This window comes from Faecalibacterium sp. AF10-46, assembly GCF_003604105.1.
Classification (GTDB): domain Bacteria; phylum Bacillota; class Clostridia; order Oscillospirales; family Ruminococcaceae; genus Faecalibacterium; species Faecalibacterium taiwanense.
Genome location: NZ_QVGY01000005.1, coordinates 114,350 through 172,020 on the forward strand (window position 1 = coordinate 114,350; position 57,671 = coordinate 172,020).

Sequence of the window (57,671 nt, forward strand, 5' to 3'; positions counted from 1 at the left end):
CATGGCATCGTTCAGCTGGTTGATGCCGTCGGTCAGGTCGTTGATGCTGCTCAGGTCGAACACGTTGCTCGTGCCCAGAGCGGCCGTGCTGGTAGCGCAGGCCACCATGACCTGCGGGCAGGTAAAGTCTTCCACATCGGCTTCCACAGTCACGGTGTCCTGCAGATAGTCTTCGATGCTGTCCACCTCATCGGGCAGCAGGCCGGACAGGGAATCCTTCACGCCCGGCAGGGTGACAAAGGCGGCAACGCTGCTTTTGGCGGCGCTTTCGATCATACCGTGTTCTGCGGTCACGTTGGAAGCATCCCCGCCCAGAATGACGCCCACAGCGGTGATCAGCGGAGTGACGATGGTGCGGTCCTTGCCGTTCACGTTCACGGTGCCGGTCTCGTTGTTCTTCAGGTTGACGGTCACAGTCAGGTGGCCGCTCTTGCCAATGATGTCCTCAAGGGCGGCTTCCTGACCGTCCAGAGCGTAGGTCACCTTCACATCGATGGGTAGGGCCTTGTCGGTATTGCCCTTGTAGTAAACATCGGTGTCGTTGGTGTTCCACACCAGCTCTTCCCCGTTCTGGGTGAACTCGGCATCGCTCTCAGTGTTCTGGATGTCGGTCAGGGTGGTCTTGTCGGTGACGTTTGCAAGGCCGGAGGCGCTGTACAGGTGCTCGCTGACGGTGGTGCTCTTGATGGAGCCGTCGCCGTTCATCACAGCATAGACGGTCTCGGATTTGGAAAAGCTGCCCTTACCAGCTGCAAATGCGGGCATTGCACAGCCTGCGGCGAGGGTGAGAGCCAGCGCCGCACTGGCGAAACGAAGCGATTTTTTCATAACGTAATTACTCCTTTTCAGACTTCTTGGCGTTGGCGGATTCGGGTACCATCCACTTGAGGGTGGTGTGGCGGATGATCCAGTCGCACAGCATCAGGGCTGCGGGCAGCACCACCAGAATGACCACCATGCTGATCAGCGCGCCGCGGGAGATCAGCAGGCAGATGCTCTTCAGCAGCTCCATCTTACTGATGGCAGCCACACCGACGGTGGCGGCAAAGAAGGTCAGGCCGCTGGTCAGGATGGACTGACTGCAGTGCTCCAGCGACTGCTGGGCGGCTTCCTTCGGGGTGCGGCCAAAGGCGCGCTCCTCGTGGTAACGGGTGGTCATCAGGATGGAGTAGTCCACGGTAGCACCCAGCTGGATGGTGCCAATGACGATGCTGGCAATGAAGGGCAGCTGCGTACCGGTGAAGTACGGGATGCCCATGTTGATGGCGATGGCGGCTTCAATGCTGGCCACCAGCAGCGCCGGGATGGAAATGCTCTTGAAGGAAACGGCGATGATGACCAGAACGGCCATGATGGACCAGACGTTGACATTCTTGAAGTCCACATCTGCCACTTCGATCAGGTCTTTCGTCATGGCGCCCTCGCCGGTGATGACGCCCTCGGGGTCAACGGTCTTGATGAGGGAAATCATCTCGTCCAGCTGGTTGTTGATGGCGTCCGTGCCGGTCTTATAGGAGCTGTTGGCAAGGATCAGCTTGTAGCCGCCGGACTGCAGGATCTCCATGATGCTGTCGGGCAGCAGCTCGGTCTGGAAGCCCGGGCCGGTGATGGAATCCAGGCTCACGACCTGCGTAATGCCGTCCACGTCCTTGAGTTCATCGCACAGGTCGCTCACCTCGGTGGCAGTCAGGTCGTCATGCACCAGAATGAAGTGGCTGGTGGTCATGCCGAAGTCCTCGCCCAGCTTGTTGGTGCCCACGATACCGGTCAGGTCCTGCGGCAGGGAGTCAAACAGGGTGTAGTACACCTCGGTCTTGTTCTGCGCGATGGCAAAGGGGATGAGGATGAGGATAAAGATAACCACGATGGGCACCGAGTGATTGGAAACAAAGTAGCTGAGCTTTTTCAGCTTGGGGATCACGGTGCGGTGCTTGTACTTTTCCACCCATTTATCAAAGGTAAGGATCAGGGAGGGCAGGATGACCACGGTGCAGATGACACCGAGGGCAACGCCCTTTGCCATGACAAGGCCGATATCGCGGCCCAGCGTCAGGCGCATGGCACACAGTGCAAGGAAGCCTGCAATGGTGGTCAGGCTGGAAGCAGAGATGGAAGTCATGGTCTTGCAGATGGCGCTGGACATGGCCTCCTCGTTGGAAGAGCGCAGCTCCTTCTCTTCCTGATAGCGGTGCAGCAGGAAGATGGAGAAGTCCATCGTGACACCCAGCTGCAGCACGGTGGCCAGTGCTTCGGTGATGTAGCTGATCTGGCCCAGAAAGATGTTGGTGCCGAAGTTGTACGCAATGGGGAACAAAAGACCCAGCATGAACAGCAGCGGGGTGATGGTGCTTTCCAGCGAAAGGAACAGCACCAGAAGGCTGGCACCCACGGCGATCAGGATGTACATGGGCATTTCCTGATTGACCAGTGCCTTGGTGTCCTGCAGGATAACGCTCATACCGCCGAAGAAGCAGTCCTTGCGCAGCAGCTTTTCGATCTGAGCGACGGCTTCCATGGTCTCGTCGCTGGCGCTGGGGGCATCAAAGCGGACGATCAGCATGGTGGAATCGTTCTTGCCGAACATGAACTGCTGCACATCGGCGGGCAGCATCTCGGTGGGGATGCTGGGGTCGATCACATCGCTGAGCCAGAAGGTCTGGGTCACGCCGGGAACAGCCTCGATGTCCTTCTTCATGGCGATCAGTTCGTTTGTGGGTAAGCCTTCTACCGTGATCATGCCGGTGGAGGCCAGATGGAAATCGTCCTCAAGGGCTACCTCGCCGATCATGGAATCCAGATCCTGCGGCAGGTAGGTGAGGATGTCATAGTTGATGCGGGTGGCGATCGCGCCGATCGCGGAAGGGATCAACAGCAGGAATGCTGCTGTTAAGATCAGCTTGCGCAACCGCACGATGCCCTGTGCGATCTTTTTCATGAGAACCCTCCATAGAAAGTGGTTTGGTTAAAGGATCTTAGTAAAATGACTATCGGTCATTTCTAAGCAAAATCTATTATAATCATGACGGACCGGGTGTCAAGGACAAAAATGACCAAAAGTCAGTTTTCTTATCAACTGCCTGAAATTGTATAGCTTTTTGGACTTGCACTATCGGAAAAGGACTGCTAAAATAATTGAGACAGCACGAATGAGCGAGAGAAAACAAGAGGAAAAGAGGAATCGTCAGGAAAAATGGGTACCGTGGAGGGCAAAAAGCAGGAGAAGCGCCGGGCACTGCTGGAGGCAGCCTATGATTTGTTTCTGGAGCGAGGTACCGCAAAAACCAGCGTGGAGGACATCACCAGCCGGGCCAAGGTGGCCAAGGGCACCTTTTATCTGTATTTTCAGGATAAAGGTGCGGTGATGCAGGCGCTGCTGGGCCGGGTGAGCTACCAGCTGCTGAGCGACGCGTGCGAAGCGGTGGAAAAGCAGACAGAGCTCGAAAACTTCCCGGACAAGATGGTGGCGGTGATCGACCATATCATCGAAGCGCTGCGAAAGGACACGCTGGTGCTCAAGTTTCTGGAGCACAACTTCATCTGGCCGGGGCTGGATCAGATCGAGGCCAGCCGCGAAGCCGAGCCGCTGATGCGCAAGCTGCTGAACGTGGTGCTGACCAGCCCGGAAATGGCCGGCCGCACCGAGCGGGAGATCTATCAGCGCATCACAGCATTGGGCAGCATGTGCATGTCGGTGTGCTATTCCAGCGTGCTGGAGGGCAAGCCCGATGACATCGAGGCCATGAAGCCGGTGCTGTACGATATCGTCCGCAGGTCGCTGAAGGTGGAAAAATAAAAAATCACAGAAAAGTATTGCTTTTTTTCACAGGCTGTGGTAAACTATTCAAGTCGATATGACTTATGGACGGTTAGCTCAGCTGGTAGAGCATCTGCTTGACGTGCAGGAGGTCACAGGTTCGAGTCCTGTACCGTCCACCAAACAGTTCGTACTCGAACCCGATTCTTTATGAAAAAGGGTTCGGGTACGTTTTTTGTTTACAGGAAGTTCTACGGCGGGAGTACGCAGAACGGTAAGCAAGAACGAGGAAAGGCAGGGTATCACCATGGCGGTGGTGTCCTGCCTTTTTCTTCGGCATCCCCATATTGCGCGTTTTAGGTCAATCTCTGCGTACGTCCGTACACAGTCCGTACGCACGTACGCAGGAAAAAGGGAAAGTTCTGGCATATAGGGGGTAGTCTTTCGGTTGGCGGTATGGTATACTCGGCTCAGAAAATGGTATCGCCACACTGAAATAAAAAGGCTGAAAGGAGCTAAAGATGGATTTTTTGGTTATGCGTGTCTTTGTGAAAATCTGGTGGATTTTCCCCTTTGTCTTTGTGTTTTCTTTGCTTTTCGCAATTCGGGAAACGGTCAAAGATGGTCCAAATGATTTGAAGTATGCTTTGGCTGCGGCGGTCAGCCTGTTTATTCTGGTTGCAGTTTGTATGCCGTATTATAGTTACTACTAAGCAGGGTTTGGGGCAGGCACGCCCCAACAGGACCGCGGTTGCGTAGCAACAAACGCCCCAGTGGGGCGTTTGAGCGGCAGCCCGGTCTTGCGCCAGCAAGATGGAGGGGCCTTGCCCCGACAAGGGCCACTTCAAAAACGCGGGAGCGTTGCAGAAGTGCAGTCCCGGATGGGCAGAAAATTTTCAAGAATTGAAAATTTGTGGCCACGGGACGATTCTTGCCTGCTATGTTTTCCATCGACATTCTTGCCTGCTATGTTTTCCATCGACATTCTTGAAAATTTTCCGCAGTTTCGTTATCTCTCCTGAAAGGTGTTCTTGCTATGGATATTGAAGTCAAACGGATGTCCTCTACGGCCATTGAAATGCTTGACCAGCTCAGCGCTGTCTGCAAACAGTTCGGTGTGGACTATTATGCAGCTTCCCAGAATCAGCGTGATTTGCTGGACAGCATCGCCCTGCATGAGTATCAACTCAGAAAAGCTCATGAGCAGGGGTTGAAACGCGCAGATGTTCCGCCATTCCTTGGCTTGAAGCGCACCGAACGCAGCAACGAGATGCCTGCATAAAGTTTCGAGTGCTGTGGACGGTACAGGGCTCGAACAGGGCGGCTCTGCGCTTTCCAGCCTGCAAATTTCACTTTATCGGGAGTGTTCTTTACTTGGCGGGTGTGATATACTCGGCTTAGTTCAACAAATCGGAATTTGAGGAGATAGACTAGTGAGAACATACGAGAATAAAGATGAACTTAAGAACGAGATAAATAAAAGTTTCGCAAAGTACATTTCAGAATTTGATATTATTCCGGAATCATTAAAAGATAAGAGAGTTGAGGAAGTTGACAGAACTCCAGCAGAAAATCTTGCTTACCAGGTTGGCTGGACAACTCTTGTTCTTAAATGGGAATCAGACGAAAGAAATGGTCTTCATGTCAAGACTCCTTCGGATGATTTCAAGTGGAATCAGCTTGGCGAATTATATCAATGGTTTACAGATACATATGCTTATCTGTCGTTGCAGGAGTTGAAAGATATGCTGAGAGAGAATATTAATTCGATTTATGAAATGATTGACTCATTAAGCGACGAAGAGTTATTCGAGCCACATATGAGAAAGTGGGCCGATGAATCAACCAAAACAGCAGTCTGGGAAGTATACAAGTTTATACATGTTAACACGGTTGCTCCGTTCGGAACATTTAGAACTAAGATTAGAAAATGGAAAAAGATAGCACTATAACTTCCAGTTTGCCGTACTCGTTTCCAGCAGGGTTTGGGGCTCCGCACGCCCCAACAAGAATCATCAGCCTTGCGCCCGTAGTCATTTTGTGATGCAATATTCCTGACAGGAGATGTCCCGTCTGGTGTTCTATCGCGTCAACGATGAAAGCAAGAGCGTGGAAATCCACCGTGTGCTGCGAGGTACGTGGAATCTGCCGCAGTATCTGGAATAAATCCAGGTTCGCCTGCCCTTGGCAGTGCACTGCCGCAAAAGTCCTCAGACGGCTGTCTGGGGATTTTTTATTTGTGGGGGGCGGTACAGGATGGGAACCACATCTGTTTTCCCCGCAAGGTTTTCCATTGCATTTCATAGAAAAGTGTGTTTCAATAAAAAGAGCCATACGGCGATCAGACGCAGAGAGAAGGTGGGTGCAGGATGTTCAAAATTGCGATCGTAGAGGATCAGGAAGAAACACGGGAAAGCCTGAACCGGTTCGTCCGGCAATATGCGCAGGAGCAGGGCCTGCAGGTGGAGATCAGTCTCATCACAGACGGTGCCGAGATCGCAGAGCACTATACGCCGGGATTCGACATTATTTTTATGGACGTGGAGATGCCACGGCTGGACGGTTTTGGAGCGGCCGAAGCCATCCGGGCCGTGGATGCGGATGTGGTGCTGGTCTTTGTGACCAACATGGCACAGTATGCCATCCGGGGCTACGAGGTAGATGCACTGGATTATGTGCTGAAGCCGGTGAACTATTATCAGTTCTGCACCAAGCTTTCCCGCGCCATCCAGCGGGTGCAGCGGCGCAGAGGCGGGCAGGTGGTGCTGCAGCTGGCGGGCGGCGGCATCCAGCTGCTGGATACTGCTGATATCTATTATCTGGAGACCCACAGCCGGATGCTGTACTACCATACCTCCAAAGGCGAGTTCGCGGCACGCGCCAGCCTGCAAAGTGCCGAAAAGCAGCTTGCCGAGTATCATTTTGTCCGCTGCAACCAATGCTATCTGGTCAATCTGGCCTACGTCAAGGGCATTGAAAACGACTTTGCCCTTGTGAAAAACGACCGGCTGGAGATCAGCCGACGGCAGCGCACGGCCTTTCTTACCGCAGTAGCGTCCTACATGGGAGGTGTGCTGTGACCACATCGCTGCTGAACAGCCTGCTCCGGGCGCTGCTGCGCTGGGGCGCGGCGCTGGTCTTTTGTCTGCCTTTGCGGCATCGGCCCCATTTCTGGGCCCGTGCCTGCGGGATGCTGCTCCCGCTGCTTTTGTTGGCGCAGCTGCTGGACCCGCTGGCACAGTCCACAACACTGTGGCAGCAGCAGCTCCTGCTGCTGGTACTTTACGTTTCCTTTTTTGCGCTGCTGGGCGGGATGATCTATCTGTGTACGGATATCAATAAAAAAGGTGCCCTGTACTGCGCAGTATGGAGCCTGCTCATCGCGCAGTGCGCCTACGAGAGCTGGTGCTTTCTGGAGCTGCAGTTTACCCGGTATGGACACCCGCTGAACATGGCTTCCCCTTGGGCGGTTCTGGTACAGCTGCTGTCCGGGGCGGGATTCTTTGCGGCGGTGTACATCCTGCTGGCACGGCAGCTTCCTTATAAAGGAGAATACCACATCGGGCCCCGGCAGCTGTTCAGTGCGTTCTTCATTGGCATCCTGTTCATGGTGCAGGCAGCCGTGCTGGACAATTCCCGCGCCGAACATACTCCGCCGAGCCTTGCCGTTACCATTCTGATCGGGCAGTTCTATTTTATCACCCTGCTGTATTTCCAGAGCGAGCTGTTCAAGAAGTCTGCCATGGAAAAAGAGATGAGTGAACTGAATCTGCTGTACGAGCGTCAGCGCCAGCAATATCAGGTGGCCCGGCAGAACGTGCAGATCATTAACAAGCGCTGCCATGAGCTGAAGGTGCAGATCGCCAATCTCCGCAAGCTGTCGCCCGAAGCGGTACCACAGGAGCGCATTGATGAGGCCGAGCGCGCGGCCCGCCTGTATGACGCGAACCGCAACACCGGCAACGAGGTGCTGGATGTGGTGCTGACCGAGAAGAGCCTGCTGTGCGAGTCCCGGGGCATCCAGCTGAATGCCGTGGCAAACGGCAGCTGTCTGGGCTTTTTTGAAGCGGGGGATCTGTACGCATTGTTTGCCAATGCGCTGGATCACGCCGTGGAAAGCTCCGTGCAGGTCTCCCGGCCGGAGTGCCGGGTCATCGATCTGCTGGTCTGTGTGCGGCAGGGTTTTGTGGTGGTGAACATCATCAGCCCGCTGCGCCCGCCGGAACAGCAGGCAAACCGCTCTGCACAATACGAGCTGAAGGTGATCCGGCGCATCGTGCAGAAGTACAAAGGCACTTTGACCTTGGAAGAGCAGGGAGAGTTTTTTGCGGAAAAGATCATCTTTCCGCTGCAAAAATAAGTTAAGAAAACGGCAGCCGCCGCAGAAGTTCCGGAAACGGAAGGACTGCGGCGGTTTTCTTTTTGCGGCTTGTTGGATACATCTGCTTGTGAAAAACTTACAAATATATCAGTTCACATTTGGCAGTCCAAAACCGAATGCGCACGCAAAACGACCGATTTTCGCACGCATCTTGCGAAATACGGCCACTCTGATAAAATAATGACAAAGAGCAAAAAACGAAAAAAAATCACTGTACCACAGCAAAAACAGGAGGAATCGGATGCGTAGTATTGCAAAGCTCATGAAGGACTGGCAGTTTACCGGCCCGAACGGCGTTACCACCGCCGTAGAGCTGCCCCATACATGGAACGCCAGGGACGGTCAGGACGGCGGCAACGATTACTGGCGGGGCTGCTGCACCTACTGCACCCGCTTTGCAGCACCGGTGTACGACCCGGCACAGCAGCAGGTATGGCTGCAATTTGAGGGCGTCAACGCCAGCGCCGCCGTGCTGCTGAACGGTCAGCAGCTCTGCACCCATGACGGCGGCTACTCCACCTTCCGGGCAGAGGTCACGGAGCTGCTGCAGGCAGAGAACCAGCTCACGGTGCGGGTGGACAACAGCGTCAACGACCGCGTTTACCCCCAGAAAGCAGACTTCACCTTCTACGGCGGCATCTACCGGGATGTGAGCCTGCTGGTGGTGAACAAAAACCACATTGCGCTGGGACATTTTGGCGATACCGGCGTGAAGATCACCCCGGCCCTGCAGGAGAACAGCGCCGACATCCGGGTGGAAACGCTGGTGGAAGGCAGCGGCACCGTGACGGTGGAGCTGCTGGATGCTGAGGGCCGCACCGCTGCAAAGGGCGAAGGCGAAAATACTTTCCTCCATCTGGATGCTCCCCACCTGTGGAACGGCGTGAAGGACCCCTACCTGTACACCTGTGTGGTTCGTTTGCTGCAGGACGGCAAGCCGGTGGATGAAGTGACCACCAAGGTGGGCCTGCGCAGCTTCTCTGTAGACCCAAAGAAGGGCTTTTTCCTCAACGGCAGGCCCTATCCCCTTCACGGTGTGTCCCGCCATCAGGACCGCAAGGGTCTGGGCAACGCCATCACCCGGGAGATGCATGATGAGGACATGGCGCTGATCCGGGAGCTGGGTGCAAACACCGTCCGGCTGGCGCACTACCAGCACGACCAGTATTTCTACGACCTGTGCGACCAGTACGGCATGGTGGTCTGGGCAGAGATTCCCTACATTTCCGAGCATCTGCCCAATGGCCGGGAAAATACCATCAGCCAGATGAAGGAGCTCATCCACCAGAACTACAACCACCCCTCCATCGTCTGCTGGGGTGTGTCCAACGAGATCACTATTTCCACCAAGGACAAGGCGGATATGCTGGACAACCATCGGGTGCTCAACGAACTGTGCCACAAGATGGATTCCACCCGCCTGACCACGCTGGCCTGCTACGCCATGTGCGGCCCCTTCAACCCGGTGGCACACATCACCGATCTGGTCAGCTGGAACCTGTATCTGGGCTGGTATGTGCCGGGGCTGTTCCTGAATGACCTGTGGATAGACTTTTTCCATCTGGTATACCCCAACCGTCCGCTGGGCTTTTCCGAGTACGGTGCCGAGGGCATGCCCAACCTCCACAGTGCCCACCCCCGCCGGGGCGACCACACCGAGGAATATCAGGCCAAGTACCACGAGTATATGCTGAAGTGCTTTGATCGCCACCCGTGGCTGTGGGCGACCCATGTGTGGAACATGTTCGATTTTGCAGCCGATGCCCGGGATCAGGGCGGCGAGCCGGGCATGAACCACAAGGGTCTTGTCACCTTTGACCGAAAGACCAAAAAGGACAGCTTCTACCTCTATAAAGCATGGTGGAGTGAGGAAAACTTCGTCCACATCTGCTCCAAGCGGTTCACCGACCGCACCGAGAAGGAGATCGAGGTCAAGGTCTACTCCAACCAGAACTCCGTCGCCCTGTATGCGGACGGCAAAAAGCTGGCAGAGCAGACCGGCGAGCACATCTTCAGGTTCCGCGTGCCGCTGCATGGCAAGGTGGAGCTGAAGGCGGTTGCAGGCGACTGCATCGACACCGCATCCTTCCGCAGTGTGGCAGAGCCGAACCCCAGCTACAAGCTGGTGAAAACCAAGTCCAAGAGTGCGAACTGGGTATAAACAAGGACATTCCGCTGTCTGGCGGTTGTTATACATGAAAAGGAGGAGAACCAATGAATACCAAGAAACCCAAAGTACGTTTGTGGTCGGTACTCACTGCACTGACGGCGATCCTGACCATCGCCGCCATCGTGGGCAACATGATCGCAAATCAGTACGCCACCACCCTGAACGTTGCTCTGAATGCATCGACCTATAAGATCATCAAGGGCGACACTACGGAAGATACCGAATACTTCAAAGCGGGCTTTACTTCCGACGAAGAGCGCGAGGCTTACGAAGCAGAGCTGTGCGCCACCGTTGAGGCCGAGGGCGCTGCCCTGCTGAAGAATGACAACGCTGCCCTGCCGCTGGCAGGCAGCGCCAAGGTCAGCCTGTTCGGCCATGGCTCTGTGGACCTGATGTACGGCGGCACCGGCTCCGGTTCCGTGGATACCAGCAAGGCCCCCAACCTGAAGGAAGCACTGGAAGCTCAGGGCATTCAGGTCAACCAGACGCTGTGGGATCTGTACAAGTCCGACAGCATGATGACGAATTACAGCCGCGTTACCCCGGCTTCCATCTCGGATACGCTGGAAGCAAACACCCAGTACGCTGTCAATGAAGCTCCGTGGAGCGCACTGTCCAGCGCCGAGAGCAGCTTTGCCGAGTACGGCGATGCTGCCATCGTGGTGTTCTCCCGCTCCGGCGGTGAGGGTGCAGACCTGCCCAGCGGCACCAACGGCACCAACGACAGCTGGATCTCCGGTTCCGAGGGCAGCGGCAACTATCTGGAGCTGTCTGCTGAAGAGATCGAGCTGCTGAAGAACCTGAAGGCACTGAAGGACAACGGCACCTTCAAGTCCATCGTCGTCCTGATCAACAGCTCCAACGCACTGGAAATGGACTTCCTCAACCCTGCCATCTGCGGCGAGGACTACGGCATTGATGCCGCCATGTGGATCGGTGATGTGGGCCAGACCGGCATCAACGGTGTGGGCCAGCTGCTCGCCGGCACTGTGACCCCCTCCGGCTCTCTGGTGGACACCTACCTGTACGACAATCTGGCAAACCCCGCCATGTACAACTTCTACACCCAGGCTTACCCCAACGCGGCAGAGTACAACCTGCTGACCGAGGGTGCGGATGTGCAGGGCATGTACAGCGTCTATCAGGAAGGCATCTATCTGGGCTACCGCTACTTCGAGACCCGTTACGAGGATGTGGTCATGGGCACTGCCAAGGCAGGCGACTATGACTGGGCCACCACCGTTGCCTATCCCTTCGGCTACGGCGACAGCTACACCACCTTTGCTTACAGCAACTTCAATGTGACCGAGTCTGACGATGCCTTCACCGTCACCCTGAAGGTCACCAACACCGGCAAGACCTATTCCGGCAAAGAGACCGTGCAGGTCTACTTCCAGTCTCCCTACACCGACTACGACAAGGCAAACGGCATCGAGAAGGCCGCTGCAGAGCTGTGCGGCTTTGCCAAGACCGATGTGCTGGCTCCCGGCGCTTCCGAGGATGTGACCATCACCGTGAAGAAGAGCGAGCTGCGCACCTACGACGCAAACAACGCCAAGACCTACATTCTGGATGCCGGTGACTACTACTTCACCGCTGCTACCGATTCTCACAACGCTGTCAACAACATCCTTGCTGCCAAGGGCTACACCGTGGCCGGCACCAATGGCCGCATGACCGAGGACGGCGATACTTCTCTGGTCTGGAAGTGGACCAACGAGGCACTGGATGCCACCACCTATGCAGCCAGCGCCAACGGCACTGCCATCACCAACCTGTTCGATGAGTCCGACCCCAACAAGAGCAGCGATGCTCCCGGCAGCGTGACCTGGATGAGCCGCTCCGACTGGACCGGCACGGTTCCCACCCAGCCTGCAGCCCTGACCGCCAACGAAACGCTGGCTGCAGATCTGGCCTTTACCCAGTACGACGGCACCGAGGCCGACAGCGTCGAGATGCCCACTCTGGGTGCCAAGAACGGCCTGACCCTCGCTTCCATGATCGGCAAGGACTTCGACGATCCCCAATGGGAGACCCTGCTGGATCAGCTGACCTTCGATGAGATGGTCAACACCATCACTCTGGGCTTCCACAACACTGCAGCGGCTGCCTCCATCGGCAAGACCGCTACCAAGGACGAGAACGGCCCGCAGGGCCTGACCGCTGCCCTGACCGGCGGTGCATCCGCCATGTGCTACACCTCCGAGGATGTCATGGCTGCCACCTTCAATGTGGACCTGATCAACGAAGTGGGCAAGTGCATCGGTGAGGACTGCCTTGCCATGGGTTACTCCGGTCTGTACGGCCCCGGCATCAACATGCACCGTACCGCCTACTCCGGCCGTAACTTCGAGTACTACGCCGAGGATCCCTTTGTGGCCGGCACCATCTGCGCTGCCGAGGTGCAGGGCATCCAGTCCAAGGGCGTGTATGTCTACCTGAAGCACGTTGCCCTGAACGACTCCGAGACCAGCCGCCGTGGTGTCAACACCTGGCTGAACGAGCAGACCGCCCGCGAGATCTATCTGGAAGTGGCCGATAAGGCCATCACGGATGGCGGCGCATGGTGCGTGATGACCGGCTTCAACCGCTGGGGCGCAACCTGGTGCGGTGCCAACTCCAACCTGCTGAACGGCTTCCTGCGTGAGGAGCTGGGCATGCGCGGCATGTGCATCACCGACTTCTCCGGCTCCAGCCAGTACATGGATCTGGTGGACGGCCTGATCGCCGGTTCCGACATCTGGGACAGCCCGATGCCCAAGATCCACACCACCAAGGCTGCTAACTACGAGAACGATGCCTACATCGTGACCCAGATGCGCAATGCAATGCATCACATCCTGTACACCGTGGTCAACTCCAACGCCATGAACGGCTGGTCTGCAAGCGATACGCTCAAGACCGTGCTGCCCTGGTGGCAGACTGCGATCTATGCACTGATCGCCGTGCTGGCTGTGCTGACCGTGCTGTGCGCATGGCAGCTGAGCAAGGCCCTCAAGCGCAAGAAGGAGCTGGCAGACACCGCTCCTGCTGTTGACCAGAAGTAATTCCGGTCTGCACGATCCCTGACCCAATGTTACGGCAGCCTGCCCCGAAGGCGGGGCGGGCTGCCGCTTTTTATCAAAGACAAAAGGAGAGACCGCAATGGGCGAACAAAAAACAACGGCGTCGAGTGTGAACCGCGCCAAAACCTACCAGCTGGTGCTGTTTCCGCTGAACAACGGCGCGACCAACGTGTACTATGTGCTGGTGCTTTCCTACATCGCGACCTTCGGCAGCAAGGTGCTGGCCCTGAGCATGCTGTTTGCTTCGGTGATGGTCACCGGCATGCGCCTGTTCGATGCCGTCACCGACCCCATCATTGGTGCCCTCATGGACCGCACCAACGGCAGGTTCGGCAAGTTCCGGCCCTTCATGGTCATCGGCAACCTCATCATGGCAGCAAGCATTCTGGTGCTGTACTGCCTCACCCCGCTCATCCCCGCCAGTGCCATGGGGCTGCGCTACGCTGCGTTCGTTGCCCTGTATGCCGTGTGGGTCATCGGCTACACCTTCCAGACCAGCTGCACCCGCTCCGGCCAGACCGTGCTGACCAATGACCCCAAGCAGCGCCCCCTGTTTACCATCTTCAACACGGTGGGCAGCCTGCTGGGCATGGGTGCCATGCAGTTCTTTGCCCCCATCCTTGCCAAGAACTATGAGGGCGGCTACGCTTCCGCCGGGTTCTTCCGCACGCTGGCTCCGGTGGGCATCGTCATCTCCATCCTGCTCACCCTGCTGGCTGTCATCGGCATCTGGGAGAAGGATCAGCCCAAGTACTTTGGCATCGGCGGCGAAAAGACCGAGAAGATCAAAGTGAGCGAGTACATCCAGATCATCAAGAACAACGATCCCATGCAGCGGCTGATGGTGGCCGGTGCGGGCTGCAAGCTGGCGCTTTCCATCGCCACCAACACCACCGTGCTGTGCATGCTGTACGGCTGCATGATGGGCAACTACGACGGCCTGTACCTGCCCATGATGGTGCTGGGCTATGTGTTCAGCGTGCCCTTCTTCCTGCTCACCGTCCGCACCAGCCAGAAGGAGGGCCAGAAGGCCAGCCTGATGAAGTACGTCAGCGTGGCGCTGGTGTGCTATGTGGGCGTGCTGGTGCTGCTGCTGCTCTGGGGCCGCGGCGATGCCTTCACACTGTCCATTCTGGGTGAGAACGGCCTTTCCATCAACCTGTACACCATCCTGTTCATCGCTTTCTTCGGCATCGGCTACGGTGCTTACTACGCCACCGCCGATATGCCCATCCCCATGGTGGCCGACTGCTCCGACTACGAGACCTACCGCAGCGGCAAGTATATCCCCGGCATCATGGGCACCCTGTTCAGTCTGGTGGACAAGCTGGTGTCCAGCCTGTCCGCTACCGTTGTGGGCATTGCGGTCAGCTTTGTGGGCCTGCAGAGCCTGCCCACCCAGTATGACCCCTACACCCCGGGCATGAACTGGGTGGTCATCGTGCTGTTCTGCATCATCCCCATGGTGGCATGGGCGGCTACCCTCATCGCCATGAAGGGCTACACCCTGACCGGTGCCAAGATGAAGGAGATCCAGGCTGTCAACGCCTGCCGCCGCGATGCAGTGGCTAAGGGCATGAAGCTGGAAGAAGCCATGGACAAGTGGCAGACCATGGATCAGCTGCCTGCGGAATACCGGAGCTGAGACGCTGTATGGAACTGAATACTGATCTCACCGGCGCAAGCGGCACGCTGCTGCCCACGCAGGGGGGCTGGCGTTCGAGTTCCTAATTCTCCACCACAAAAATCCTCAGACATTCGTCTGGGGATTTTTTGTGGTGGTACAGGACTCGAACAATTTCTCCCCGGATACAGGCAGAAAACGAACAAAGGCAGGGTACCACCATGAGGGTGGCATCCTGCCTTTTGAATCTTTGTGTGGAAAACCTGCTTACAGCAGCGGGATGCCTGCCTTGGCGCAGGCTTCGCGGGTGGCTGCGTCCCAGACGCTGGCCTGCACTTCGCCAATGTGGGCGCTGCCCAGCAGCAGCATGCACAGGCGGCTCTGGCCGATGCCGCCGCCGATGGAGTAAGGCAGCTCACCGTTCAGTACGGCCTTGTGGAAGGGCAGGGCGCGGCGGTCGTCGCAGCCAGCCATGGTCAGCTGCTTGTCCATGCTTTCAGGGCTGACGCGGATGCCCATGCTGCTCAGCTCATAGCTGCACTGCAGCGGGTCGTTCCAGAACAGCAGGTCGCCGTTCAGATCCCAGTCGTCGTAGTCGGGGGCACGTCCGTCATGGGGCTTACCGCTCTTCAGCGGAGCGCCGATCTTCATCAGGAAGGTGGTGCCGTGTTCCTGCACAAAGGCGTTCTCACGCTCCTTCGGGGTCAGGTCCGGGTACTGGTCCTCCAGCTCCTGCGTGGTGATGAAGGTGACGTTGGGGCTGTGCAGCGGCAGCTCCTGCAGCTGGGGGAACATGGCGTGCAGGTTCATCTCGGTGGCGCAGACAGCGGACACGATGGAGCGCACCACGCTCTTGAGGTAAGCCTCGTTGCGGTCTTCCAGACGGATCACCTTTTCCCAGTCCCACTGATCCACATAGATGGAGTGCAGGTTATCCAGATCTTCGTCGCGGCGGATAGCGTTCATATCGCAGTACAGGCCCTTGCCCACACGGAAATCGTAGTCCTTCAGGGCCTTGCGCTTCCACTTTGCCAGTGACTGCACCACCTGTGCCTCAATGCCGCTTTCCTTGATATCAAAGGTGACCTTGCGCTCAACACCGTTCAGGTCGTCGTTCAGACCGGTGGATGCTTCCAGAAACAGTGGAGCAGACACGCGGTACAGGTTCAGTGTGGCGCACAAGGTGTCGGCAAACAGACGCTTGACCGTACCAATGGCGCGCTGCGTGTCGTACAGGTTCAGCGCGGGCGTATAGTTTGCCGGGATGATGGTTTTGCTCATAACAAAATACCCCTCTTCTATTGGATTCCGGCCCTGATCTCCCAGTACAGGGCACGGCTTTTGAACCGGAAAATACTTGTTTCATTATGGCATATTTTTTTAAGAAAGTAAAGTGAGAAGGCAAAAAAAGGGGGCTGCCGGTAAGGCAGTCCCGTTTCCGCAGTGAAAAGGGCGGCTTTGCATCAGCCGAAAAGCCCCTTCAGCAGGATCAGCAGCACTTTTACAAAATCGCCGGTGCCCAGCAGCTTGTACAGAGAGATCAGAGTAGATAACATGAATGTTTTGCTCCTTTTTTGCAATTTCGGGACAAAATGCCCGGCATGCATGGAATACGGCTGGGCAGAACAGCGGATTGCAGGAAAAAACTGGGAGAAAACAAAACGGCACCCGTGCCGCTGCAAAAGCAGTACGGGTGCCGGAAGATCAATTGGTTTCCAACCGCCTCAGCGCTTTACGTTGAAAGCTGCCATGCCGGGGTAAACGGCGCTGCCGCCCAGCTGCTCCTCAATGCGCAGCAGCTGGTTGTACTTTGCAACACGCTCGGTACGGCTGGGAGCACCGGTCTTGATCTGGCAGGTGTTCAGCGCCACGGCCAGATCGGCAATGGTGGTGTCCTCGGTCTCACCGGAGCGGTGAGAGCTGATGGCGGTGTAACCGGCCTTGTGAGCCATCTTGATGGCTTCCAGAGTTTCGGAAACAGAGCCGATCTGGTTCAGTTTGATCAGGATCGCGTTGCCTGCACCCAGCCCGATGCCCTTGGCCAGACGCTCGGTGTTGGTAACGAACAGGTCGTCGCCCACCAGCTGGACCTTGCCGCCCAGCTCACGGGTCATCTCCTGCCAGCCTTCCCAGTCCTCTTCATCCAGACCGTCCTCGATGGAGATGATGGGGTACTTTTCCACCAGACTCTTCCAGTGTGCGATCAGCTCGCTGGAGGTGAACTCGGTGCCGGCCTTGGGCAGCTTGTAGAAGCCCTTGCCCTTGGGGCTCTTCCACTCGGAGGACGCGGCATCCATAGCCAGCATGAAGTCCTTGCCGGGCACGTAACCGGCCTTTTCGATGGCGGCCAGAATGGTCTCAATGGTCTCCTCGTCGCTGGACAGGTTGGGGGCAAAGCCGCCCTCATCGCCCACGGAGGTAGCCAGCCCCTTGGCCTTCAGGATGGAAGCCAGAGCGTGGAACACCTCCGCGCACCAGCGCAAAGCTTCCTTGAAGGAGGGCGCGCCCACGGGCATGATCATGAACTCCTGCGTATCCACCGTGTTGGTGGCGTGTGCGCCGCCGTTCAGAATGTTCATCATGGGCACGGGCAGGCGGTTGCCGTTCACACCGCCCAGAAAACGGTACAGCGGCATATCCAGAGAAGCAGCGGCTGCACGGCAGGCGGCAATGGACACGGCCAGAATGGCGTTTGCGCCCAGATTGGATTTATCTTTGGTGCCGTCGGCCTTGATCATGGCAGCGTCGATGGCGTAGATGTCGGAGGCATCCATGCCCACAACAGCATCAGCAATGACGGTGTTGATGTTCTCAACAGCCTTGGTCACGCCCTTGCCCAGATAGCGGCCCTTGTCGCCATCCCGCAGCTCCAGAGCTTCAAACTCACCAGTGGATGCGCCGGAAGGTGCGCAGCCGCGTGCCACAGTGCCGTCGGCCAGAGTGATCTCCGCTTCCACGGTGGGGTTGCCGCGGGAGTCCAGAATTTCGCGGCCAATAACAGATTTAATTTCCAGATCGTTCATCTCGAAAACCTCCTGAATATCATTTCCATCCCGGTGCTGCCCGGGGCGGGCAGACCGGTGACGGCCAATTAGGACAGTTATGCCTAACTAACCAATAGTATCCTACCACGCTTTCCGACCCGGTGCAAGAGCCGATGCGCATGTTTGCGGATGTAAACTTTTTAAGGGGCAAAAACGGCAGCTGATGGGGCAGAACATCCCGGCAAAGCAGGAAACAGCTGGTCTTTACAGTCTGCCCACTGGCAGCAGCGGGGATGCATCATGCTTGCCATGTGAATTTCATATGGCAGATATACTAAAATTTTTCTTTACTTTTTGTCAGGACGACTCTATACTGTTTTCTGGTTCTAATATGTTTCTTTATGGTAGATAGAGGAGGATTTTTTATGAATAAGGATCTGACGGTCGGCAAGCCGTCACAGGTTTTGTGGCAGTTCTGCCTGCCCATGTTCGGCAGCATCATCTTCCAGCAGCTGTACAACATTGCCGACAGCCTTGTTGCAGGCAAGTTCATCGGCGAGAATGCACTGGCTGCTGTGGGCAACAGCTACGAGATCACCCTGATCTTCATTGCATTTGCCTTTGGCTGCAACATTGGCTGCTCGGTCATCGTGTCCCGCTACTTTGGCGCAAAGGACTACGATGAGATGAAGACTTCGGTCTACACTTCCCTGATCGGCTCTGCCGTGCTGTGCGCCGTTCTGATGCTGATCGGCCTTGTGGGCTGCCACAGCCTGCTGGAGCTCATCAACACCCCGGAGGAGATCCTTGCGGATTCTTCGCTGTATCTGGATATCTACGTGCTGGGCCTGCCCTTCATGTTCTTCTACAACATCGCCACCGGCATCTTCTCCGCTCTGGGCGACAGCAAAACGCCCTTCTATTTTCTGGCAGTCTCGTCCCTGTCCAACATCGGCGTGGACATCCTGTTCGTGGCCGGTCTCAAGATGGGCGTAGCCGGTGTGGCATGGGCCACCTTCCTGTGTCAAGGTGTGAGCTGCGTGCTGGCCATGGTGGTGGTGTTCCGCCGCATCAGCGCCTTCAAATCCAAGAACAAGGTCGTGCTGTTCTCCTGGAACATGCTGGGCAAGGTGGCCGTGGTGGCCATCCCCAGCATCCTGCAGCAGAGCTTCGTCTCTGTGGGCAACATCATCCTGCAGAGCGTCATCAACACCTTTGGTGCCAGCGTCATTGCAGGCTACTCTGCAGCCGTCAAGCTGAACAACATGGTCATCACTTCCTTTACCACGCTGGGCAACGGCATCTCCAACTACACCTCCCAGAACATGGGCGCGGGCAAGATGGACCGTGTGCACAAGGGCTTTGGTGCAGGCCGCAATCTGGTGTGGATCATCTGCGTGCCCATCGTGCTCCTGTACTTCTTCTTCGGCCGCTTCCTGCTGTTGCTGTTCATGAATGACCCGCAGGGTCCGGCCATCGACACCGGTATGCTGTTCCTGCGCATCCTGTCTCCCTTCTATTTTGTGGTGTCGCTCAAGCTGGTCACTGACGGCATCCTGCGCGGCTGCGGCATGATGGTGCGCTTTATGATCGCCACCTTCTCCGACCTGATCCTGCGCGTGGGCATCGCCATTGTGCTGAGCAGCACTGCTCTGGGCAGCACGGGCATCTGGATGGCATGGCCCGTGGGCTGGTGCATCGGCACCGGCCTGTCGCTGGTGTTCTACTTCGCCGCCATCCGCAAGGTCCTTGCAGAGTCTCCGGCCAAAGCGGAAGCAGAGGGCGAAGCTGCCGAGGCACGTACAGAGGCCGAGTTCGCCGCAGATGCCGAAATGGAGACCCTGTAACCCTTTTGCAACTTGTGAATTGTGTTCACCTGACACACAAACAAAATGAAGCAGTTGAAATAGTGCACAAAACAGACCCATTGCTTTTGGCTATTTTGGCGACAAAGTCCACAAAATGCCCCTGAAAGTATGGACGGTTTGTGAATTGCGGATTTTGGCTCACAGGTCTATAATATTGATAACGAAGCAAGGTCGCTTTGAGGGAAAGAGGGCCTTGCTTCCGTTTTTATACTGAAGCACGAATGCTCCTAAGGAGGATATTTACTATGAAAAAGATGATTTCTCGTCGTAATTTCCTGGCCGCTGCAGGTGTTGTTGCTGCAGCCGGCGTTCTGACTGCATGCGGCGGTTCTTCCAACAGCACTGCTGCTTCCGCCTCTACCGCAGCTTCTGGTGCCGCTGCTTCCGGCGACACCATCAAGGTGGGCGTTCTTGGACCTCTGACCGGTGATGTTTCCGTTTACGGTCAGGCCGTTGTCAACGGCGCTACCCTGTACCTGAAGCAGGTCAACGAAAAGGGCGGCATCAACGGCAAGCAGCTGGAGATCATCGCCATGGATGAGCAGGGCGATGCAACTCAGGCTGTTACCTGCTTCACCAAGATGTGCGATCAGGGCATCACCGCTCTGGTGGGCGATGTTACCACCACCCCGACTCTGGCAGTTGCTGCCGAGAGCGCAGACTACAACATGCCCATGGTCACCGCTTCCGCTACCGCTGAGGCTGTCACCTACGATGCCGAGACCGACACCGTGAACGAGAATGTGTTCCGCGCAACCTTCACCGACCCGTTCCAGGGCATCAAGATGGCTGACTACGCTTACCAGCGGTTGGGCTACACCAAGGCAGCCGTCATCTTCCAGAAGGGCGCTGACTACAACGAGGGTCTGGCAGAGAACTTCGTCAACGAGTTCGAGAGTCTGGGCGGCACCATCGTCGATCAGGAGACCTACTCTGAGGGCGATGTGGACTACAAGACCCAGCTGACCACCATTCTGGGCAAGGCTCCCGAAGTGGTGTTCTGCCCCAACTACTATCAGGAAGTCGGTCAGATCCTGGCTCAGGCTGAGAGCATCGGTCTGGCAGTCCCCTTCTTGGGCGGCGACGGCTGGGATGGTCTGGAAGGCTACGCAACTGCCGACCAGCTGAAGGATGCCTACTTCTGCGCAAACTACGCAAAGGGTTCCAACTCCGACTTTGAGGATGCCTACAAGGCTGAGTACGGTGAGGAGTATCCCAACGGCTTCGCTCCTCTGGGTTACGATGCTGCCATGACCGTTGTCTACGGCATTCAGGCTGCTGAGGATGCCGGCCTGACCGCTGGTGATGACGACTACAAGCAGGCCGTCATCGACGCTATCGCAGGCGGCACCATCGATGGCATCACCGGCACCTTCACCTTCGATGAGCACCACAACCCCGTCAAGCAGACCGCTATCCTGTGCTTCGACGGTGCAACCCCCGTTCTGAAGGAAATGTTCTGATCTGCTTTGATCCTGCGCACCGGTGTGCGGCATAAAGGCAGCACTCAGAAATAAAAGACCCATTGCGGAGACCGCCGGAACAGGTTTTGCTCGGCTGTCTCCGCTTTTTTGGTAAAAAAGTGCATTCCCCAAAAGGCGTGCAAACGCCGCAAAGAAAGGAAGTATCAGTCCATGACAGTGTTTTTTAGCCAGCTGATCAACGGCTTGTCCCTTGGCAGCATCTATGCACTGATCGCACTGGGTTACAGCATGGTGTACGGCATCATCCTGCTGCTGAACTTTGCCCATGGCGATGTCATTATGGTTGGTGCGTACATGTCCTGGTTCGTGATGAATCAGCTGGGCCTTGGCCCGGTCACTGCTGTGTGCGCCACCATCATCACCTGCACGCTGCTGGGCGTTGTGATCGAGAAGATCGCCTACACCCCGCTGCGCAACGCACCCCGTATCTCCCTGCTGATCACAGCAATCGGCGTGTCCTTCTTCCTGGAGTACACTGCAGAGCTGATCCTTGGTTCCGGTGCAAAGGTCATTCCGGCCTACTACACCAACCAGACCTTCCGCATCGGCTCTGTGCCGCTGGGTCTCACCTCTGTCATCACCCTGCTGGTCACGGTGCTGTCCATGCTGGTGCTCACCTTCCTTGTGCAGAAGACCAAGCTCGGCAAGGCCATGCGTGCCGTGTCTGAGGATATGGACGCTGCCCGCCTGATGGGCATTAACGTCAACAGCACCATTTCCTTTACCTTTGCGGTGGGCTCCGCACTGGCCGGTATCGGCTCGGTGCTGTACTGCTGCAGCTACCCGCAGGCGACCCCCACCATGGGCTCCATGCTGGGCCTGAAGGCCTTCGTTGCAGCCGTTCTGGGCGGCATCGGCTCCATTCCCGGTGCCATGATCGGCGGCATCGCCATCGGCCTGTGCGAGTGCTTTGTTTCCGCCATCGGCCTTTCCGCATGGAAGGATGCCGTCACGTTTGCGATCCTGATCATCGTGCTGCTGGTCAAGCCCACCGGCTTCCTTGGCCGCAAGGTTCAGGAAAAGGTGTAAGGAGGGCATGAAGATGAATACCAAACGCAAAACGCTCAAAATGCCCGTGCGCTACCTGATGAACGCCGTGCTGGTGGCTCTGCTGTTCGTGGGCCTGTCCTTCCTCACCCAGAACGTGCTTTCCACCTACCAGAACAAGGTGCTTCTCACCGTGGGCATCAACATCATTCTGGCTGTCTCGCTGAACGTTGCCACCGGTTATCTGGGCCAGCTGCCGCTGGGCCACGCCGGTTTCATGGCCGTGGGTGCTTACACCTGCGCCCTGTTCACGAAATACAGCAATCTGCCCTCCGGTGTCGCTTTTACCGTGGGTCTGGTTCTGGCCTGCATCGTGGCGGGCCTGTTCGGCGTGCTGATCGGCATTCCTGCTCTGCGCCTGACCGGCGATTATCTGGCCATCCTGACGCTGGGCTTTGGCGAGATCATCCGCATCACCCTGAACAACATCGATGATGTGCTGGGCTTCAAGCTGTTCTACGGTGCCAAGGGCCTGAAGAACATCCCCAAGTATTCTAACTTCGCCAATGTGTTCATCTGCGTGGTCATTACCTGCTTTGCCATCCACGCCATGATGAAGAGCCGCCACGGCCGCGCCGTGCTGGCCATCCGCGATAACGAGATCGCTGCCGAGAGCTGCGGCATCCAGACCACTTATTATAAGGTCATGGCCTTTGCATTCTCCGCCGCCTTTGCCGGTCTGGCCGGCGGCCTGTACGCCTGCTATCTGGGCGTTCTGGACCCCTCCACCTTCGGCTTCATGAAGTCCATCGAAATTCTGGTCATGGTGGTTCTGGGCGGCATGGGTTCCATGCTGGGTTCCATCCTGTCCGCGACCGTGCTTACCATCCTGCCCGAGGCCACCCGCAGCTTTGACAGCTACCGCATGGTGGTCTACTCGCTGGTGCTGATCCTCATGATGATCTTCCGTCCGGGCGGCCTGCTTGGCAGCTACGACTTCTCCATGAGCCGCATCGTGGAAAAGATCATGAACGGCGAACTGTTCCAGAAGAAAGCAAAGGAGGGCAAAGACCATGAGTGAGTTCCAGACCAAGTTACACAGTGTGCCCTCCGGCGGCTTTTTGACCGACCGCGACAAGGACAAAAAGCCCATTCTGGACGTGCGTGAGCTGGGCATCGACTTCGGCGGTCTGACCGCCGTGGATGGCTTCAACCTGATGATCGGCCGCAACGAGATCACCGGTCTGATCGGTCCCAACGGTGCCGGTAAGACCACCGTGTTCAACCTGCTGACCAACGTTTACCAGCCCACCCGCGGCTCCATCCTGATCGATGGTATGCCCACCGCCGGCAAAAAAACCTATCAGGTCAACCGCATGGGCGTGGCCCGTACCTTCCAGAACATCCGCCTATTCAAGGAACTGAGCGTGATCGATAACATCAAGGTGGGCCTGCACGAGTCCATGAAGTACAATTTGGCATCTTCGCTGATCCGCCTGCCCAACTACTGGAAGGAAGAGAAGAAGTGCACCGATCGTGCTCTGGAGCTGCTGGATATCTTCCACATGGCAGACCTCGCCAATGTGCAGGCAGGCAGCCTGCCCTACGGCGCACAGCGCCGTCTGGAGATCATGCGTGCCCTGGCCACCAGCCCGAAGCTGCTGCTGCTGGACGAGCCTGCTGCCGGTATGAATCCCTCCGAGACTGCAGAGCTGACCGAGACTATCCGCCGCATCCGCGACGAGTTCAACATCGCCGTGCTGCTGATCGAGCATGATATGAGCCTGGTCATGGGCATCTGCGAGGGCATTGCCGTGCTGAACTTCGGCCGCATCATCGCCAAGGGCACGCCCGACGAGATCCGCAGCAACCCGCAGGTCATCGAAGCCTATCTGGGCAAGAAGGAGGGCTAAGCCATGGCTGATACGTTACTGAAAGTTGATAACATCAACGTCTATTACGGCAACATCCACGCCGTCAAGGACATCTCCTTCGAGGTGGATCAGGGCGAGATCGTCACCCTGATCGGTGCCAACGGTGCCGGCAAATCCACCACCCTGAAGACCATTTCCGGCCTGCTGAAGCCCAAGACCGGCGACATCCTGTACAAGGGCAGCAGCATCAAGGGCATGCGCGCCCACAAGATCGTGGAAGCGGGCCTTGCCCATGTGCCGGAAGGCCGCCATGTGTTCCTGCACATGACCGTGGAAGAAAATCTGGACATGGGTGCATACACCCAGCCTGCTTCCACCATTGCACCCAACAAGGAAAAGGTGTTTGAGCTGTTCCCCCGCCTGAAGGAACGCCGCAAGCAGCTGGCCGGTACCATGTCCGGCGGCGAACAGCAGATGCTGGCCATGGGCCGCGCCCTGATGAGCAACGCTTCCATGCTGATGCTGGACGAGCCTTCCATGGGCCTTTCGCCGCTGCTGGTGCAGGAGATCTTCGACATCATCCAGAACGTGCACAAGGAAGGCATGACCATCCTGCTGGTGGAGCAGAACGCACAGATGGCTCTTTCCGTGGCAGACCGTGCCTACGTCCTTGAGACGGGCCGTGTAGTCATGGAGGGCACCGGTGCCGAACTGCTGACCAACGAGCGCGTGCGCAGCGCATATCTGGGCGGCTAAGCAAAAAATCGTATAAGAAAAGGGGCTGTTGCACATGCAACAGCCCCTTTTTTGCAGTATTTGTTATGCCAGCAGAGACATGATATTTGCGGTGATCAGGCCGCCTGCCGTGCCAATGACGTAGCCCATCAGAGCCATCAGAACGCCAACAGGCACCAGAGCGCCGCTGTAGGCACCAGCCAGAATGGGAGCGGATGCGGAACCGCCGATGTTTGCCAGAGATGCAACACCGCAGGTGAACATATCCAGATGGAAGATCTTTGCCAGCAGCACCAGAATGATGCCGTGGATGGCCAGGATCATAAAGCCTGCCAGGATCCATGCGGGTGCATCGGTCAGCTCCAGAAAGCTTGCGCGGGAGGCAAGCAATGCCACCACGGAGTACAGCAGCAGATTGGACAGCTCGGTGCTGCCTGCCATGCGGCCCACGGGGGTGACAGCGCCGATCAGGCCGGACAACGTGATGAGCAGGACGGTCCAGGTGGCCTTGTCCAGGAAGGGCATTGCGCTGTTCAGGGCTGCGCCGATATCCTGACCGAAGGCGGAGATCACCAGAGCCAGACCCAGCAGGAAGATCAGGTTGACAAAGGAAGCCTTGTCCTCGTTGGACTTTGCGTCCTCTTCCAGACGGCGGGACACTTCATCCAGCGTGGTGGTGTCGGCCTTGACCCACTTGTTGAACTTGGGAGCAAGGTTGATGGCCCACAGCAGGAACATGACCCAGATGGAGTAGTCGATGGAGTCCACCACCAGTGCGTAGGCCATGTCAGCTTCGCCGATGTCCAGCGCAGCCTGCACGGCGATCATGTTGCCGGAGCCGCCCATCCAGCTGCCACACAGAGCGCCCAGTGCCTTCCATGCTTCGGAGCCAAGGGGTCCCTTCATGATGGCGAAGGTTGCAATGAAGGCCACCGAGATGGAGACGGAAGCGGCAAAGAAGCCGCCCAGCATCTTGGGACCCAGCTTGATGATCTTGCGGATGTCGCAGCGCAGCAGCATCAGGAAGATCATTGCATACAGCAGGTTGTTTTTCAGCACGGAGTAGGCAGGCTTGGTGGCCTCCATGTCCCATGCACCCAGCGTGCAGAGAATCATGGTAATGAGGTACAGCAGAACGATAGGTGGTGCATAGTCGAAGAATTTCGACTTCGTGTAGCGTTGCAGCCACACCAGCAGTGCGGCAATGAACACCAGCACGGCGATGTAGGTGAAACCGTTTGTGATCATGAACCCAATCCCCTTTCTTTTTGTGCAATTTTTTGCGGACAATTGTCTTTACAATATCGACAACTTCGTATACAATACTACCATAGATTTCATAATCTGGCAACATTTTTTATCGAAAGGGGTAGGTTTTGCATGAAAATCACGGAAGTACGTCTCGGTCTGATCTCCGTGCCGCTGCGCGTGCCTTTTAAGACGGCTCTGCGTTCGGTCAGCAGCGTGGAAGATGTGATCGTAGAGATCCACACCGACACCGGCGCTGTGGGTTATGGTGAGGCACCTCCCACCGGTGTGATCACCGGCGACACCACCGGTGCCATCATCGGTGCCATCCGCGACCATATCGCAAAGACCATCATCGGCCGCGATGTGGACGACTTTGAAGACCTGATGATCGCACTGAATGCCTGCATCCAGAAGAACACCAGCGCCAAGGCTGCTGTGGATATGGCCCTGTGGGATCTGTACGGCCAGCTGTACAAAATCCCTGTGTACAAGCTGATGGGCGGCGCAAAGAAGTCCATCGTCACCGACATCACCATCAGCGTCAACGACCCCGAAGAGATGGTGCGCGATGCCCTGAACGCCATCGACCGCGGCTACGACTGCCTGAAGGTCAAGGTGGGCAAGGAGCCGGAAAAGGATATTGCACGCCTGAGCGCCATCCGCGGTGCTGTGCCCAAGGAGACCTGCATCCGCATCGACGCAAATCAGGGCTGGACCCCCAAGGAAGCCGTGCGCATCCTGAACGGAATGCAGGAGAAGGGCCTTGATATCGAATTCGTGGAGCAGCCGGTCAAGGCCCACGATTTTGAAGGCATGAAGTATGTTACCGAGCGCTCCTATGTGCCGGTGCTGGCCGACGAGAGCGTGTTCTCCCCGCAGGACGCACTGACCATCATGCAGATGGGAGCCGCAGACCTCGTGAACATCAAGCTGATGAAGTGCGGCGGCCTGTACAACGCCCTCAAGATCGCATCCGCTGCCGAGGTGTACGGCGTGGAGTGCATGATCGGCTGTATGCTGGAAGCCAAGATCAGCGTGAATGCCGCCGTGCATCTGGCCTGCGCAAAGCAGATCATCACCCGCGTGGATCTGGACGGCCCCGTGCTGTGCAGTGAGGACCCCATCCTCGGCGGTGCAGTGTTCAACGAAAAAGACATCACTGTTTCCAACGAGCCGGGCCTTGGCATCAAGGGCATTGAGCCGGGCAAGATCAAGTATTTGGACTAAACTCCTTCCGTCATTACTTCGCAATGCCACCTTCCTCAAGGAGGGAGGCCTTGGCAAAGCGGAAAGCTTTATCTTTTCGCCGGAGGCTCCCTCATTGAGGGAGCTGGTGCGGCGTGAGCCGTGCCTGAGGGAGTTATACAAAAACGGCACCTGCCAGTTCCGCAGGTGCCGTTTTGTGTTTGGGGCCGTTATGCTTTGTAAGCCAGAATAGCCTTCAGGTATTCCCACACACGGGCCACCGATGCAATGTCGGCGCGCTCGTTGGGGGTGTGGACGTGCAGCAAGTTCGGGCCGAAGGAGATGCAGTCCAGCCCGTCGATCTTGCCCGAGAGGATACCGCATTCCAGGCCCGCATGAATGGCAACGATCTGGGGCTTTGCACCGTACTGTGCCTCGTACACAGCAACGCAGCGGTCGCGCAGGGCGCTTTCGCGGGCGTAGGTCCAAGCGGGATAGTCGCCGTGGAACCGCACGCTGCCGCCCAGCAGCTCGGTCAGGGTCTGCAGTTTGCAGCTCAGCAGCTCCTTCGCCGAGGGCACCGAGCTGCGCAGGGAGAAGCGCAGGATAGCTTCCTGCTCGTCCATCTCGGCAACGCCCAGATTCAGCGAGGTCTCCACAAGGCCCGGCACATCCATGCTCATGGCCTGCACGCCCCAGGGCATCAGCAGCAAGGCCTTGCGCAGGCGCTGGGTGGAATCGGCATCCAATGCGCTGAACGCGCCGCAGCCCTGTTCGGTGAGCTGCAGGCAGATGGCGGGGTCTGCCGTGCCGTATTCGGCCTGCACCTGTGCGGCGAACTGAGCGGCAGCAGTGTGCACGCCCTCGGTGATGCCTGCGGGCAGCACCAGCGTGATGTTGCTTTCTTTGGGAATGACATTCTCCTTTGCGCCGCCGGACAGTGCCAGAGCGGCGTAGTCCACGCCATTTTCGGTCAGCAGTGTCAGCCAGCGGCCCAGCAAAGCAATGGCGTTGGCACGGCCCTTGTGGATCTCGGTGCCGGAATGTCCGCCCACAAGGCCGATCACATCCGCCTTTACGGCGGTGCCGGTCACAGGAACACGGGCAATGGGCAGATGGCATTCAACGCGGCGTCCGCCTGCACAGCCTGCGGTCAGCACCCCCTCTTCCTCGGAGTCGATGTTCACCAGCATCCGGCCCTCAAGGTCGGAAAAATCCATGGCAGATGCACCCAGCAGGCCCACCTCCTCGCAGACGGTCAGCACGACCTCCAGCGCAGGGTGGGGAATGTCCTTTGCGTCCAGAACAGCCAGCGCATAGGCCACGGCAATGCCGTCGTCGCCGCCAAGGGTCGTGCCCTCGGCGCACACATAGCCGCCGTCTACGACCGGGTGGATGGCATCCTTCTCAAGATCCAGCGGGCAGTCGGCAGTCTTGTCGCCCACCATGTCCAGATGTCCCTGCAGGATCAGGCCCGGCTCCTTCTCGTATCCGGGTGTGGCCGGTGCCTTGATGAGCAGGTTGCCCATCTCGTCCTGACGGCAGGCAAGGCCGTGGGCCTTGGCGAACTGCACGCAGTAGTCGCTCAGTGCCTTTTCGTGGTGGGAGGTGTGCGGAATGCCGCAGATCTCCTCAAAGTAATAAAAAACCGAAGCCGGTTCCAGTCCGGTCAGTGCACTCATATACTCTCGCTCCTTTATTTATAAGGTGAAATGCTTCTGTCCATATTCTAACAGATTCTGCAGCCGGATACAATGTGTTGTATCCGGCAAAATATTTTTTCTGCCGGTGCTTGCAGACGGCGGGCCGGGTCGTATAATAGGAATAGTTACAAAAATAACATTCGAGTGGCTCTAAGGTTCTGCCGCCCGGAAAGGAGAACTTCGCCATGCGCTATACCATCAGTGAAATGGCTTCGCTGCTGGGTGTGACCACCCATACCCTGCGGTACTACGAAAAAATGGGTCTCATCCGCCCCGAGGTAAACGAGGAGACCGGCTACCGCTACTATACCGTCACCGACACCCGCCGGTTCAACCTCTGCCGGGAGCTGCGCGCGGCGGAACTCTCGCTGGAAGAGTGCCGGGAGCTGATCGGCAGCCCGTCGGTGGAGCAGAGCGACAAGATGTTTGCCCGGCAGGCCACCCGGCTGCGGCGCAGGCAGGTGCTGGATGAGCTGTCCATCCACTTTTTGGAAAAGATGCAGGAGCAGTACCGCACGCTGGAGCAGGATGTCGGGCGGGTCTGGGTGCAGAACTTTCCGGAGATGTGGCGGCTGACCTTCTCGCAGGAAGAGGAAGCCAGCCGCGACCGGGAACTGCAGCAGGAAAAGGCGGAGTGGCTGGAGTGTATGCCGGCTGCCCGCTGGGTCAGCCGCCTGCCCCGGCGGGTGATGGAACAGTTCCGGGTGGGGCGCAACGAGTACGATTACGGCCTGATGATGGAGGCCGACGCTGCCCGCAGGCTGGGCCTGCAGCGCACCCGGCATGTGGAAGTGGTGTGCGGCGGCGATTATCTTGTCACCATCTGGAAAAAGGATTACCGCGGCTCCTTCGGGTGGGACTCACTGGAAACCCTGCACGATGAGATCGTGCGGCGGGACTTCCGGGCGGTGGGCGAGACCTTCAGCAGCATCGTGGCCAGCCGCCAGCAGCCAGACGGCAGCGTTGTGAACTACCATCATACCCGGACGAAGATCTATACATGAGAGGGTTTTGTCACCTCCTACAAAAACTCGTGATATTTTTGTCAAAATGACCCTTGACCTTCGCGCTGCTCTAACGTGTAAACTTTGTTTAGTGAGTAACAAAGTCGGACTTCCGGCTTTGCTGCTCTGACAGAGTACACGATTGAGAAGAAAGAGGAGAACACACTATGAGCGAAAAGATCTCTCGCCGCAACTTCCTGCGCACCGCTACGCTGGGCGCAGCAGCTGCCGGTCTGCTGGCAGGCTGCGGCAACAGCGGCTCTTCCAGCAGCACCGCCGCAGGCACCTACACTGCAGGCACCTACAGCGCCACCGCTACCGGCATCAACACCGCCACCCCCGTCACCGTGACCATGACCTTCAGCGCTGATGCCATCACCGATGTGCAGATCGACGTTGCAAACGAGACCAAGGGCTACGGTGCCGACATCGCCGATGAGATGGTCAAGAAGATCCTGGACGCACAGTCCAGCGAGGTGGACGGCCACTCCGGCGCAACCATCACCTCCGACGCCATCCGGAAGGCTGCCGAGAGCTGCATCAATCAGGCCAAGGGCGTAGCCGTTGCTCCCACCGAGGCCAACAAGGCCGAGACCGTTGTCCCCGACAGCCTGAGCGTGGAGGAAGTGGAGTCCTCTGTGTGCGAGCTGGGCGACATCACCCCCGACGAGACCAAGGACTTTGACGTGGTCGTCGTGGGTGCCGGTGCTGCCGGTGTGCCCGCCGCAGGCTGGGCTGCCGAGCTGGGCGGCCATGTGGCCCTGCTGCAGAAGCAGAGCATCGTGGTCAGCCAGGGCAACTGCGGCTCTGCCATCATCAAGTCCAAGTCCACCGACGCGGGCAAGAAGATGTGGGTGCACATGACCAACGGCCTGTGCGACTGGCGTGCCGATACCAGCCTGCTGAACGCCTACGTCGAGAACTCCGAAGAAGCTCTGATGTGGTATCTGAACCGCGCCGGCCTGACCGACCAGACCGAGTACGGCGACGGCAGCCTCGTGGACAGCAACAAGAACCCCTCCGACCTGCTGCACAACGACGAGAAGGAGATCTTCGCCTACATGTGCACCAGCCAGGATCTGACCGGCGTGTGGAAGGACCGCATGGACACCTACGACTTCGGCGATGAGCACTGCTACTTCTTTGCTCCGTGGATCGGCCCCAAGCCCAAGAACGTGGGCGACGTGCTGGCCACTGTGCTGGAGAACGTGCAGGCCAAGAACTCCAATCTGGAGACCTTCTTCAACACCCCCGCCGTCAAGCTGGTGCATGAGAACGGCAAGGTGACCGGCGTCATCGCAAAGGACGAAAACGGCAAGTACATCCAGTTCAACGCTTCCAAGGGTGTCATTCTGGCCACCGGCGACTACATGAACAACGAGGCCATGGTCAAGCGCTGGTGCCCCGATGTGGACGGCTTCGACAAGAAGCAGTACCAGAAGACCGGCGACGGCCACATCATGGCCATCGATGCAGGTGCAAAGATGGAAAATCTGGGCCACACCAAGATGATGCACGACTTCGACTCCGGCCTGATGTACGAGGAACCGTTCCTGTACGTCAACATGGAGGGCAAGCGCTTCTGCAACGAGGACACCGGCTTTGTCTACATGGGCAACATCACCAAGTATGTGCCCAAGTTCAACGGCAACAACGTGGATGCAAACCATCCGGACGGTTCTCTGGGCTGGTACTGCCAGATCTACGATAACGACTACATGAGCTACGCCAACAGCCCCATCCCCGAGCAGGTGATGACCAAGTACATCCCCGGTGCCGTGGAGAACCCGCAGGGCGTGTTCACCAACCTCATCGATACCTACAAGGCCGACACCATCGAAGAGCTGGCCGGTCTGCTGGGCGTGCCTGCAGACGAGCTGCAGAAGACCATCGACCGCTACAACGAGCTGTGCGACAAGGGCGCTGACGTGGACTTCGGTAAGAAGAGTGCTTACATGCACAAGATCGTCACCGCTCCCTTCTGGGGCATCCGCAAGCACATCCGCGTGTCCTCCATCGACAGCGGCGTGAACACCAACGCCAACGGTCAGGCTCTGGATGCTGACGGCAACGTCATCGACGGCCTGTACTGCGTCGGCAACGTGGGCGGCGTGTTCTACGGCGGCGCGGACTATCCGTTCCACCAGACCGGCCTGTCTCTGGGCCGCTGCTACACCTTCGGTATGCTGGCAGCAAAGCACGCCATGGGCAAGTAAGATCTCCTGAAAGCAACACGAACCCCCTCCGGGTCAGCCCGGAGGGGGTTTTTTGCATACAAAAAAGGCTCTGCAGCATTTTGCCGCAGAGCCTTCGTTTTTTACAGATGATACCGGGACGGCTTACTGTGCCTGACTCAGGCAGTCGTCCATGGCGGTGAACACAGCGTCGCTGGTCATGGTAGCACCGGCAACAGCGTCCACACCGCTGGTGGAACCGGCCTTGGTCAGCTGGTCTGCCAGAGTTTCAGCAGCGATACCGCCCAGTTCGGGAGTCTCGCCGGAAGCATCGATTTCCACACCGGTCACCCGGCCGCCGGTGACGGTGACGGTGACGGTCACATCACTCAGGCAGCCCTGAGCGCTGGACGTATAGATGCCATCCGTCAGGCTGGCGGCGTTGTCGGCAGCGGGCACAGTGCCGGTGCTCTTGATGTACAGGCCGAGCACAACTGCCATAATGACAGTGACAACAGCCATGATGATAACATTCCGGGTGAGTTTCTTCATAAAAGATCAAATGCTCCCTTTTGACGTGATATATTTTTTACTTTGCGGGTTTGAAACTGTCGCGCAGGGTGACGACGCGGTTGTAAACGCCGGGGTTCTTGGAGTCCGGGGTAAAGAAGCCGGTGCGCACGAACTGGAATTTCTCACCGGGCTTTGCATCCTTCAGGCTTTCTTCCAGCTTGCAGCCCTTGCACACAACAACGCTTTCCGGGTTCAGGTAGTCCTTGTAATCGCTGCCCTCGGGGATGGCGTTCATGTTGGCCTCGGTAAACAGCTTGTCGTACAGACGCACCTCGGCATCCACGGCATGGGCGGCACTCACCCAATGGATGGTGCCCTTGACCTTGCGGCCGTCGGCGGGATTGCCGTTGCCAGTCTCAAGGTCGGCGGTGCAGTGGATAGCGGCAATGCTGCCGTCGGCATTCTTCTCCACGCCGGTGCACTTGACGATGTAAGCGCCCATCAGACGCACCTCACCGCCAATGGTCAGGCGCTTGAACTTAGGAGGCGGCACCTCGGCAAAGTCCTCATTCTCGATCCACAGCTCTTTGGTAAAGGCCACCTTGCGGGTGGTGGTATCGTTGGCTTCGCGGTTGGGGTTGTTGGCTACATCAAAGTACTCGGTCTTGTCCTCCGGGTAGTTGTCTACGATCAGCTTTACGGGGTCCAGCACGGCAATGCGGCGCTGAGCGGTCAGGTCCAGCTCGCTGCGGATGCAGGCTTCCAGCTGGCGCATGTCGATCAGGTTGTCGGATTTAGAAATGCCGGCCTCGCGCACAAAGGTGAAGATGGAGGTGGGGGTGTAGCCGCGGCGGCGCAGACCGCACAGGGTGGGCATACGGGGGTCGTCCCAGCCGTCCACGATGCCCATTTCCACCAGCTCACGCAGGTAGCGCTTGCTCATGACGGTGTTGGTCATGTTCAGGCGTGCAAACTCACGCTGCTTGGGGAAGGCAGTGCCGAAAATGTTCTCGATGACCCAGTTGTACAGCGGGCGGTGGTTCTCGAACTCCAGACTGCACATACTGTGGGTGATGCCCTCAATGGCATCCTGAATGGGGTGTGCAAAGTCGTACATCGGGTAGATGCACCATTTGCTGCCCTGACGGTGATGCTCGGCGTACTTGATGCGGTAGATAGCCGGGTCACGCATGTTCATGTTGGGGCTGGCCAGATCGATCTTGGCACGCAGGGTCTTTTCGCCCTCCTGGAACTCACCGGCACGCATCCGGCGGAACAGGTCAAGATTCTCTTCCGGGGTGCGGTCGCGCCACGGAGAGGGACGGGAAGGCTTGCCGGCATCGGCACCGCGGTACTCGCGCATTTCGTCGCGGGTCAGGTCGTCCACGTAGGCCTTGCCCTCCATGATGAGCTTTTCGGCATACTCGTAGCACTTGTCAAAGTAGTCGCTGCCGTAGAAGATGCCGCCGTTGGGGTCGGCGCCCAGCCAGTGCAGATCCTCGATGATGCTGTTCACGTACTCCTCACCCTCGCGGGCAGGGTTGGTGTCGTCCAGACGCAGGTTGAACTTACCGCCGTACTGGTTTGCAATGGACCAGTTGATGTAGATGGCCTTGGCACTGCCGATGTGCAGGTAGCCGTTGGGCTCGGGCGGGAAGCGGGTATGGATCTCGCGGATCTTGCCCTCGGCCAGATCGGCGTCGATGATGTCGGTCAGAAAGTTTTTATCTGCCATGTGTTTTCCCCCTGTCAAAGGCACAAAGTGCCTATATATTCCATAATACTATATAATACACTATTTTTACTGCACCTTCAAGATGAAAGCCGGAACTTCTGGGGCAAATGCGCATTTTTGAGTGGAATTTTGCTGTGAATTGCCCGATTTTCACAACTTTTTCCCTATCCCTTGACACCGCCGTGCAAGGAGAGTATATTTTTGCATGGCATACAGCGCATTTTGCCGTGCTTAAAATAGGAGGAACCCCATGAACAGTTTAAAAGAAGCGTTCAGCATGAAAAATATGCTGAAGAATTTAAATTTCTTCGGTGAGCTGAATCTCGGCCTGATCCTTACGGCGGTCGGCATCGTTTACTTTAAAAATCCCAATCATTTTGCATTTGGCGGCACCTCGGGCCTGTCCATTCTGCTGGCAGACCTGTTCCCTAAGATCAACGTGGGCGGCTTTATGTGGATCATCAACCTGATCCTGGTAGTGCTGGGCTTTGTCTTTCTGGGCATCAAGACCATGGGCTGGACGATCTATTCTTCCTTTGCGCTGTCCTTTTTTGTGTCGGCGTGCGAGTGGCTCTATCCCGTCAACGTTTCCATGAGCGGCGATGCCATGCTGGATCTGGTGTTCGCCGTGTTCCTGCCGGCTCTGGGCGCGGCGATCGTATTCGACATCGGTGCATCCACCGGCGGTACGGATATTGTGGCCCTGATCCTGGCAAAATATACCTCTATGGAGATCGGCAAGGCCCTGATGGTCAGCGATATCCTCATCGTGCTGGCGGCGGCATGGCGGTTTGGCATGGGCACCGGCCTGTACTGTATCCTGGGCCTGATCGCCAAGAGCTTTGTGGTGGATGGTGCCATCGAGAACATTCGCCTGCGCAAGGTGTGCACCATCGTGACGGCCAACCCGCAGCCCATTCTGGACTTCATCATCAAGGACATGAACCGCTCTGCTACTGTGGAAAAGGCCTACGGTGCCTATACCCACCACGAGCTGAGCGTGCTGGTGACGGTGCTGACCCGCCGTCAGGCCCTGCAGCTGCGCAACTTCCTGCGTGAGAACGACCCCCGGAGCTTTATCACCATCGTCAACTCCAGCGAGATCATCGGCAAGGGTTTCCGCTCCTTTAATTGAATATCAACGGGATTCGGCGGGCAGAGAGCAGCAGGCTCTCTGCCCGCCGTTTGTTGTGAAAAGGGTACGCTTCATCGGGGAAAAGTAGAAAAATAGAACGAATAATCGAAATGCTTTTAAAAATCCGGGGGATATTTGGCAGTGTTTCCATTGCGGCGGGTTCAGGATAATGGTATAATAAAAGTGTATGGCATTCTGGAACGGAATGCTGCTTATAAGAGAATCAAAGGAGAAAAAAAATGAATTATCCTGATGTATATTCTGAAATCGATGCAAATGAGATGGTATATATCGTCGGCGGTTCGCCGGATTACATGGGTCTGTTCAATTATCTGATCGGCAATTATCTGCGTGACGCGGTGCTGAGCGATGCGCGCTCTGCGGTGTGGAACAGTGCAAAAAAAGGTTCGCTCACTCCGATGGAGGACTGGATGAAGAATTTCTGGAATATGAACATCTTTGCCAAGACCGGTTATCTTTACGGTGTCTTCCGCCTTGGTGAAACGATTATGGGATATCTGAATAAGTGACATTGAAAATGAAACAGACACAAAAACACAAGAGGCTTCTGATCGCAGGGGGCGTGCTTGCAGTGATGGCTCTTTGTGCTGCAGCATGGTTCGGCTTTACTGCGATGGGAAATGCGCAGTTGGAAGCGGACTCCGCACTGGAGAAACCGGGCAGTTCCAGCGAAAGCGTTGAGAAGGTTACGGTCACAGACGATGAATTGAGTCAGCTGATCAAGGGAGATATCACGCTGGACAGCGTTCTGCAGGATGCGGGCGGAATCGCTTTTGAATCGGATGAAGAGAGCAGCTCTGAAAAGACGGAACAAACTGCCGGGTCGGAGCAGGCGGCATCTTCGCAGCATTCGGCTGCTTCCAGCAAAACAATCGATAAGCCTCAAGCAGAAAGCAGCCCCCAGAAAACACAATCGGCTGCGTCTGCGTCTGCGTCAAGCAAGCCCGCACCTGCAGGATACGAAGAAGAACTCAAGGCACTGATCCGGCAGGTGTATGCGGTCAAGGCGCGTGCGGAAAACGGCTTGAACGCCTGCATTGCGGAATCAAAAGCAGAATACAGGGCGCTTCCGAAAAGTCAGAAAACGCAGACGAGGAAACTTATGATCGTTCTTTCCAAGTCGAGCGAGTTGAATGCGTTGCAGGCTTCCTGTGATAAGGAAATGGACAGCATCGTGAGCCAGATGCGCACAATTCTGCAGGAAAACGGACAGAGCACGGCTTTGGCTGATCAGGTGATGGAAACATATAAGGCCGAGAAGAGCGCACGCTATACGGAACTGAAAAACAAATTTTACAGTTGATTCGAAAAAGCCCATGCCCGTACAAAGATGAAACAATGAGACGACCGGAGGATGGAAAATTTTATGGAAAAACAAACCGAGTATGAGCAGGAGATCGATCTGGTTTCACTGTTCTTCGCTGTTCTGCACAAATACCGGCAGATCTTTGCAGCGGCAGTTGCCTGTGCGGTGCTGTTTGGCGCAGTTGGCATGTTCAAACATGTGCGCAGCCAGAAGGCGGCAGAAGCTGCATCTGAAAATGGTGAAGAGATCGTCCGAACGGCAGAAGAGCAGAAGTATGAAGAGGACATGGTCGAATACCGTGCTGCTCAAACAGCGCACGACAAAAATGTTGCGAGCTACAATCATCAGCTGAAGCAGAATGAAGCGGATCAGGCCCGTGCAGAGTTCGATATTAAAAATGCGCAGGAGTACATTGACAAGTCTGTGCTGAACAGTCTGGATCCGTATAATGTCAATGTGGCAAATGCGGTCTTTTATATTACCACCGATTACAAGATCCTGCCGGGCATGGACTACCAGAACCCGGATTACACCGGCGCGGTGCTCAGCGCTTATTCCAGTCTGCTGACGAGCCACGAAACGATCGGAGCGATCGCGGAGCAGTTCGGGATGGAAGAACGCTATATGCGCGAACTGATCACGGTTTCGGTGGACAGCGGAACCCGACTGCTGACCATCAGTACGGAAGGCAAGGATGCCCAGCAGGCAAATGACATCATGGATGCCATGCTGAAGCGTTTTGCCCAGTTATACGATGTCATTGAGAGTACTGTGGGTGAACATGAGACCACGCAGGTTTCTCTCAGCAGCACCACAACCGTGCTGACCAGTCTGAGAGATCAGCAGCAGAACACCCGTGACAATATGATCCAGCTGCAGAACAATCTGACCGACCTCCAGAGCAATCACGAACTGCTGGAGCAGAGTATCCAGACGGCGGACAAAGATTTTGCGGCAACGGAAAAACCGAAAGATCCGAAGGGTGCGGGCAACTCCGCTGTGAAATATGCTGCGATAGGCTTCCTGCTGGGAGCCGTACTGGTGGCCGGCGCTACTGTATGCAGTTTCCTGGTGGAAGGAAAGGTTTGCGCGGCAGATGAACTGCAAAAATACTGCGGCATCGGGGTGCTTGGCACACTGGCAAACGATGCTTCTCAAAAGGCAAAGGGGCTGGATGCAGCCATCAACAAGCTGGAAAAACGGCCGGACGGCAGTATGAACGGCGCGATGGTCGAGTTGATTGCAGCGACGATTCACAGCCGTGTGCCGCAGGCAGAGAATATCCTGATCACGGGCGACATCTCTGCCCAGCAACTGGCTTCCCTGCGGGATGCGCTGCAGGCGTGCAGCGTGCTGAAAGGAACGACCGTTGCATCGGCTGACAGCATTCTGGTCAGTTCGGCAGCTGTGCAGCAGGCTGCACAGGCGGATGTGATCCTTTTGGCGGCAGACTGCGCCTGCTCCAAGTACCGAACAGTCAGCGCGCAAAATGAGAAGATCCGGGAGCTTGGCAAGGAAGTGCTTGGCTGCATCTTGTATGCATGAGGCGGCGGAGCCAGCTATTGACGAACCGCTCCAAAAACGATATACTATATTCCGGCGGTGCAGCAGTGCCGCCGGATGCCGGGGTGTTGCGCAGTTGGTAGCGCGCCTGCTTTGGGAGCAGGAGGCCGCGAGTTCGAGTCTCGCCACTCCGATATGACAAAAAGCCACGATGAACCGTTCACAAATGCGGTTTTGTCGTGGCTTTATTTGTTGCCAGTCCCCTGAGATTCGGCTGGAAGATGCCTTATTTGTGCGTTACCGTCTCAAAAACCATCCCTGCGCTAAAGGGCAAATGCGCATCCGGCAGCTTTCCGATTTTGTTCTTTTTTTATTTACAAACAGTACCTTGACACCGAAATATCCTTTTTGTAATCTGAAAGAGTATTCTGAATGTAAGTGAATGCCGTCCCGAATCAATACGGTTTTTTCGGGCAGGGCGGCAGGAAGTTTTTCCAGCGAATGTCCTGGGGTGAGCCTCTGCTGCCGCAGGCAGCAGGGCGGGACTGGAGTCCCGGGCTGTTCGCAGAGAAAGCTTCCTGATGGCCTGCCAAGTGAGCGCAAGCTGACGGCAATAGGAAAGGAGCAACTATCAATGGATCATCTGCAGAACGTAATGGGATACTTCGACCAGCAGCAGCCGCTGTGCGCCGAACACGATCGCATCAGCAAGGATCTGTACAAGGAGTTTGGCGTTAAAGCGGGCCTGCGCGACGAAAACGGCAAGGGCGTGCTGGCGGGCCTGACCAATATCTCCGATATCCGCGCCTTCCAGTATGTGGACGGGGTGAAAAAGCCTGCCGACGGTCAGCTGCTCTACCGCGGGTACGACGTGAAAGACCTGATCCGCGGGTCGTCCGGCTGCCGCTTTGCCTTTGAGGAAGCGGGCTATCTGCTACTGTTCGGTGAGCTGCCCACGCAGGAAAAGTTGGAAGAGTTCTGCCGCGTGCTGGGCGAGTGCCGCACCATGCCCACCAACTTTACCCGTGATGTGATCATGAAGGCCCCCAGCCACGATATCATGAACTCCATGGCCCGCAGCGTGCTCACACTGGCATCCTACGACCCCAAGGCCGGTGATCTGGAAATTTCCAATGTGCTGCGCCAGAGCATCCAGCTGGCCGGCATCTTCCCCATGCTGGCCGTGTACAGCTACCATGCCTATAACCACTACGAAAAAGACGGCAGTATGTACATCCACCGGCCGGACCCGGAGCTTTCCACCGCAGAGAACTTTTTGCGGATGTTGCGCCCGGATATGAAGTACACCGAGCTGGAAGCCCGCGTGCTGGATGTGGCATTGCTGCTGCACGCCGAGCACGGCGGCGGCAACAACTCCACCTTTACCACCCGCGTGGTCACTTCGTCTGGCACCGATACCTACTCGGCCATGGCGGCTGCCCTGTGCTCCCTCAAAGGCCCGCGCCACGGCGGTGCCAACCTGATGGTGATGCAGATGATGCAGAACATCCGCGAAAACCTGCACGACACCGAGGACGATGAAGAGCTGGAAGCCTACCTGAAAAAGCTGCTGCACGGCGAAGCATTTGACCGCAAAGGCCTGATTTACGGCATGGGCCATGCGGTGTACTCCCTCAGTGACCCCCGTGAGGTGGTATTCAAGGGCTATGTGGAACAGCTGGCCCACGAGAAGGGCCGCGACAAGGACCTTGCCCTTTACAACAAGATCGAGCACATGGCCCCGCAGCTGATCGCGGAGGAGCGCAAAATTTTCAAGGGTGTCAGCCCCAATGTGGACTTCTACAGCGGCTTTGTGTACGATATGCTGGGCATCCCCATGGAGCTGTACACGCCGCTGTTCGCCGTGGCCCGCGTGATGGGTTGGAGCGCCCACCGCATTGAAGAGCTGCTCAGCGCAAACAAGATCATCCGCCCGGCCTACAAGAGCCTTGGCGGCACCCACGAATATATCCGCCGCAATGAGCGGGAATAACAGGGAGGATGCATGATGAGCGTGGAACTGAAACATCACCCGGAAGAATGGTTCTTCCTGCACAATTTTGATATCGACAAGGTGTTCAGCACCATCCAGCGGGCGGATTACCTGATCTTATATTACATTAAGATGCAGGCCGAACAGCACCCGGATCGTAAGGTTTATCTGGCTGACCTTGCTGCCGTTATGGGCCTGAAGGTGACAGAGCTTTCCAAGGCCGTTGAAAAGCTGCAGGACAAAGGCTTTGTGGCATGGAAGACCGACCGTGAAGCGGGCCGCACCTATGTGGAGCTTTCCAGCAAGGCTGTGGAACTGATGGCGGAGGAGCGCGCGTTCATGCAGCGCTGTTACGCCCGCCTGCGTGCAGAGCTTGGCGACGAAGAACTGCATCGTGCAGTAAGCACCATGCAGAGCGTGACGGCCATCCTGAAGGATGAACGAGAACACAGCGGCGTATAAAAACAGCCCCAACGAAAAAATGAGATAGACTTCCCCGAAAGGGGTTGCCTATCTCATTTTTTGTTGTAAACTGAGGTTCCCGGATCAACCAATAAATTCTACTGAAAAAAGCCAAAGCGGCTATTTTAAATCGTTTACCGGATCAGGTTCACAAATACCGGGCAGAGCACTGCGGTCAGCACACCGGCCACCGCAATGGAAAGGCCGCTCATGGCACCTTCCACCTCGCCCATCTGCAGAGCTTTGCTGGTGCCCACGGCATGGGCCGAAGTTCCGATGCCCACGCCCTTGGCGATGGGGTCGGTGATGTGGAACATCTTGCACACCGTCTCAGCCAGCAGCGCTCCCACGATGCCGGTAACAATGACGATTGCACCGGTCAGGGCAGCAATGCCGCCCAGCTCAGCGGCCACATCCATGCTGATGGCGGTGGTCACGGATTTGGGCAGCAGGGTGGCATACTGCTCACGGGTCAGGTCCAGCGCCAGTGCCAGCGCCAGTGCGCTGCCAAGGCTCACCAGCGTGCCCACCGAGATACCCGCAATGATGGCGGCGGCGTTCTCTTTCAGCAGGTCGATCTTTTCATACAGCGGAATGGCCAGTGCCACGGTGGCGGGCAGCAGCAGATAGTTCACCGGTGCCGCGCTGGCCTTGTAGTCTGCATACGGGATGCTACACACCGACAGAAAAATGATCACAAAGATGCTGCCCAGCAGCAGCGGGTTAAAAATGGCTTTGCCTGTCACCTTATTGATAAGGGTGCCCAGTGCAAACGCGGCCAGCGTAAGCAGAACGCCCCATGCTGCGGAGCCGGACAGAAAATCATTCAGCAGCTGCGTCATTGTCAGCCTCCTTTTTCTTGCGGCCGGTCAGGGCCTGCGTGGTCTTGCCTGCACTCACCATCACCAGCACAGTGACCGGGATAATGGCAACGAGGATGGGCAGCAGCATCTCGCCCATCTCTGCCCACAGTTCCATCACACCGGCGGCAGCGGGCACGAATAACAGCGGGAAGATGCCTGTGAGATAGGTTCCCACCTCTTTCACATCGTCCAGCTTTACCAGCTTGAAGTTCAGCGCTGCCAGCAGCAGCACCAGACCGTAGACGCTGGCCGGGACCGGCAGCGGCAGCACTACATGAAGGATCTCGCCCAAAAAACAAAACGCAAGAATGCGCGCAAACTGAAAAATATATTTCGTAGTAAAGTTCCCCTTTCCTCGATCAAAAGCGTAAATGGTCACATCAAGGGTAAAGTATACCGCACCTGCCCCAATCCATCAACCGTGATTCTGGATAAGAAAATTTGCACATTTTGCCGAGAACTGTGCAAAAAAAGGCGCACCGGTCAAGCCGGTGCGCTTTTTTGCATGTTATCAGAAATACCGTCAGATCACATAATCATTCCCGGCCTGATCAGACCGGGCGAGATCGGCCAGCGTGATATTGCCGAAATAATTGGAGATCAGATCGTTCAGCCCCTTCCACATCTCGTAGGTGCGGCAGTTTGCCATGCGGGAGCAGGGGGTCGCATTGGGGGTCAGGCAGCTCACCGGTGCAAGGCTGCCCTCGGTCAGCATCAGGATCTCGCCCACGGTGTACTGATCCGGGCTGCGGGTGAGCCGGTAGCCGCCGCCCTTGCCGCGCAAGCCCTCCAGAAAGCCGTTCTGCACCAGCACCTTAAGGATGTTTTCCAGATATTTTTCCGAGATCTCCTGCCGGGCAGCGATCTCCTTGAGAGGGACATATTTTTCAGACTGATGCTCGGAAAGGTCGATCATCACGCGCAGTGCATAGCGCCCTTTGGTGGACACGATCATAATAGTGTACTTCCTTTGTTGGTTATAGATTGAGTTTTTAACCTATTATACAACAGGGTAAATAATATTTCAATCCCACTTTTTTCAAAAAATCCATTGACAACCGCACAGAACGGGTCTATAATACCATCAAACCCACAAATGATGTTGGTATAAAGGTTTTAGAATCGGGTCATCCAGCAGGGCACATGTGCCCATAACTGTATCAGGGAGGAAACTACAATGAGCAAGATTTATACTGCCGCAGATCAGCTGATCGGTCATACTCCGTTGCTGGAGCTGACCCATATTGAAAAGGAGCAGGAGCTGCCTGCCCACATCATTGCCAAGCTGGAATACTTCAATCCGGCCGGTTCTGTCAAGGATCGCATCGCCAAAAAGATGATCGATGATGCCGAGGAAAAGGGCCTGCTGAAGGAAGGTTCCGTGATCATTGAGCCTACCTCCGGCAATACGGGCATCGGTCTGGCCGCTGTGGCAGCCGCCAAGGGCTACCGCATCATCATCGTGATGCCCGAGACCATGAGCGTGGAGCGCCGCCAGCTGATGAAGGCTTACGGCGCAGAGCTGGTGCTGAGCGAGGGTGCCAAGGGCATGAAGGGTGCCATTGCCAAGGCCGACGAGCTGGCAAAGGAGATCCCGAATTCCTTCATCCCCGGCCAGTTCGTGAACCCGGCCAACCCTCAGGCCCACATCGAGACCACCGGCCCCGAGATCTGGGAGGACACCGACGGCAAGGTGGATATCTTTGTGGCAGGCGTGGGCACCGGCGGCACCGTGACCGGCGTGGGCCAGTACCTGAAGAGCAAGAACCCGAACGTCAAGGTGGTGGCTGTAGAGCCTGCTTCCTCTCCTGTGCTGAGCAAGGGCACCGCAGGCGCACACAAGATCCAGGGCATCGGCGCGGGCTTTGTGCCGGACGTACTGGACACCAAGGTGTATGACGAAATCATTGCCGTGGAGAACGACGATGCCTTTGCCACCGGCCGTCTGATCGGCCACAAGGAAGGCGTGCTGGTGGGTATCTCCTCCGGTGCTGCTGTTTATGCTGCCCTGCAGCTGGCAAAGCGCCCGGAGAATGCCGGTAAGAACATCGTGGTCCTGCTGCCCGATACCGGCGACCGCTACCTGTCCACCCCGCTGTTTGCAGACTGATCTTTCAAAAAGCTCTCCTCTCCCGTTCTGTGACTTCACAGGGCGGGAGTTTTTTGTTACAATATCCCTATCAAACACTTTGGAGATTTGCCCATGAATTACTATGCTGCCCCCATGGAGGGCCTGACCGACCGGGTGTGGCGGCAGGCACACCAGAAATGGTTCGGCCCTGCTGGCAATGCCGACCGCTACTATGCCCCTTTCATCTCCCCGCCGGAGAACCGGGTGCTCATTAAAAAGAAGATGGCCGAGCTTGCCCCTGCGGCAAACCCCGGCGCACCGGTGATCCCGCAGCTGCTGGCAAAGGACGGCGAACTTGCCGCATGGATGATCGGCGAGCTGCGCGGCCTTGGCTACACCGAGGTGAACCTGAACCTCGGCTGTCCTTCCGGCACCGTCACCGCCAAAGGCAAGGGTTCCGGGATGCTGCGCGACCCCGTCAAGCTGGACGCTTTTCTTGCTGCCGTATTTGCCAATGCGGAAGGGCCTATCTCGGTCAAGACCCGGCTGGGCGTGGAAAAGCCGGAAGAATTTGCTGCCATTCTGGATATCTATAACCGGTATCCCATCTGTGAGCTGACCATCCACCCGCGTGTGATGCGCCAGCTCTACCGCGGGCAGGCCGACCGTGCCGCTTTTGCCGCCGCCCTGCCCGGATGCCGGATGCCCGTGTGCTACAACGGCGATGTGACCACCGCTGCGGACCTGCACACGCTGGAAGCGCAGTATCCGCAGCTGTCCGGCATCATGGTGGGGCGCGGCATCATTGCGGACCCGGCGCTCTTCCGTGAAGCACGCGGCGGCGCACCGGCCGCACGGGAAGAGCTGCGCGGATACCTTGACGACCTCTACCACGGATACTCCGAACTGTTCGGCAGCGCCGGGTGCGCGGTGAGCCGCATGAAGGGACACTGGTTCTACCTCATTCACAAGTTTGAGGGGGCCGAAAAGCTGGAAAAGCAGCTGCGCAAGGTGCGGGAACCGTGGGAATATGAGGTCGTCGTAAACCAGATCTTTACGCTGCCGTTCCGGCCGTAACGGTTGGAATGGCCTCCGTTTCGCTCTGGCCATCTTCAGCGAAAATTTTATTTTATTAGTTGCAATTCAGAAAGATCTGCGGATTTTTCTGAATTGCGCTTTCACCGGAGGGGCTGTAACGGTAAACGGCATCTGCATTCTATTATGAAAAAGCCCCGCCATCATAGCGACGGCGGGGCATGAGCAGACAAGCGATATCAGACGTTCAGATAACTGCGTAGCATGGCCTGCAGCAGATCGTCACGATCCACCTTGCGGATCATGGAACGGGCATTTTTATAGGTCGTGATGTAGGTGGGGTCTTCGGACAGGATATAGCCCACCAGCTGATTGACCGGATTATAGCCTTTTTCCTTTAAAGCATCGTACACCTGCTGTACGATCTCATGGATCTCATAGTCCTTTTTGTCGTGGATCGAAAAAATAGCGGTCTCGCCACTCACGGAATACACCCCCTTAGGAAGAACTACATTCATTGTACACGAATTGCGAGGAAACTTCAAGCTAAACAGACCGGATTTGCACAGTTTGCATAAAATTTCCGGTCCTGATTTTGCAGGCTGACGGCCTGCACCGCCGCAAATGCGGCAGAAGGAGGGCCTTTATGCTGTATGGCATCGGCTGCGACCTGTGCGAGATCGCGCATCTGGAAAAAAGCCTTACCGGCGCACACGCTGCAACCTTTATCCGCCGGGTGTACGGCGAGGCCGAACGCGCTGCGCTGAGCCTTGACGAACCACTGCCCGCCGGGCGCAGCGCCGCCCACCGGCTTGCCAGCGCCGCAGCCAACTTTGCCGCCAAGGAAGCCTTTTTAAAGGCGGCAGGCACCGGCCTGCGGGAGCCGTTCTCCCTGTGTGAGATCGAGGCTGTCCGGCTGGAAAGCGGTGCACCTGCCTATCATTTTTCCGGCCAGACGGCGGAATGGATGCAGGCCCATGGCCTTGCCGCCCGGCTCTCTCTGAGCCACGAGGGCGGCATGGCGCTGGCCTTCTGCACGCTGGAAACTCTGTAAGCCTTTGTGCATACAATGGAATATCCCCTGCGCTGCATAACCGGCGCGCAGCCGGCTCATACTGAGAGCAGACGAAGATGCGCCGGACGCATCACATAAGCGGGGCGCATCCTCCAAATGCAGGGAGGGAGATTCCATGGAGGTACACAGAGGAGAAGTTTTTTACGCAGATCTTTCGCCGGTGGTGGGGTCGGAGCAGGGCGGCGTGCGCCCGGTGCTGATCGTGCAGAACGAGATTGGCAACCGGCACAGCCCTACCGTGATCGCTGCGGCTATTACATCCCGGCTGGACAAAGCCCGCCTGCCCACCCACATCAATATCCGGGCAGCGGATACCGGCCTTGCCAAGGACAGCGTGGTGCTGCTGGAGCAGATCCGCACGCTGGATAAGCACCGCCTGCGGGAGCGGGCCGGGCAGATCACACCGGAAGATCAGAAACGTGTGGATCAGGCTTTGGATGTAAGCCTGGGGCTTACTTCATATTAAGGGGCTGTTGCAAAACAGCTCTCTGAAAAGATCATGCACAAAACCCGGAACCTTTTTTCGGCCAAAACGGCTCAAAAAGGGCTCCGGGTTTCTGATTTTACGCTGTTTCTTTGTGCAAACTGCGATCATTTTTTCATTTTCCAGCTTAATTTTTTTGAAAAGGCGCGCGAAGGCTGGTTATTCCCGCCAGAAAATGCTATACTTTTCTGCAGAATGGTTGTGCTGTCGTGTGCAGCATATGTAGGTTTTATGATGATATCGGAGGGCTGATTATATGATCATCCAGAGCAAAAAAGTATGGATCGCCGACCAGTTTATTTCTGCCGCAGTCGAGCTGGAGCAGGGCAAGATCACCGGCATCTTCCCCTATGGTGAAAAGCAGGCCGATGTGGACTATGGCTCCAAGCGCATCGTGCCCGGTTTTATGGATATCCACTGCCATGGTGCCTACGAGTTCGACACCAACGACGCAAAGCCGGAGGGCCTGCGCTACTGGGCAAAGCATATCGTCTCTGAGGGTGTGACCAGCTTTCTGGCCACTACCGTCACCCAGAGCGTGGAGGTGTTGACCAACGCCGTGGCCAATGTGGCCGACGTGATGGAGGGCAGCTACGAAGGTGCCGAGATCCTTGGCATCCACTTTGAAGGCCCCTACCTCGATATGAAGTACAAGGGCGCACAGCCTCCGGAGTACATCGCAAAGCCCAGCGTGGAGCAGTTCAAGCACTACCAGCAGGCAGCACGCGGCCACATCCGCTATGTGACCCTTGCGCCGGAACACGACGAAGGGTTTGCACTGACCCATTACCTGACCGAGCACGGCGTGGTGGTCAGCATCGGCCATAGTGCCGCCACCTATGAGCAGGCCGTGATGGCCTATGCCAACGGTGCCCGCTCCATGACCCACGTGTACAACGGCATGTCCCCCTTCGCCCACCGAGCCAACGGTCTGGTGGGCGCAGCCTACCGCATCCGCACCATGTACGGCGAGATCATCTGCGACGGCTGCCACTCCACCCCTGCTGCCCTGAACAACTACTTCATGAGCAAAGGCCCGGATTACGCCATCATGATCTCGGATGCACTGATGGCCAAGGGCACCCCCATTGGCAGCGAGTACATCTTTGGCGGCAACCATATCACCATCTACCCGGACGGCAGCGCCCATCTGGACAACGGCACGCTGGCCGGTTCCACTTTGAACATCAACAAGGGCCTGCGCATTCTGGTGGAGGAGGCCATGGTGCCCTTCAACTATGCACTGAACGCCTGCACCATCAACCCGGCACGCTGCCTGCATCTGGACGACCGCAAGGGTTCCATCCAGATCGGCAAGGATGCCGACCTTGTGGTGCTGGACGACAACTACGATGTGCTGCAGACCTACTGCATGGGCAAGGCCCAGCTGTAATTTCTGGCTGACGCGAACAAAGGATGTGGTAAACCCGTTATGATCCAGATCGCCTTCTGCGACGATGACCAGACAGTTCTGGACCAGCTCTCTGCCCTGCTGGAAAAATATCGCGCCCAGCGCTGTGTCCAGATCCAGTGCACAGTCTTTCACAGCCCGCTGGATCTGCTGGCCGAGATCGAAAAGGGCACCCGGTACGATATCCTGTTTCTGGATGTCATCATGCCGGCCGAAAACGGCATTACCGCCGCCAAGGAGATCCGGCAGTACGATAATGTCGTCAAGATCATCTTTCTCACTTCTTCCGCCGAGTTTGCAGTGGAATCCTATGTGGTGGGTGCCTATTTCTACCAGATCAAGCCCATCTGGGAGGACAGCTTTTTCCGTCTGACGGATTCGGTGATCGCCGAGTGCCGCCGCGCCGACCAGCGCAGCCTGATCCTGCGCTGCAAGACCGGCATCTCCCGCATCGATCTGGACCAGCTGCTCTACTGTGAAGTGCTGGGCCGTACCCTGCTGTTCCATCTGGTGGACGGCACCGTGCTGGAAAGCACCGGCAGCATGGACGAACTGGCCCGCCAGCTGACCCCTCACGAGAGCTTTCTGCGCACGCACCGCTCTTTTCTTGTAAATATGGAGTATATCCAGAACATCTCCACCCGCGCCGTTACCCTGACAAACCTTGCGCAGATCCCCATTCCGCACGGAAAGTCTGCTGAGATCCGGCAGCAGTATCTGGAATATGCCTTCCGCCGAAAGCAGGTGATGATATGAGCACACCCTTTGCAGATGCGCTTTCGCTGTGCAACCTTGCCTCGGTGGGTATTTTCGGCATCGTGCTGTCCGCCGCGTTCTGTGAGCTGGAATGGACCCGCCAGCGCAAGCTCCTGCTTGCGGGATGCACCGTGCTGATGCTGGCGCTGCAGGGCATTGTGAGCCTGCGGTGGAGCACCAGCTTTACCCGGTATCTCTACCCGGTCATTACCCACCTGCCGCTGGTCATACTGCTGGTCGCCATGACCCGCAAGGTGCTCTGGTCACTGATCGCCGTGCTGACAGCCTACCTGTGCTGCCAGCTGCGGCGCTGGGCCGCACTGCTGGTCATTGCGCTGTTCCCGACAGGCGGCACCGCGCTGCAGGATGCCACCGAGCTGGTCGTCACCCTGCCGCTGCTGCTGGCACTGGTGCACTGGATCGCGCCTTCAGTGCGCGCGTTGTCGCACTCTTCGCTCAAGCTGCAGCTGCAGTTCGGCGTGATCCCGCTGCTGAGCTATGTCTTTGACTACTTTACCCGCATTTATACCGATCTGCTCTCCAGCGGCAATCAGGCTGCAGTGGAGTTCATGCCCTTTGTGTGTAGTCTGGCCTATCTGGTCTTTGTGCTGCAGACCACGCAGGAGCAGAAGCGGCGCAGCCAGCTGGAGCAGACCCAGAACAGCCTGAACCTGCAGGTAGCGCAGGCTGTGCGCGAGATCGATGCCCTGCGGGAAAGCCAACGCAAGGCCAGCACCTACCGCCACGACCTGCGCCATCATTTACAGTACATTTCCGCCTGCATCGAAAATGGCCGTGCCGAAGCCGCGCAGGAGTACATCCACAGCGTGTGCGCAGAGATCGAAGCCAGCAAGGTGAACGTCTACTGTGAAAATGAGGCCGCAAACCTCATTCTCTCGGCCTTTGCAACCCGCGCGCAGAACAGCGGCATCGACTTCCGGGTGCATGCCGCCATCCCGCTGGTGCTGCCTTTGCCGGACAGCGACCTGTGTGTGCTGCTTTCCAACGCGCTGGAAAATGCCCTGCACGCCGGGCAGCGCCAGCGCGAGGCCGGAAAGCCCGCTGTTGTGGAGACCACCGCCTACCAAAAGGACGGCAGACTGTTTTTACAGATCGCAAACTCCTGCAGCTTCCCGGTGCAGTTCCGTGCCGAGGGCATCCCCACCACCAGCCAGCCCGGCCACGGCCTTGGCGTGCGCAGCATCTGCGCCATTGTGGAGCAGTATGGCGGCATGTACAGCTTTTCGCAGCAGCAGAACCAGTTTGTGCTGCGCATCTCTCTGTAAAAGGTCGATTCAATGCATTTTATGGGCGACTCGTGCCAATTGCACCAGTCGGCACTGCTTTTGCGCTATAGTAAGCTCAGACGGTTCTACTGCCGTCTAAGCTTATTTTTTTCAGGGAGGGTCTTCTATGGCATTTCTGCTCATCCCGGTCATTTTGCTGGCCGTGGTCTGGCTCAGCTACATCTGCCGCCGTCTCAGCGAGCTGAACGAGAATGTCAACACTGCCATGAACCAGATCGGCCTGCAGCTTTCTTCCCGCTTCCGTGCTTTGGAAGCCCTGCTGGAACTGGCCCGCACCCACGGCCTTTCGGCCCAGCTGGTGCTGCTGCCGCCCTCCATCAATGCCCTGTCCACACCGGCGCAGGTGCTGGAACAGGAGCAGCATCTTGCACAGGCCATGTCCTACATCACCATTGCGGCCGAGAACCACCCTTCCCTGAAAGCAGACCCCGCCTACCAGCGCTGCATGGAAGCGGCCAACTGCTACAGTCGGATGGTCTATACCAGCAGCCTGATCTACAACGATTCCGTCACCCGGCTCAACTGTGCACTGGAGCAAAAGCGCCTTGGCCTGCTGGCCGGTCTGCTGGGCATTGCCCCGCGGGAATACCTGCAGTTTGCACCGGATGCACCGGTGGCCTGTCCTGTCCAGCCCTCGCAGCCTTTTCGGCGGGAACCCGCATAAAACTTCTTCATCGTAAAAGCCCGGCACCTCGGTCCGCTTGAAGGTGGAATAAAATCACAGGGCGCATTCGTTCCACCCTTAATACGCAAAACACCCCTCGGCTTCCGCAGCAGGAAACCGAGGGGTATTTGTTATGCTTTATTTGTGTTATTTGTGTCGGTTCAAGCCCTTACGCGATCACTTGCAGGGATTCTTGATGGCAGCCCTGGGCGGGTGATAAAATTGCAGAGCGTTCGCACGTACTTACATCTGGTACAATGCCACCATCAGCGGCATCGTGACGATACACAGCAGGGTCGTTACCACATTGATCGCGCTGGCGTAGTCTGCATCTTTGCCGTACACCTGCGCCATCTGGGTCAGTGTGGACGCGGACGGCGTGCAGATGGCAAGCAGTGTAACCAGCAGTATTGTTCTGCCCTCCGGCACTAGTGCTGCAAGGCTGCTGTATTTCAACAGTACGATTCCTATCAGCGGGATGCCCACCAGACGCAGCAGCGTGATCCACCATAGTCTGTGATAGCTTAGCAGTTTTTTCAGGTCCATTTCTGCGATCAGCATACCGAGTATCAGCATTCCCATTGGACCAACCATACTGCTGATTGAATCCACCGCATCCTGCACAGGTGCAGGCAACTGGATCCGCAGCAGGAACAGCAGCACCCCAGCAAAAATGGCGATCATGTTGATATTGGTCAGAATCTTTTTCAGGTCGATTCCTTTTTCTCCGCAGAGCTTCATTTTAGCATGGCTCCACAGCAGAAAAAGCTGCACCGAAAGAAATGCGCTGGTGTAAATGACCCATTCCTTGCCCAGAATGGCCGTCACAATGGGAATAATAAGGTTCCCTGCGTTGGAATAGATCAGCGAGGTCTCCTCTACACCATCCAGTTTCAGCACCTTGCCCAGAAAGCCAACCACCACGATCAGCACCAGATGCAGCAGCGCTGACGCAGCCAGTGCCAGCAGCAGACCGTTCAGAATCTCGGGCTGATACTCCACCTGAAACGACGAGATGATCACACATGGCATGACCAGATACAGTGAGATCATGGAGAGCACCTTGCTGTCCTGACTGCGGACGATGCCGCAGCGCACCAGCACAATGCCCAGAGCCATGACCAAAAACAGCGAAAGGATCTTTTTTGCCAGAATCAAGCTTATCATATCGATATTCCTTTGCGGCAGCTGTTGTACGTGCTGCACTCTCACACAAAAAAATCAAGTGCAGTATTTTTCTTGTTGTTTTGAAAAATACTGCACCGATCTTTTTTATTTGATTAGTCCTCGGCGGGAAGTTCCAGATCCTGTCCGTTGGAAGCGATCACCTTTTTGTAATACTCGAAGGAATCTTTCTTCCGACGCTGCAGGGTTCCGTTGCCCTGATTATCCTTATCCACATAGATAAAGCCATACCGTTTTTCCATCTCGCCAGTGCCGGCACTCACGATATCGATGGGTCCCCACCAAGTGTAGCCGAAGATATCGCAGCCGTCAGCCACAGCCTGCTGCAAAGCTTCGATGTGCTTTTTGAGGTACTCCATGCGGGCAGTATCGCGGATGCGGCCATCCGGGTCGATGGTGTCTGCTGTTCCAAGGCCGTTTTCAGCAATGAACATGGGCTTCTGGTAGCGGTCATACAGTTCGTTGCAGACGAATCGAAGACCCACCGGGTCGATAGGCCAGCCCCACTTGGATTTTTCCAGATAGGGATTGTCCGCACCTACGTGACCGCCCGTATTGGAGCGGATCTTCATGCCGGCAATGTGGGTAGAGGTCATGTAGTAACTGAAAGCCAGATAGTCGTTGGTGTTCTGTGCAATCAGCTCAGAATCGCCCGGCTCCATCTGCACCTGTACGCCCAGCTCTTCCCACTTGCGATTGATGTAAGAGGGGTAACGGCCGCGCAGCATCACATCCGAGAAGAACAGCGAACGCTGACGAAGCTGATAGGTTTCCATCACATCCTCCGGGCGGCAGGTATTGGGATATGCCGTGCTCAAAGACAGCATGCAGCCGATCTTTGCACCCGGTATCATCTCATGGCAGGATTTGACAGCCAGTGCATTGGCCACAAACATATTGTGTGCAGCCTGATACTGCCGCTGCGGTGCATTGTCATCATCTGCCACCACCATGCCGGCTGCCAGATAAGGCAGCTTGAGGGTGTTGTTGATTTCATTGAAAGTCATCCAGTACTTGACCTGATCCTTGTAGCGCTCAAACAGCACCTTGCAGTAGCGCTCAAAAAAGCCGACCAGCTTGCGGTTGTCCCAGCCGCCGTACTTTTTGACCAGCGCCAGCGGAGTCTCAAAGTGAGAGATCGTGATCACCGGTTCAATGCCCCAGCGGTGCAATTCCCGGAACATATCCTCGTAGTAGGTCAGACCCTTCTCGTTTGGCTCGGCATCGTCGCCGTTCGGGAAAATGCGACTCCATGCAATGGAGGTGCGCAGACATTTCATGCCCATCTCGCCAAACATGGCAATATCTTCTTTGTAGTGATGATAGAAATCGATTGCTTCATGAGAGGGATAGACGTGACCCTCATGCAGTTCCAGCGCCGGGTCCAGCTTGATGAAACGATCTTTGCCGGTCTCCAGCAGGTCGCAGATCTCTAAGCCCTTTCCATCTTCCAGATAAGCGCCCTCGCACTGGTTTGCCGCCAGTGCGCCGCCCCATAAGAAGTTTTTTGCAAAGGTTTTCACAGCAGTTCTCCTTTTATCAGTTCTGAGCGGCCTGCTCTACTTCTGCCTGCTTATTGGCAACGATCATGAAGGGGATATACACCAGCGTTGCCAGTGCCAGACCAATAATCTGCACCACAACACCCTGCCAGCCGTGGCCAATCAGTGCACTCAGCAGCACGGGCGTACCAAAGGCAACGTCAACGGTGTTGCAGGGCATAAAGCCAATCGTGCTTGCAAACAGTGCAGTACCGGAGCACAGCATCACAGAGAGGATGGAGGGAATCAGCATGGTGGTGTTCAAAACCAGAGGCAGGCCAAAGACCATGGGCTCGCTGATGCCGAACAGTGCGGGGCCAATGGCAACTTTGGCAACAGCGCGATAATCTTCACGCTTGGACACCAGGAAGATAGCCAGGCAGACGGGCAGAGCCACCGGCAGGGCAACGAATGCGACCCAGAAGCCGTAGGTGATGGGAGAGGACGGGGTCTGACCAGCGGCCACAGCAGCAACGTTTGCAGCCAGAGCAGCAGCCAAGAACGGGTCACGCACAGGCTTGATGATCAGGTCGCCATGGATGCCCAGGAACCAGAATGCACGGCAGACCAGAATGATGATGAACAGACCGGCAGGGCTCTGGAATGCGTTCTCCAGAGGATGCTGGATGGTGGTGTAGATCCAGTCGGTCAGGTACTGGCCGCTGATCTGACGGAATGCGTAGCCGCCAATGGAAACACCCAGCAGAGTGAGCACGATGGGGATCAGAGAGTTGAAGGAAGTGGTGATCGCTGCGGGCACAGAATCCGGCATCTTGATTTTGAGCTTATCGAAGGTCATCAGGAAGGCGAACAGCTGGCTTGCCAGAATGGCAATCAGCATGCCCACGAACAGACCCTGAGAGCCCAGCGCTGCGCCGGGCAGGCCGCTAGCGGTACCGGTCTTGTCGTCCACCACCACAGAAACGATCTGCGGGCAGATGGTCAGATAGGAAGCTAGCGCCATAATAGCGGAGATGTGCTCCGGCACGTTGTTCTTCTTGCCCAACTTGAGGCCAATCAGGAACACGATAGGCAGGGTCATGCAGGACAGCGTTGCAAAGTTTGCAGCGGTGAAGATGGGCTTCAGTGCTTCCAGTGCGGGGATCCACTTGGCAAGGCCAGTCGTAGTGCTGCACAGGATGGTATTGAACAGGCTCATAAACGAGCCCACGATAACGAACGGCATGTAGATGGTAAACGAGTCCTTGATAGCGCCAAGGAACTTGTTTTCATCCACCTTTTCGGCCACCAGACTCATGCCGTCAATGAACTTGTCGCTAAATTTACTCATGTTTTTTCTCCTCCAAAAGGGATTTTCCAAACAACTCAGCCGTTGTTCACCAGATCCTCGGCCTGCTTCAGAATGGCAGCACCGTTGCAGCGGCCATAGGCCAGTGCATCAATGACCGCCACCGGTGCACTGTCACCCACAGTTGCCTTGACCTTGCGCTGCAGATGGCGCACCTGCGGGCCCAGCAGCAGCACATCAAAGTTGCCAACGTTCTCCGCAATCTTGTTCTGATCCACAGCCCAGATCTCATAGTCCTTGCCTTGCTCCTTTGCAGCGTCCTTCATCTTCTGGACGACGACGCTCGTGGACATTCCCAAACAGCAAGCCAGCATGATTTTCATAACGATTCTTCCTTTCTTGTGTTCCGTGTTTATTTATGATTCTGCTTGTAGAGCTCGATGAACTCTTCTGCAAAATCGATGGACATGATTGCCATGGTCAGGTGATCCTCTGCGTGGATCAGCACGATGTTCAGTTCCACGCTCTTGCCCTGAGCTTCGCTCTGCAGCATATCGTTCTGCACATCGTGCGCCTTGGCCATCTGCTCTCTTGCTTCGGCCAGATTTTTTTCGGCCTGTTCAAAATTGCCGTTGCGGGCCTCCTCGATTGCCATCAGTGCCAGCGACTTTGCATCACCAGCGCAGGCGATAATTTCAAATGCAACTTCGTACTTCTCGTCATCAACCATTTTCTTGTTCCTCCAGTCCTTGTTCTTTTTGTCTCAGCAGCCCCAACAGGACCTCGAACCGGCGCTCTGCGATCAATTTGCAGATGCAGGCTTCATCGACCATAAGCTGCGCAACAACCTGATAGAATTTTTGCAATTTTGCGGTGGCATCGTCCGCGATGGACACCAGAAATACCACCTGTACCTTTGCTTCGCCCCACTGCACGGGCTTGTCCAGAATGGCAAGGCAAACGAAGGTATCTTTGCTGACTGCCTTCCACGGATGCGGCATTGCCACCAGCCCACCAAACGAAGTGGCGGCCAGCGATTCCCGCTTTTTCACGAGCTGTAAAAAATCATCCGGCAGCTTTTTTTGGCCACACACGAACCGGCACATCTGTTCCAGTACCTGCTCCCGTGTTTCGCAGTTGAGATGTGGCAGAAACAGCTCCGGGCTGAAATATTCTTCCACAGTCCCCTTTTTGCCCTGCATCAAGAGCTTTTTCATCTGGGTCAGTTCTTTTTCGGTGGGGAAGAACTGGATCTGTCGGATGGGCACCGGGACATAAATGGGAATAGGCACCGTGGAAAACACATAGTCGATCTTACTGAAGTTCACGCTCCGCAGCCCGATCACGTCACAGGTCTGTACCCGGCCCAAATTCTTGCCGAATTTCTGCTGGTAGCGGTAAGCCAGCAGCTGGGCGCTGCCTTTGCCGCTGGCGCAGACGATCAGGATGTTTTTAGGTGCCCACTCTTTGGCCTTCTGCCGTTCCAGTGCCAGCGCAAAGCTGACGGCGATATAACCGATCTCGTCCTCCTTGATGGGGTTCGGGCTGACGTTTCGCAGCACGCTGCACGCCTGCGTGGCCATTTCGTAGGCCAGCGGATACTCCCGCTTGATATCCTGCAGGATCGGGTTCTTCATCCGCATCCCACTCTTGATCCGCGCCAGCAAGGGCACCATGTGCATGCACAGGCCCATGCGCAATTCCAGATTGTCCCGGAAGTCGATGCGGAACGCCTCGTAGATATGCTCGATCATATCCGATACGATGCGGTTGACCTCCTGCGGAATCACCAAATTTTCATCCGAGGTCATTGCGTTTGCCCGGTACATCTGTTTGCCGTTCAGATGCATAGCAATGTAGTAGACCTCCGGCAGTGGAAAAGCCACGCCCGTCATGTTTTCGATCTGCACGGCGATGTGGCTGGCCACTTCTAGGATCCGCTCCGGAAGGTCCGCCTGCATGCCATCCGAGCTTTCTATCGCGTGCCCTGTGCGGATGCGCTCCACTGCGACCTCAAGGTGGACCGCCAGATTATCCAGCGCCATCGTGGACATGGCGAACTTTTCTTTTTCCAGCACCCGGCTGACCAGCTCCTGTATCTGCTGCCCGACCGGGCGGCTCTCGTCCCGCTGCGCCGCAATGCAGATCCTACGGTTCGTCTCACGGCCCACCACGCAGATGCCGTAGCCCGGTTTGCGGCGGATGCTCAGCCCGTATTCCGCCAGCTGCCGCTCCACTTCGCGCAGATCGTTGGAGATTGACCGCCGCGACACGAAAAACTGCTCGCTCAGATCATCCAGCTTGGAATAGCCATCCTTTTCCAGCAGATACTGCCTCAGCCGCTGTATCCGCTCCTGCGCGTCCTGCGGGATGCCGGTCCTTTCTCCCTGCTGTGGTTTGCTGCTCGACACATACGTCTGTGCATCCGTGATCTCAATGCCGAACCCCCTGCCGGGTTTGGCTGTGATGCAAAAGCCATTTTCCTGCATTTCCTTTGCGTAGGTCTTAATCAGGCTCCGCACTGTTTTGCCGCTGAGTTTCAGCTGTGCGGCCAGTTCATCCGCCGTCATAGGGCCACTTTTGTCCAGTATTTCAGCGATCGTCCAGATCCGCTCGTCCATCTTTTCACCTCCCCCAGCCTGTTGATTAGCACATTTATTTTCTTATCACTGTTAAAATTATAGCATTTTTGCTCAATTCGTTCCACGTCCAGAATTTCCACATCCACTCCGGAAATTGTTGCATGTATATTTTACCGTTTGGATATTCTGCCAGTCAACACAAAAACCGCCCCGGCTTCCTGTTACGAAAACCGGGACGGTTCATATACTTTATTGGTGCTCTCTCAAGCCCTCACGCAATTACTTGCGGGGATTCTTGATAGCAGCCTGAGCGGGCGATAAAATTGCAGGGCGTTGGGGAAGAATGATAATACGTTTTTATAAGTCAACAAAACGTTTTTATCTTCGCACAAATCCTACTCCAGAAATATTTCCTGTTCGATCGTGACTCCGTATTGCAAAATCTTATCAATTGCATCAACAAACAGCGTATGTCTTCCCGCATTCCGCTCTTCCTTCAGCTTCTTCAGATACTGCTCCGACCGCTTCAGGCCATTT

51 protein-coding genes and 2 tRNA genes (2 of these 53 running past the window's edge) are annotated in these 57,671 nt (G+C 56.6%); 34 read left to right on the top strand and 19 right to left on the bottom strand.

Going from position 1 to position 57,671, the window contains the following annotated elements; all coding sequences use genetic code 11:
• Both DWV57_RS07410 and DWV57_RS07415 read right to left on the bottom strand, forming a co-directional pair.
• Positions 1-828, bottom strand: partial view of a hypothetical protein gene (locus tag DWV57_RS07410; RefSeq protein WP_120020399.1) — the beginning only. It extends 1,083 nt beyond the left edge of the window; only the first 828 of its 1,911 coding nucleotides appear in the window; its start codon is at positions 826-828; its stop codon lies off the left edge, out of view.
• 7 nt (positions 829-835) lie between these two features.
• Positions 836-2,935: an MMPL family transporter gene (locus DWV57_RS07415; RefSeq protein WP_120020400.1), complete on the bottom strand. Its 2,100-nt coding sequence runs from the start codon at positions 2,933-2,935 to the stop codon at positions 836-838.
• Between the two features lie 255 nt (positions 2,936-3,190).
• Between DWV57_RS07415 and DWV57_RS07420 the strand changes: the two genes are divergently transcribed.
• The 10 genes from DWV57_RS07420 to DWV57_RS07470 all read left to right on the top strand — a co-directional run bounded on the left by DWV57_RS07420 (position 3,191) and on the right by DWV57_RS07470 (position 15,015).
• Positions 3,191-3,793, top strand: a complete 603-nt coding sequence (locus DWV57_RS07420; protein WP_120020401.1) for a TetR/AcrR family transcriptional regulator — start codon at positions 3,191-3,193, stop codon at positions 3,791-3,793.
• Between the two features lie 67 nt (positions 3,794-3,860).
• A tRNA-Val gene (locus tag DWV57_RS07425) sits at positions 3,861-3,936 on the top strand.
• A gap of 339 nt (positions 3,937-4,275) precedes the next feature.
• Positions 4,276-4,467: a hypothetical protein gene (locus DWV57_RS07430; protein ID WP_120020402.1), complete on the top strand. Its 192-nt coding sequence runs from the start codon at positions 4,276-4,278 to the stop codon at positions 4,465-4,467.
• 323 nt (positions 4,468-4,790) lie between these two features.
• The gene (locus DWV57_RS07435) at positions 4,791-5,036 is read left to right on the top strand and encodes a hypothetical protein (RefSeq protein ID WP_120020403.1); all 246 of its coding nucleotides are present in this window, start codon (positions 4,791-4,793) and stop codon (positions 5,034-5,036) included.
• Between the two features lie 151 nt (positions 5,037-5,187).
• Positions 5,188-5,706: a ClbS/DfsB family four-helix bundle protein gene (locus DWV57_RS07440; RefSeq protein ID WP_112149188.1), complete on the top strand. Its 519-nt coding sequence runs from the start codon at positions 5,188-5,190 to the stop codon at positions 5,704-5,706.
• Positions 5,707-6,123: 417 nt separating this feature from the next.
• The gene (locus tag DWV57_RS07450; protein ID WP_005942793.1) at positions 6,124-6,834 is read left to right on the top strand and encodes a LytTR family DNA-binding domain-containing protein; all 711 of its coding nucleotides are present in this window, start codon (positions 6,124-6,126) and stop codon (positions 6,832-6,834) included.
• Positions 6,831-8,114 (top strand): GHKL domain-containing protein, encoded by a 1,284-nt coding sequence (locus DWV57_RS07455; protein WP_120020404.1) that lies wholly within the window; start codon positions 6,831-6,833, stop codon positions 8,112-8,114. The genes DWV57_RS07450 and DWV57_RS07455 overlap by 4 nt, the downstream gene beginning before the upstream one ends.
• Positions 8,115-8,376: 262 nt before the next feature.
• Complete coding sequence (locus DWV57_RS07460; protein WP_005942787.1) at positions 8,377-10,296, top strand: glycoside hydrolase family 2 TIM barrel-domain containing protein; 1,920 nt, start codon at positions 8,377-8,379, stop codon at positions 10,294-10,296.
• Positions 10,297-10,349: 53 nt separating this feature from the next.
• On the top strand, positions 10,350-13,352 hold the full coding sequence (locus DWV57_RS07465; protein WP_005942785.1) for a glycoside hydrolase family 3 protein: 3,003 nt from the start codon (positions 10,350-10,352) through the stop codon (positions 13,350-13,352).
• Positions 13,353-13,449: 97 nt separating this feature from the next.
• Positions 13,450-15,015, top strand: coding sequence for an MFS transporter (locus DWV57_RS07470; RefSeq protein WP_044953778.1), 1,566 nt, complete (start codon positions 13,450-13,452; stop codon positions 15,013-15,015).
• 246 nt (positions 15,016-15,261) lie between these two features.
• Here DWV57_RS07470 and asnA read toward each other — a convergent pair whose 3' ends face one another.
• Both asnA and eno read right to left on the bottom strand, forming a co-directional pair.
• Positions 15,262-16,275 (bottom strand): aspartate--ammonia ligase, encoded by a 1,014-nt coding sequence (gene asnA, locus DWV57_RS07475; RefSeq protein ID WP_097777229.1) that lies wholly within the window; start codon positions 16,273-16,275, stop codon positions 15,262-15,264.
• A 443-nt stretch (positions 16,276-16,718) separates the two neighbouring features.
• The gene (eno, locus tag DWV57_RS07480) at positions 16,719-18,017 is read right to left on the bottom strand and encodes a phosphopyruvate hydratase (RefSeq protein WP_118526679.1); all 1,299 of its coding nucleotides are present in this window, start codon (positions 18,015-18,017) and stop codon (positions 16,719-16,721) included.
• Positions 18,018-18,403: 386 nt separating this feature from the next.
• Here eno and DWV57_RS07485 point away from each other — a divergent pair, with 386 nt between their 5' ends.
• From DWV57_RS07485 to DWV57_RS07510, 6 genes are all read left to right on the top strand, one after another.
• Entirely contained in the window at positions 18,404-19,825 is a 1,422-nt protein-coding gene (locus DWV57_RS07485) for an MATE family efflux transporter (protein ID WP_120020405.1), read from the top strand.
• A 266-nt stretch (positions 19,826-20,091) separates the two neighbouring features.
• Positions 20,092-21,309: an ABC transporter substrate-binding protein gene (locus DWV57_RS07490; protein ID WP_120020406.1), complete on the top strand. Its 1,218-nt coding sequence runs from the start codon at positions 20,092-20,094 to the stop codon at positions 21,307-21,309.
• A gap of 171 nt (positions 21,310-21,480) precedes the next feature.
• Positions 21,481-22,359 (top strand): branched-chain amino acid ABC transporter permease, encoded by an 879-nt coding sequence (locus DWV57_RS07495; RefSeq protein WP_097777225.1) that lies wholly within the window; start codon positions 21,481-21,483, stop codon positions 22,357-22,359.
• A gap of 13 nt (positions 22,360-22,372) precedes the next feature.
• Positions 22,373-23,398 carry a branched-chain amino acid ABC transporter permease gene (locus tag DWV57_RS07500; RefSeq protein WP_120020407.1) on the top strand — a complete coding sequence of 342 codons (1,026 nt, stop codon included), beginning with the start codon at positions 22,373-22,375 and terminating at the stop codon, positions 23,396-23,398.
• On the top strand, positions 23,391-24,230 hold the full coding sequence (locus tag DWV57_RS07505) for an ABC transporter ATP-binding protein (protein ID WP_120020408.1): 840 nt from the start codon (positions 23,391-23,393) through the stop codon (positions 24,228-24,230). The genes DWV57_RS07500 and DWV57_RS07505 overlap by 8 nt, the downstream gene beginning before the upstream one ends.
• Positions 24,231-24,233: 3 nt before the next feature.
• Positions 24,234-24,947: an ABC transporter ATP-binding protein gene (locus tag DWV57_RS07510; RefSeq protein WP_005942657.1), complete on the top strand. Its 714-nt coding sequence runs from the start codon at positions 24,234-24,236 to the stop codon at positions 24,945-24,947.
• Positions 24,948-25,010: 63 nt separating this feature from the next.
• On the opposite strand, the gene DWV57_RS07515 is transcribed toward DWV57_RS07510, so the two are convergent.
• Complete coding sequence (locus DWV57_RS07515; protein ID WP_118526669.1) at positions 25,011-26,174, bottom strand: DUF819 family protein; 1,164 nt, start codon at positions 26,172-26,174, stop codon at positions 25,011-25,013.
• Positions 26,175-26,306: 132 nt separating this feature from the next.
• Here DWV57_RS07515 and DWV57_RS07520 point away from each other — a divergent pair, with 132 nt between their 5' ends.
• Positions 26,307-27,404: a dipeptide epimerase gene (locus DWV57_RS07520; RefSeq protein ID WP_120020409.1), complete on the top strand. Its 1,098-nt coding sequence runs from the start codon at positions 26,307-26,309 to the stop codon at positions 27,402-27,404.
• Between the two features lie 188 nt (positions 27,405-27,592).
• Here DWV57_RS07520 and DWV57_RS07525 read toward each other — a convergent pair whose 3' ends face one another.
• Positions 27,593-29,044 carry an aminoacyl-histidine dipeptidase gene (locus tag DWV57_RS07525; RefSeq protein ID WP_120020410.1) on the bottom strand — a complete coding sequence of 484 codons (1,452 nt, stop codon included), beginning with the start codon at positions 29,042-29,044 and terminating at the stop codon, positions 27,593-27,595.
• A gap of 206 nt (positions 29,045-29,250) precedes the next feature.
• Between DWV57_RS07525 and DWV57_RS07530 the strand changes: the two genes are divergently transcribed.
• Together DWV57_RS07530 and DWV57_RS07535 are read left to right on the top strand one after the other, a co-directional pair.
• Complete coding sequence (locus DWV57_RS07530) at positions 29,251-30,069, top strand: MerR family transcriptional regulator (RefSeq protein WP_120020411.1); 819 nt, start codon at positions 29,251-29,253, stop codon at positions 30,067-30,069.
• A gap of 167 nt (positions 30,070-30,236) precedes the next feature.
• The gene (locus tag DWV57_RS07535) at positions 30,237-32,285 is read left to right on the top strand and encodes an FAD-binding protein (protein ID WP_120020412.1); all 2,049 of its coding nucleotides are present in this window, start codon (positions 30,237-30,239) and stop codon (positions 32,283-32,285) included.
• Positions 32,286-32,408: 123 nt separating this feature from the next.
• Here the strand turns inward: DWV57_RS07535 and DWV57_RS07540 are convergent, their stop codons facing one another.
• Together DWV57_RS07540 and DWV57_RS07545 are read right to left on the bottom strand one after the other, a co-directional pair.
• The gene (locus DWV57_RS07540) at positions 32,409-32,795 is read right to left on the bottom strand and encodes an FMN-binding protein (RefSeq protein ID WP_120020413.1); all 387 of its coding nucleotides are present in this window, start codon (positions 32,793-32,795) and stop codon (positions 32,409-32,411) included.
• Positions 32,796-32,832: 37 nt separating this feature from the next.
• On the bottom strand, positions 32,833-34,491 hold the full coding sequence (locus DWV57_RS07545; RefSeq protein ID WP_120020414.1) for a glutamine--tRNA ligase/YqeY domain fusion protein: 1,659 nt from the start codon (positions 34,489-34,491) through the stop codon (positions 32,833-32,835).
• 250 nt (positions 34,492-34,741) lie between these two features.
• On the opposite strand from DWV57_RS07545, the gene DWV57_RS07550 reads away from it, so the two are divergent.
• The 7 genes from DWV57_RS07550 to DWV57_RS07580 all read left to right on the top strand — a co-directional run bounded on the left by DWV57_RS07550 (position 34,742) and on the right by DWV57_RS07580 (position 40,911).
• Entirely contained in the window at positions 34,742-35,626 is an 885-nt protein-coding gene (locus DWV57_RS07550; protein WP_118526659.1) for a YitT family protein, read from the top strand.
• Positions 35,627-35,865: 239 nt separating this feature from the next.
• Positions 35,866-36,156, top strand: a complete 291-nt coding sequence (locus DWV57_RS07555) for a hypothetical protein (RefSeq protein ID WP_118526657.1) — start codon at positions 35,866-35,868, stop codon at positions 36,154-36,156.
• An 8-nt stretch (positions 36,157-36,164) separates the two neighbouring features.
• Entirely contained in the window at positions 36,165-36,950 is a 786-nt protein-coding gene (locus tag DWV57_RS07560; protein WP_133303642.1) for a hypothetical protein, read from the top strand.
• A 63-nt stretch (positions 36,951-37,013) separates the two neighbouring features.
• Positions 37,014-38,498, top strand: a complete 1,485-nt coding sequence (locus tag DWV57_RS07565; RefSeq protein ID WP_133300968.1) for a hypothetical protein — start codon at positions 37,014-37,016, stop codon at positions 38,496-38,498.
• A gap of 79 nt (positions 38,499-38,577) precedes the next feature.
• Positions 38,578-38,650: transfer RNA gene (locus DWV57_RS07570), tRNA-Pro, on the top strand.
• A 440-nt stretch (positions 38,651-39,090) separates the two neighbouring features.
• Complete coding sequence (locus DWV57_RS07575; RefSeq protein WP_120020417.1) at positions 39,091-40,449, top strand: citrate/2-methylcitrate synthase; 1,359 nt, start codon at positions 39,091-39,093, stop codon at positions 40,447-40,449.
• Between the two features lie 12 nt (positions 40,450-40,461).
• A complete protein-coding gene (locus DWV57_RS07580) occupies positions 40,462-40,911 on the top strand; it encodes a winged helix DNA-binding protein (RefSeq protein WP_118526649.1) in 450 nt (149 codons plus the stop codon).
• A 134-nt stretch (positions 40,912-41,045) separates the two neighbouring features.
• Here the strand turns inward: DWV57_RS07580 and DWV57_RS07585 are convergent, their stop codons facing one another.
• The 3 genes from DWV57_RS07585 to DWV57_RS07595 form a co-directional block, all read right to left on the bottom strand.
• The gene (locus DWV57_RS07585; RefSeq protein WP_097774460.1) at positions 41,046-41,753 is read right to left on the bottom strand and encodes an LrgB family protein; all 708 of its coding nucleotides are present in this window, start codon (positions 41,751-41,753) and stop codon (positions 41,046-41,048) included.
• On the bottom strand, positions 41,734-42,066 hold the full coding sequence (locus DWV57_RS07590) for a CidA/LrgA family protein (protein WP_242702883.1): 333 nt from the start codon (positions 42,064-42,066) through the stop codon (positions 41,734-41,736). Before DWV57_RS07590 ends, DWV57_RS07585 begins: the two co-directional genes overlap by 20 nt.
• A 231-nt stretch (positions 42,067-42,297) precedes the next feature.
• Positions 42,298-42,729: an RrF2 family transcriptional regulator gene (locus tag DWV57_RS07595; RefSeq protein ID WP_118526645.1), complete on the bottom strand. Its 432-nt coding sequence runs from the start codon at positions 42,727-42,729 to the stop codon at positions 42,298-42,300.
• A 222-nt stretch (positions 42,730-42,951) separates the two neighbouring features.
• On the opposite strand from DWV57_RS07595, the gene cysK reads away from it, so the two are divergent.
• Entirely contained in the window at positions 42,952-43,884 is a 933-nt protein-coding gene (gene cysK / locus DWV57_RS07600; protein WP_005942619.1) for a cysteine synthase A, read from the top strand.
• A 93-nt stretch (positions 43,885-43,977) separates the two neighbouring features.
• Positions 43,978-44,922 (top strand): tRNA-dihydrouridine synthase family protein, encoded by a 945-nt coding sequence (locus tag DWV57_RS07605; RefSeq protein WP_120020418.1) that lies wholly within the window; start codon positions 43,978-43,980, stop codon positions 44,920-44,922.
• Between the two features lie 197 nt (positions 44,923-45,119).
• Here DWV57_RS07605 and DWV57_RS07610 read toward each other — a convergent pair whose 3' ends face one another.
• Positions 45,120-45,365, bottom strand: coding sequence for an IreB family regulatory phosphoprotein (locus tag DWV57_RS07610; protein WP_097774456.1), 246 nt, complete (start codon positions 45,363-45,365; stop codon positions 45,120-45,122).
• Between the two features lie 161 nt (positions 45,366-45,526).
• On the opposite strand from DWV57_RS07610, the gene DWV57_RS07615 reads away from it, so the two are divergent.
• The 6 genes from DWV57_RS07615 (at position 45,527) to DWV57_RS07640 (ending at position 50,577) form a co-directional block, all read left to right on the top strand.
• A complete protein-coding gene (locus tag DWV57_RS07615; RefSeq protein WP_118526641.1) occupies positions 45,527-45,934 on the top strand; it encodes a 4'-phosphopantetheinyl transferase superfamily protein in 408 nt (135 codons plus the stop codon).
• Positions 45,935-46,070: 136 nt separating this feature from the next.
• Positions 46,071-46,421: a type II toxin-antitoxin system PemK/MazF family toxin gene (locus tag DWV57_RS07620; RefSeq protein WP_005942608.1), complete on the top strand. Its 351-nt coding sequence runs from the start codon at positions 46,071-46,073 to the stop codon at positions 46,419-46,421.
• Between the two features lie 274 nt (positions 46,422-46,695).
• Entirely contained in the window at positions 46,696-47,832 is a 1,137-nt protein-coding gene (gene nagA / locus DWV57_RS07625) for an N-acetylglucosamine-6-phosphate deacetylase (RefSeq protein ID WP_097777211.1), read from the top strand.
• A 39-nt stretch (positions 47,833-47,871) separates the two neighbouring features.
• A complete protein-coding gene (locus DWV57_RS07630; protein WP_120020419.1) occupies positions 47,872-48,606 on the top strand; it encodes a LytTR family DNA-binding domain-containing protein in 735 nt (244 codons plus the stop codon).
• On the top strand, positions 48,603-49,892 hold the full coding sequence (locus DWV57_RS07635; protein ID WP_120020420.1) for a sensor histidine kinase: 1,290 nt from the start codon (positions 48,603-48,605) through the stop codon (positions 49,890-49,892). Before DWV57_RS07630 ends, DWV57_RS07635 begins: the two co-directional genes overlap by 4 nt.
• A gap of 127 nt (positions 49,893-50,019) precedes the next feature.
• Positions 50,020-50,577, top strand: coding sequence for a LemA family protein (locus DWV57_RS07640; protein ID WP_120020421.1), 558 nt, complete (start codon positions 50,020-50,022; stop codon positions 50,575-50,577).
• A gap of 243 nt (positions 50,578-50,820) precedes the next feature.
• Here the strand turns inward: DWV57_RS07640 and DWV57_RS07645 are convergent, their stop codons facing one another.
• From DWV57_RS07645 to DWV57_RS07675, 7 genes are all read right to left on the bottom strand, one after another.
• A complete protein-coding gene (locus DWV57_RS07645; protein ID WP_097777207.1) occupies positions 50,821-51,744 on the bottom strand; it encodes an AEC family transporter in 924 nt (307 codons plus the stop codon).
• Positions 51,745-51,857: 113 nt separating this feature from the next.
• Entirely contained in the window at positions 51,858-53,285 is a 1,428-nt protein-coding gene (locus tag DWV57_RS07650; RefSeq protein ID WP_120020422.1) for a 6-phospho-beta-glucosidase, read from the bottom strand.
• A 16-nt stretch (positions 53,286-53,301) separates the two neighbouring features.
• The gene (locus DWV57_RS07655; RefSeq protein ID WP_120020423.1) at positions 53,302-54,594 is read right to left on the bottom strand and encodes a PTS transporter subunit EIIC; all 1,293 of its coding nucleotides are present in this window, start codon (positions 54,592-54,594) and stop codon (positions 53,302-53,304) included.
• A gap of 35 nt (positions 54,595-54,629) precedes the next feature.
• On the bottom strand, positions 54,630-54,935 hold the full coding sequence (locus DWV57_RS07660) for a PTS sugar transporter subunit IIB (RefSeq protein ID WP_097777204.1): 306 nt from the start codon (positions 54,933-54,935) through the stop codon (positions 54,630-54,632).
• A gap of 29 nt (positions 54,936-54,964) precedes the next feature.
• On the bottom strand, positions 54,965-55,282 hold the full coding sequence (locus tag DWV57_RS07665; protein WP_097800916.1) for a PTS lactose/cellobiose transporter subunit IIA: 318 nt from the start codon (positions 55,280-55,282) through the stop codon (positions 54,965-54,967).
• Positions 55,275-57,173 (bottom strand): PRD domain-containing protein, encoded by a 1,899-nt coding sequence (locus DWV57_RS07670; protein ID WP_120020424.1) that lies wholly within the window; start codon positions 57,171-57,173, stop codon positions 55,275-55,277. The genes DWV57_RS07665 and DWV57_RS07670 overlap by 8 nt, the downstream gene beginning before the upstream one ends.
• Positions 57,174-57,529: 356 nt before the next feature.
• On the bottom strand, positions 57,530-57,671 hold the 3' portion of the coding sequence (locus tag DWV57_RS07675) for a hypothetical protein (protein WP_133303643.1). It continues 71 nt past the right edge of the window; the window shows 142 of its 213 coding nt (coding positions 72-213); the start codon falls outside the window, past its right edge; it ends in the stop codon at positions 57,530-57,532.

Excerpts from the sequence above, each read along its gene's own strand:
- DWV57_RS07415 (WP_120020400.1), bottom strand. The coding sequence starts at position 2,935 with ATGAAAAAGATCGCACAGGGCATCGTGCGGTTGCGCAAGCTGATCTTA.
- DWV57_RS07420 (WP_120020401.1), top strand. The coding sequence starts at position 3,191 with ATGGGTACCGTGGAGGGCAAAAAGCAGGAGAAGCGCCGGGCACTGCTG.
- DWV57_RS07430 (WP_120020402.1), top strand. The coding sequence starts at position 4,276 with ATGGATTTTTTGGTTATGCGTGTCTTTGTGAAAATCTGGTGGATTTTC.
- DWV57_RS07435 (WP_120020403.1), top strand. The coding sequence starts at position 4,791 with ATGGATATTGAAGTCAAACGGATGTCCTCTACGGCCATTGAAATGCTT.
- DWV57_RS07450 (WP_005942793.1), top strand. The coding sequence starts at position 6,124 with ATGTTCAAAATTGCGATCGTAGAGGATCAGGAAGAAACACGGGAAAGC.
- DWV57_RS07460 (WP_005942787.1), top strand. The coding sequence starts at position 8,377 with ATGCGTAGTATTGCAAAGCTCATGAAGGACTGGCAGTTTACCGGCCCG.
- DWV57_RS07465 (WP_005942785.1), top strand. The coding sequence starts at position 10,350 with ATGAATACCAAGAAACCCAAAGTACGTTTGTGGTCGGTACTCACTGCA.
- DWV57_RS07470 (WP_044953778.1), top strand. The coding sequence starts at position 13,450 with ATGGGCGAACAAAAAACAACGGCGTCGAGTGTGAACCGCGCCAAAACC.
- asnA (WP_097777229.1), bottom strand. The coding sequence starts at position 16,275 with ATGAGCAAAACCATCATCCCGGCAAACTATACGCCCGCGCTGAACCTG.
- eno (WP_118526679.1), bottom strand. The coding sequence starts at position 18,017 with ATGAACGATCTGGAAATTAAATCTGTTATTGGCCGCGAAATTCTGGAC.
- DWV57_RS07485 (WP_120020405.1), top strand. The coding sequence starts at position 18,404 with ATGAATAAGGATCTGACGGTCGGCAAGCCGTCACAGGTTTTGTGGCAG.
- DWV57_RS07490 (WP_120020406.1), top strand. The coding sequence starts at position 20,092 with ATGAAAAAGATGATTTCTCGTCGTAATTTCCTGGCCGCTGCAGGTGTT.
- DWV57_RS07495 (WP_097777225.1), top strand. The coding sequence starts at position 21,481 with ATGACAGTGTTTTTTAGCCAGCTGATCAACGGCTTGTCCCTTGGCAGC.
- DWV57_RS07500 (WP_120020407.1), top strand. The coding sequence starts at position 22,373 with ATGAATACCAAACGCAAAACGCTCAAAATGCCCGTGCGCTACCTGATG.
- DWV57_RS07505 (WP_120020408.1), top strand. The coding sequence starts at position 23,391 with ATGAGTGAGTTCCAGACCAAGTTACACAGTGTGCCCTCCGGCGGCTTT.
- DWV57_RS07510 (WP_005942657.1), top strand. The coding sequence starts at position 24,234 with ATGGCTGATACGTTACTGAAAGTTGATAACATCAACGTCTATTACGGC.
- DWV57_RS07515 (WP_118526669.1), bottom strand. The coding sequence starts at position 26,174 with ATGATCACAAACGGTTTCACCTACATCGCCGTGCTGGTGTTCATTGCC.
- DWV57_RS07520 (WP_120020409.1), top strand. The coding sequence starts at position 26,307 with ATGAAAATCACGGAAGTACGTCTCGGTCTGATCTCCGTGCCGCTGCGC.
- DWV57_RS07525 (WP_120020410.1), bottom strand. The coding sequence starts at position 29,044 with ATGAGTGCACTGACCGGACTGGAACCGGCTTCGGTTTTTTATTACTTT.
- DWV57_RS07530 (WP_120020411.1), top strand. The coding sequence starts at position 29,251 with ATGCGCTATACCATCAGTGAAATGGCTTCGCTGCTGGGTGTGACCACC.
- DWV57_RS07535 (WP_120020412.1), top strand. The coding sequence starts at position 30,237 with ATGAGCGAAAAGATCTCTCGCCGCAACTTCCTGCGCACCGCTACGCTG.
- DWV57_RS07540 (WP_120020413.1), bottom strand. The coding sequence starts at position 32,795 with ATGAAGAAACTCACCCGGAATGTTATCATCATGGCTGTTGTCACTGTC.
- DWV57_RS07545 (WP_120020414.1), bottom strand. The coding sequence starts at position 34,491 with ATGGCAGATAAAAACTTTCTGACCGACATCATCGACGCCGATCTGGCC.
- DWV57_RS07550 (WP_118526659.1), top strand. The coding sequence starts at position 34,742 with ATGAACAGTTTAAAAGAAGCGTTCAGCATGAAAAATATGCTGAAGAAT.
- DWV57_RS07555 (WP_118526657.1), top strand. The coding sequence starts at position 35,866 with ATGAATTATCCTGATGTATATTCTGAAATCGATGCAAATGAGATGGTA.
- DWV57_RS07560 (WP_133303642.1), top strand. The coding sequence starts at position 36,165 with ATGAAACAGACACAAAAACACAAGAGGCTTCTGATCGCAGGGGGCGTG.
- DWV57_RS07565 (WP_133300968.1), top strand. The coding sequence starts at position 37,014 with ATGGAAAAACAAACCGAGTATGAGCAGGAGATCGATCTGGTTTCACTG.
- DWV57_RS07575 (WP_120020417.1), top strand. The coding sequence starts at position 39,091 with ATGGATCATCTGCAGAACGTAATGGGATACTTCGACCAGCAGCAGCCG.
- DWV57_RS07580 (WP_118526649.1), top strand. The coding sequence starts at position 40,462 with ATGATGAGCGTGGAACTGAAACATCACCCGGAAGAATGGTTCTTCCTG.
- DWV57_RS07585 (WP_097774460.1), bottom strand. The coding sequence starts at position 41,753 with ATGACGCAGCTGCTGAATGATTTTCTGTCCGGCTCCGCAGCATGGGGC.
- DWV57_RS07595 (WP_118526645.1), bottom strand. The coding sequence starts at position 42,729 with ATGATCGTGTCCACCAAAGGGCGCTATGCACTGCGCGTGATGATCGAC.
- cysK (WP_005942619.1), top strand. The coding sequence starts at position 42,952 with ATGAGCAAGATTTATACTGCCGCAGATCAGCTGATCGGTCATACTCCG.
- DWV57_RS07605 (WP_120020418.1), top strand. The coding sequence starts at position 43,978 with ATGAATTACTATGCTGCCCCCATGGAGGGCCTGACCGACCGGGTGTGG.
- DWV57_RS07615 (WP_118526641.1), top strand. The coding sequence starts at position 45,527 with ATGCTGTATGGCATCGGCTGCGACCTGTGCGAGATCGCGCATCTGGAA.
- DWV57_RS07620 (WP_005942608.1), top strand. The coding sequence starts at position 46,071 with ATGGAGGTACACAGAGGAGAAGTTTTTTACGCAGATCTTTCGCCGGTG.
- nagA (WP_097777211.1), top strand. The coding sequence starts at position 46,696 with ATGATCATCCAGAGCAAAAAAGTATGGATCGCCGACCAGTTTATTTCT.
- DWV57_RS07630 (WP_120020419.1), top strand. The coding sequence starts at position 47,872 with ATGATCCAGATCGCCTTCTGCGACGATGACCAGACAGTTCTGGACCAG.
- DWV57_RS07635 (WP_120020420.1), top strand. The coding sequence starts at position 48,603 with ATGAGCACACCCTTTGCAGATGCGCTTTCGCTGTGCAACCTTGCCTCG.
- DWV57_RS07640 (WP_120020421.1), top strand. The coding sequence starts at position 50,020 with ATGGCATTTCTGCTCATCCCGGTCATTTTGCTGGCCGTGGTCTGGCTC.
- DWV57_RS07645 (WP_097777207.1), bottom strand. The coding sequence starts at position 51,744 with ATGATAAGCTTGATTCTGGCAAAAAAGATCCTTTCGCTGTTTTTGGTC.
- DWV57_RS07655 (WP_120020423.1), bottom strand. The coding sequence starts at position 54,594 with ATGAGTAAATTTAGCGACAAGTTCATTGACGGCATGAGTCTGGTGGCC.
- DWV57_RS07660 (WP_097777204.1), bottom strand. The coding sequence starts at position 54,935 with ATGAAAATCATGCTGGCTTGCTGTTTGGGAATGTCCACGAGCGTCGTC.
- DWV57_RS07665 (WP_097800916.1), bottom strand. The coding sequence starts at position 55,282 with ATGGTTGATGACGAGAAGTACGAAGTTGCATTTGAAATTATCGCCTGC.
- DWV57_RS07670 (WP_120020424.1), bottom strand. The coding sequence starts at position 57,173 with ATGGACGAGCGGATCTGGACGATCGCTGAAATACTGGACAAAAGTGGC.